The organism is Azonexus sp. GW821-FHT04F04, from assembly GCF_059420025.1.
Window position 1 is genome coordinate 345899 of sequence record NZ_JBWKSX010000004.1, and the last position, 56972, is coordinate 402870.

Sequence of the window (56972 nt, forward strand, 5' to 3'; positions counted from 1 at the left end):
CGGCGCGCCATGCTTCTTCCTTGCCGCCCGGCATCTGGCAGCGCCCTTCGACGCGCGCCATATTGAAGGCCGACGCCTTCAAGGTCCCGTTGTCGAGCACGCCGAGCAGTTCAACGTAGAGCCGCTTGCCGGCAGCGAGGCCGACGCTGTTGAGCGCCCTGGTCACGCTGCCATCGGCCGAAACGTCCTCGACATTGGCGTAGCTGCGGTCGCGGCAGGGCGAAAAAATCAGCCGCTCGCCCTGCTGCATCATCAGGCCGTAAGCCATTTTCGGCGTGGCATCAACGGGCTTGGCCTCGTCGGCCTGTAGGGCGGCGGAGAGCAACAGGGCGGCCAGCGCGGCGAGAGAATGGCGAAAGTTCATGGAGGGCAATCCGGTGAAAGGCAATGTCGGGCATTGTCACCCGTCCGCCCGGCAAATCGTTTGATGCAACTGAAAAAGCGCTGACGATCAGGCGTCCCGCCCGAAACGCGCCAGGCGGACATCCACGGTCACCGCCAGCGCGCTCAGTGCCGCCGCCCGCGCCCGCCCCTCGGCGCTGGCCCGGTAGAGATGCGGCGTCATGGCGAGCAGGTCGGCGATCTGCTCGGCGCCGTCGATGGCCAGCGGGAAGCGGACGGTTTCCGTGGACAGGCTGCGGAAGCCGGCTGGCACCTGGCTATCGACGAGCCGCTCAGGTTTCAGCGTTGGGTAGATGATTTCGCGCAGTTCACGCAGGTGATCCGGCCCGGCATCGACCTGCAACAGCACGCCGCCCGGCTTGAGGACGCGGGCAAACTCGCCATAGACCGGGAAACCGAACATGCACAAAACAAGGTCGAGCGTCGCCGGCAGCACTGGCAGATTGGCGTTGCTGCCGACGATCCAGTTCGGCCGCTTGTCCTGCTTGGCGGCGGAAAGAACCGCCCACTTCGAGATGTCGAGGCCGAGCACGGCCAGCGTTTGTCCTTCACCCGACGCGGCAGCGAGCTGGCGCAGGTAGTAACCCTCGCCGCAGCCGGCATCGAGGCAACTGATCGTCGCATTCGCCGGCTGTTCGGCCAGCGCCGCCCGGCTGACTGCCGCGGCAATCGGCTCGTAGTGGCCGGCATTGAGGAAACGCCGGCGGGCAGCGACCATTTCCTTGCTGTCGCCCGGATCGCGCGAGCGCTTTTGCTGGACGGGCAACAGATTCGCGTAACCCTGGCTGGCAATGTCGAAACTGTGGCCGGAAGGGCAACGCCAAGTTGAGCCGTGACAATGCAGCGGCGTCCCATCGAGCGGGCACGCCAGCGCCTGAAACGGAACGATGCTCACGACTTACTCGCCAAGATAGGCGGCGCGGACTTTGGGATCGTCGAGCAGCATCGCCGATTCGCCGTTCAGCGTGATTTCGCCGCTTTCCATGACATAGCCGCGCTGGCTGGATTGCAGCGCCAGCCGGGCGTTCTGCTCGATGAGCAGGATGGTCATGCCATCGGCGGCGACGGCGCGGACGACTTCGAAGATCTTCTGGACCATGATCGGCGCCAGTCCCATCGACGGCTCGTCGAGCAGCAGCATTTTCGGCCTGCTCATCAGGGCGCGGCCGATAGCCAGCATCTGCTGTTCGCCGCCGGACAGCGTGCCGGCCAGCTGGCTTTCCCGTTCCTTGAGGCGCGGGAAATAGCCGTAAACCATTTTGAGGTCGTTTTCGACGTCGACCGCAGCATTGTGGATGTAGGCGCCCATTTGCAGGTTTTCGAGCACGGTCAGCCGGGGAAAGACGCCGCGCCCTTCGGGGACCAGCGCAATCCCCTTGCGGATGATGTGGTGCGGGGCGATGCGGGTGATGTCTTCGCCGCAGAAGTGGACGTCGCCGCCGACCGCATCGAGTACCCGCGCAATCGCCTTGAGCGTGCTCGTCTTGCCGGCACCGTTGGCGCCGATCAGCGCCACGGTTTCGCCTTCGTTGACGTGAAAGGTGATGCTGCGCACCGCCTGGATGCCGCCGTAGGCGACGTGGAGTCCGGTTACTTCAAGCACCTAGATATGCCTCGATGACGCGTTGATCTTTTTGCACGACGGCCGGTACATCCTCGATGACCAGCGCGCCGTAGTCGAGTACGGCGACGCGGTCGCAGAGGCCCATGACCAGCTTGACGTCGTGCTCGATGAGCAGAATGGTCGTGCCGTCACGGCGAATGCCGTCGATCAGCTCGCGCAGCTGTTCGGTTTCGGTGGCGTTCATGCCGGCGGCTGGCTCGTCGAGGCAGAGCAGCTTGGGTTCGGTGGCCAGGGCGCGGGCGATTTCCAGCCGGCGCTGGTCGCCGTAGGACAGGTTGCGGGCCAGATCGTCGGCCCGTTCCTCGATGCGCACGTAGTGCAGCAGGTCGATGGCCTTTTGCCGAATCGCCGCTTCTTCGGCCTTCGTCGCGGCATTCTGGAACATCGCGCCGAGAACACCTGCCTTGGTCCGCACATGGCGGCCAACCATGACGTTTTCCAACGCCGTCATGTTGCCGAACAGCCGGATGTTCTGGAAAGTGCGAGCAATGCCACGCGCCGCCGCCTTGTCCGGCGCATCAGCGATGAGCGGCGTGCCGGCGAAGGTGAAACCGCCACCGTCCGGAATGTAGAGTCCGGTCATGCAGTTGAAAAAGGTCGTCTTGCCGGCGCCATTCGGGCCGATCAGGCCGTAGATTTCGCCATGATTGATACTCAGCGAGACATCGCGAAGCGCCTTGACGCCGCCGAAATGCTTGGCAACCGCTTTTGCTTCGAGCAGCGGTTTTGGCAAATTCGCGCTCATTTGCCGGTCTCCTGCAACTCACGTTGGCGTTCCGGCGATGGCCACAGGCCGGCCGGCTTGAAGCGCATGACGAGGACCAGGGCCAGACCAAAAACCAGCATGCGCAGGCTTTCCGGATCGACCAGCATCTTGCCGAAAACGGCCATCTGCAGCGGCCCGACACCGTAGCGCAGGACTTCCGGCAGCACCGTCAGCAGCACGGCGCCAAGGATGACGCCGGGAATGTGGCCCATGCCGCCCAGCACCACCATGGCGAGAATCATGATCGATTCCAGCAAGGAGAAGCTTTCCGGCGAGACGAAGCCCTGCATGGCCGAGAAAATGCCGCCGGCAACGCCACCGAAGCTGGCGCCCATGGCGAAGGCGAGCAATTTGAGATTGCGCGTGTTGATGCCGATTGCCTTGGCAGCAATTTCATCCTCGCGAATGGCCTGCCAGGCGCGGCCGATGCGCGAATTCTGCAGACGGATGTTGATGATGATGACGAGAATAGCCAGCGCGACGAGCAGGAAGTAATACTTCTGCGGGCCGCTCAAGGCAAAGCCGAAAATCTGGGTCGTCCCCGAGAACTTGAAGGCGCCGAAACTGACCGGGTCGATCAGCGTGATGCCCTGCGGCCCGTTGGTGACATTGATCGGCGCATTGAGGTTGTTGAGGAAAATGCGGACGATTTCGCCGAAACCGAGGGTCACGATGGCCAGATAATCGCCGCGCAGCTTGAGCGTCGGCGAGCCGAGCAGCACGCCGGCAAAACAGGCCAACCCGGCGCCGATCGGCAGAATGGCCCAGATCGGCCAGTGCAGCCCGAAGTGAGGACTCGCCAGCAAGGCCCAGGTGTAGGCACCGACGGCGTAGAAAGCAATGTAGCCAAGGTCGAGCAGGCCGGCCAGGCCGACGACGATGTTGAGGCCAAGCGCCAGGAAAACATAAAGGATGGCGAAATCGAGGATGCGTACCCAGGCCTGGCCGCCGGTCGCGGCGATAAACGGCAAGGCAACCAGAAACGCGGCAGTCAGCCCGATTCCCACGGTCGACCGGAAAAAACGGCCAAAATTCATGCCCGATCCCCCGTCTTTTCGCCGAACAATCCGGAAGGTTTGAACATGAGGACAACAATGAGCACGACGAAAGCAAAGATGTCCTGGTAGTGGCTACCCAGGAAGCCGCCCGTCAGGTCGCCGATGTAACCCGCCCCGAGCGCCTCGATGATGCCAAGCAGAATGCCGCCCAACATGGCCCCGGCCAGATTGCCGATGCCGCCGAGCACGGCTGCTGTGAAGGCCTTGAGGCCGAGCATGAAGCCCATCTGGTAGTGGGCGACTTCGTAATAGGTGCCGACCATAATGCCGGCCACCGCACCGAGCGCCGAGCCGATGACGAAGGCGGCAGCGATGACGCGGTTGATATTGACGCCCATCAGGCTGGCTACGGCTGGATTCTGCGCCGTGGCGCGCATGGCCATGCCAAGCTTGGTGCGATAGACGAGGAGCAGCAGGCCGCCCATCGTCGCCGCCGAGACCAAAACGATAATGACCTGGATCATCGTGAAATTGGCGCCGGCGAACTCGAAATCCATTTTCGGCAGGAGCGATGGAAACGTCAGGTAGTTCCGCCCCCAGATGATCATTGCCAGATTCTGCAGAACGATCGACATGCCGATCGCCGTAATCAGCGGCGTCAGCCGTGGCGCGTTGCGCAAGGGTCGATATGCCACACGTTCGAGGGCCCAGCCGAGCGCCATGCAGACCAGCACCGCCGCCATCATGCCGGCCAGCCCGGCCACCGCCACCGGCATGCCAGCCTTGATCAGCGAACCGGCCACCGTGATGGTGACCAGCGTACCGATCATCACCACCTCGCCATGGGCAAAATTGATCAGCCCCATGATCCCGTAGACCATCGTGTAGCCCAGCGCGACCAGCGCGTAGATGCTGCCCTGGACGAGACCGTTGATGATCTGCTGGAGGAAAATATCCATTTAGTCTTTTTCTTTTTGAACATAAGGAAACGGCACCTTGCGGTGCCGTTTCGGTGCTGCGGATTACACGATTACTTCTTCTCGACCGCCGCCTTGGTCGCATCAGCGGCATTCTTGACCGCCTCGGCACCCGCCTTGACGGCATCCTTGGCAGCATCCTTGACGTCGCTGACTGCTTCCTTGCCGACCGCCGTCGCGGCACCGGCCACGGCCTTGGCCGCATCCTTCACTTCGGCCACGGCTTCCTTGACCTCGGACTTGGCGGACTCCATCGTGCTGCCGCCCAGCGTCTCGACGTATTCGAGCTTGCCACCCGTGTACTTGTAAATGGAAATGGCCCCGCCCTTGAGGTCGCCCAGCGCGTCGAATTCGATCATCGCCGTCACGCCGTCGTACTTGGTCTGGCCAATGGCCGGCAGGAATTTGGCCGGCTCGACCGAATCGGCCCGCTTCATCGAATCGGCCATGACCATGACAGCATCGTAAACATACGGTGCATAAAGCTGGATGTCAGCGCCAAACTTCTTGCTGAACTTCTCGCGGAATTCCGGGCCCTTGGCCAGTTTTTCCAGCGGCATGCCGGGCAGCGAGCAGAACTGGCCTTCAGTGGCCGGGCCACCCAGCTTCATGAACTCCGGCGTACAGACGCCGTCGCCACCGAGGAACTTGGCCTTGATGCCGAGCTCCTTCATCTGCTTGGCCATCGGGCCGCCCTGGGCATCCATGCCGCCGAAGAAGACCAGTTCGGCCTTGGTCGACTTGATCTTGGTCAGGATGGCCTTGAAGTCGGTCGCCTTGTCAGTCGTGTATTCGCTGGCCACCACCTTGATGCCGGAAGCTTCGGCCGCTTTCCTGAACTCGTCGGCCAGACCCTGGCCGTAGGCGGTACGGTCATCAACGATGGCCACGGTCTTGATGCCTTGTTTGACGGCGAATTCGCCGAGGCTCTTGCCCTGCTGGACGTCGTTGGCCATGACCCGGAAAGCGGTGGCAAAGCCCTGCTGGGTGTATTTCGGATTGGTCGCCGAACCGGAGATTTGCGGGATGCCGGCATCGGCGTAGAGCTTGGAGGCCGGAATGGTGGTGCCCGAATTGAGGTGACCGATGACGCCATTGACCTTGGCATCGACCAGTTTCTGGGCAACGATGGCGCCCTGTTTCGGGTCGGCAGCATCATCTTCGTTGAGCAATTCGAACTTGACCTTGGCGCCGCCAATCTCCATGCCCTTGGCGTTCAGTTCTTCGATGGCCAGCACGGCGCCATTTTCGTTGTCTTTTCCGAGGTGAGCCTGCGGGCCGGTCATTGGTGCGACATGACCCAGCTTGACGACCACTTCCGGCTTGGCGGCCGGCGCCGGGGCAGCTACGGGTTTCGGTTCTTCCTTCTGGCCGCAGGCGGACAGCGCAAAAGCAGCGGCAACGGAGAGGGCAACTACGGAAAGCTTGGCTTGCATCGGTGTTTCTCCTGATCTCTGGGGGGACAAAACGGTATCCTCCGATTGTCCGGAGGCACCTGATTCATGTCAATCATAAGGTGCTATGATAAAAACGTAGTTTTTCCTTTGAGTGCGCTTGATGCCGGCCTTAGCCCGTTTGCGGTTCTACTTCAGCCAGACTGCTCGCAAGCTTTTTGCGATGTTGCCGCAAAAGAGCCGCCATAACGTCTATCGCTCCTTTGTGGACTGCGATCCAGAGCCCAACAAGCGCCTGGTCCTGAAAATCGCCGAGACCAAGGAAGAGCTGGAAGCCTGCTTCAAATTGCTGCACGACGCCTATGTCAGCAGCGGCTTCATGACCCCGGACCCTTCCGGCATGCGCGTCACGATTTATCACGCTCTGCCGACAACGACGACGCTGTGTGCCAAATTCGATGATCAGGTCGTCGGCACCCTGTCGCTGATTCGCGAAAGCGCCATTGGTTTTCCGCTGCAGCGCATTTTCGACCTGACCGGCGTCCGCGAAAAGGAAGGCAATATCGCCGAGGTGTCGGCCCTTGCCGTGCATCCGCGCTTCCGGCGGACGGGAGGAACCATCCTCTTCCCGCTCATGAAGTTCATGTACGAATACTGCACGACCTTCTTCGATACCCGCCACCTCGTCATTGCGGTCAATCCGCGCCATATCGAAATGTACGAGTCGCTGCTCTTCTTCAAGCGACTGACCGCCAACGTTGTCGAGAACTACGACTTCGTCAATGGCGCGCCGGCCGTCGGCGCCTCGCTTGACCTCAAGCACGCCCCGGAAACAATGCGCAAGGCCTACGCCGGCAAGGCCAACAACCGGAATCTTTATCACTATTTCTGCGAAACCAAGCTGGCCAACATCCAGATCCCGCACCGGCGCTTCTTCACGACCAACGACCCGGTCCTGACGCCTGACCTGATCGACTACTTCTTCAACAAGAAGACCAATGTTTTCGCCGAGCTGAGCGACCGCAAGAAAGCCCTGCTCCACCTCATCTACGACCTGCCGGAATATCGCAGCGTTCTGCCGCCGCTTCCCGAAAAGGGCGCCGCACCGCTCATTCGCCAGCACCGCCGCTTCTCGGTCAAGTGCCCGGCCCGTCTCAACAACGCCACACCGTTGTTTGAAAAGCCGATCAACATTGAGGTCAATGAAGTGTCGCGCTACGGCTTCCGGGCGCGCATCGTCGAGCCGGTCCCGGCCGATATATGGCTCAACGCCACCGTCCAGCTCGGACTCAACGAAATCTCGCGGCTGACCGTTCAGGCCGTTCAGGAAACCGATGTCGATGACCAGCATTACTGCGGTTTCCGCATCGGCGAGCCGGATCTGGTCTGGCGCAAGTTCGTCACGGCGCTCTATGAAGGGCATACTCACACGGATCTCGATCAGGCGACCCGATTCCTCCCGTGACCTCCCCATCGATACCGGATGCACTCCGGCAAGCGCTGCAAACGCAATTCCAGCATCGATTTTCCCAAGGCGACTCGACGCGCCTGCAGCATGGCCGCGACGAATCCGTCCATGACCCGATGCTGCCCGGCGGTGTCGTCTTTGCCGAAAACACCGAAGAAATCGCGTTGACCGTGGCAATGTGCGCCGCCCATGGCGTGCCGGTCATTCCCTACGGTGTCGGCAGTTCGGTCGAAGGCCATGTACTGGCGCCGGGCGGTGGAATTTCGCTCGACCTTTCGGGCATGAACGAGATCGTTGTCATCCACGCCGAAGATGGCGACGCGACAGTTCAGGCCGGCGTCACACGCAAGCAGCTCAACGACGCGTTGAAGGGCACCGGTCTGTTCTTCCCCATCGACCCCGGTGCCGACGCGACGCTCGGCGGCATGGCGGCAACCCGCGCCTCGGGCACCAACGCCGTGCGCTACGGCACCATGCGCGACAACGTCATGGCTACCACCACCGTGCTGGCCGACGGCCGCATCCTGAAAACCGGCGGCCGCGCCCGCAAATCGTCGGCCGGCTACGACCTGACTCGCCTGCTCGTCGGCTCTGAAGGCACGCTCGGCATCATGGCCGAACTGACCGTCAAGCTCTACCCGATTCCCGAGGCCATCTCGGCCGCCGTATGCACCTTTCCGGACATCGACTCGGCCGTCCAGGCGGTCATCCTGACCATCCAGCTCGGCGTCCCGGTAGCGCGCATTGAACTGCTCGACGCCCTGTCGCTGAAAGCCATCAACCTGTTCAGCAAGACCACGCTGGCCGAGGCCCCGACGCTGTTTTTCGAATTCCACGGCAGCCCGGCCTCAGTCGAGGAGCAGGCGAAAACCGTGCAGGGCATCGCCGACGACCTCGGCGGCACACATTTCGAGTGGGCGGCCCGAGCGGAGGACCGTAGCCGACTGTGGCAGGCCCGCCACGACGCCTACTTCGCCTGCCTGCAACTGAAACCCGGTTGCCGCTGCTTCCCGACCGACGTCTGCGTGCCGATCTCCCGGCTCGCCGAGTGCATCGCGGCGACCAACGAAGACATCGCCCAGGTGGGCATTCCGATTGCCCTGTTCGGCCATGTCGGCGACGGCAACTTCCATCTCGTCGTGCTGGTCGATACCGGCAACGAGCAGGACATGAAAGAAGCGGCGTGGATCAGCCAGCGCGTCGTCGAGCGCGCCATCGCCATGGAAGGAACCTGTACCGGCGAGCACGGCATCGGGCTGGGCAAGCGCAAATACCTGCGGCTCGAACATGGCGACGTTGCCGTCGACGTGATGCGTTCGATCAAGCAGGCGCTTGATCCGCAAAATATCCTGAATCCCGGAAAAGTCCTGCCACCGGCGCTTTGAACATGTCGCCCTACAGTCTCAAACTCAAGCTCACGGTTGGTGCCATCGGCACGGCGCTGGTGCTTCTCCTCGTCCAGTTTTTTGGCCAATACTCGGTTCTGCGCGAAGATCTTGGCAAACGCATCGAAGCCGAGCAGTTTGCCTTCCTCAGTGAACTGGCCGGCAACATTGACGACAAGCTGCAGGAGCGCCTGCGCGCCCTGACCACCGTATCCAGCACCGTGCCGCAAGACCGGATGACCGACCTCGCGGCCCTCGAACGCCATCTGCGCGAGCGCCCCACCCTGTTGACGCTGTTCGACGACCTCTACATTTTCGATGCCAAAGGCCTGCTGCTCGTCGACTGGCCGATCAAGCCGGGGCGCCGCAACCTCGACATGAGCAGTCGGGACTACATCAAGCAGGTCCAGCAGACGCTCAAACCGGCCATATCCCAACCCATCCTCGGCAAGGCCACGCAGCAGCCGATCGTCGTCATGGCGGCCCCGGTCCTCAATGCCCGGGGCGAACTCGTCGCCATCTTCGGCGGCGTCCTCAACCTCTACAAGCCCAACCTGATCGGCACGCTGGGCACACGCAAGATAGGCCAGACCGGCTATCTGTATCTGGTCAGCAAGGACCGGCTGGTCATCGCCCATCCGGACAAAGAACGGATCATGAAGGAAGTCGCCCCGGTCGGTGCCAACCTGGCCCTTGACCGCGCGCTCGCCGGCTTTGAAGGGACGATTGAGGGCACCAACAGCCGCGGACTGGTCGGCCTGTTCACCTTCAAGCAACTGGTCTCGACGGACTGGATCATTGCCTCGGTGGTTCCCAGCAGCGAGGCCTTCCAGCCCATCCGCACCATCGAGCAGCGGATGGCGACGATTACCATCCTGCTCATGTTGCTCGCCGTCCCGCTGATCTGGCTCTTTTCGGTGCGCATCTCGAGGCCGCTCGGCCAACTGGCTGCGGCCATGCGCCAGCGGGCCAGCGCCATGCGTCCGGGGCGAGCCGCCGAGCCGGTGGCCGAAATCGGCAGCAGCGAAATCAGTACCGTCGCCGCCGCCTTCAACGAGTTTCTCGGCGCCCGCAACAAGGCCGAACTGGCCCTGGCAGCCAGCGAGGAGCAGCGCTCGAAAATGATGGAAAACCTGGCGAGCGCGAAGGAGTCGGCAGAAGCGGCGAACAAGGCGAAGAGCGAATTTCTGGCCAACATGAGCCATGAACTGCGGACGCCGATGAACGGCGTCATCGGCATGATCGAACTGGCCCGGATGAACAGGCTCGATGACGAAACCCAGGAATACCTGAACATTGCCCAGGCATCGGCCAACAGCCTGCTGGCCATCCTCAACGACATTCTCGATGTCTCGAAGATCGAGGCCGGCAAGTTGCACATCGAACATACGCCGTTCGAATTCGCTGCCCTGGTCAACGACGTCCTCCGCCTGATGACGCCGCAGATCAAGGACAAGGGCCTGAGCAGCGAATGCAAGCTGCCGGCCGACTTGCCGCAAACCCTGATCGGTGACCCGCTGCGCATCCGTCAGGTTTTGCTCAACCTGATCGGCAATGCCGTCAAATTCACCCTCACCGGCGGCATCGTGGTCTCCGCTCGGGTCATCGAAACAGGCGCCAGCGACATGATGCTGGCCGTCGACATCGCCGACACCGGCATCGGCATCCCGGCCGACCGTCTGGAAGCCATCTTCCATGCCTTCGCCCAGGCCGACGGTTCGACCACCCGCAATTTCGGCGGCACCGGCCTCGGCCTGACCATTTCCAGCCAGCTCGTCGAGATGATGGGCGGCCGCCTCACTGTACAGAGCCAGCAAGGCGTCGGCAGTACCTTCAGCTTCACGCTCCGCCTCGGTCTGCCCGGGTAATCCCGCATAGCCGGAACATTGTCCGGCTATGACAATCCAACCTCCAGACTGTCAAGCCAACACCCCCGGCTTGGCGGTATCCAACAGCGCCCACAAGGCGTCATAACCGGAGACAAAGATGAGCAACCTGGCTCAACCGCCCTTGCCGGACAACCTGTCCGCGTCGATTGACGACAAATACACCCGCCATTCCGGCCGCGTCTTCCTGACCGGCACCCAGGCGCTGATTCGCCTGCCCATGCTGCAACGCGAGCGCGACCTCGCCGCCGGGCTCAACACCGCCGGCTTCATTTCCGGCTACCGCGGCAGCCCGCTCGGCAACCTTGATCTCGGCCTGTGGAAGGCCAGGGAACACCTCGCCGAGCACCACATCACCTTCCAGCCCGGCCTCAACGAAGACATGGCGGCCACCGCCGTGTGGGGCAGCCAGCAGGTCAATCTGTTTCCCGGCGCGCTCTACGACGGCGTGTTCGGCCTGTGGTACGGCAAAGGGCCGGGCGTCGACCGTTGTGGCGACGTCTTCCGTCACGCCAATGCTGCCGGCTCCTCGAAATTCGGTGGCGTGCTGGTCATTGCCGGCGACGACCACGCCGCCAAGTCATCGACCCTGCCGCACCAGACCGAGCATTTTTTCAAGGCGGTCATGATGCCGGTGCTCTACCCGGCCAACGTCCAGGAATACCTCGATTTCGGCCTGCATGGCTGGGCGATGAGCCGCTATTCCGGCTGCTGGGTGGCCTTCAAGGCGCTGGCCGACACGGTCGAGACCTCGGCCTCGGTCAGCATCGACCCTGCCACGGTCAACCCGATTTTTCCGCCAAATTTCAAATTGCCACCGGACGGCCTCAACATCCGCTGGCCCGACCCGCCGCTGGTCCAGGAAGCCCGCCTGCTCAACCACAAGCTCTACGCCGCGCTGGCCTACTGCCGGGCCAACGGGCTGAACAAGCTGATCATCGATTCACCCGCCCCGCGCCTCGGCATTCTGACGGCCGGCAAATCCTACCTCGACGTCCGCCAGGCCCTCGACGAACTCGGCATCGACGACGCGCTGGCCGGCGAAATCGGCATCCGGCTGTTCAAGGTCGGCATGGTCTGGCCGCTCGAACCGGAAGGCGTCCGCCACTTCGCCGAAGGGCTGGAGGAAATCCTCGTCGTCGAGGAAAAACGCCAGTTGCTCGAATACCAACTCAAGGAAGAGCTGTACAACTGGAAGGACGATGTCCGCCCGCGCGTCATCGGCAAGTTCGACGAAATCGGCGAATGGTCAGAAGGCAATTGGCTGCTGCCGGCCACCGGCGAACTGCCGGTCGCCACCATCGCCCGCGTCATCGCCGAACGGATCGGCCGCTTTTTCACCTCGCCGACCATCGCCGCCCGCCTCGCGGTGATCGAAGCCAAGCAGAAAGCGGCGCTGACGCCCATCGTCCTCGCCGAGCGCAAGCCGCACTTCTGCTCGGGCTGCCCGCACAACAGCTCGACCCGCGTCCCGGAAGGCTCGCGCGCCGTCGCCGGCATCGGTTGTCACTACATGGTGACGTGGATGGATCGTAGCACGGCGACCTTCACCCACATGGGCGGCGAAGGCGTGCCCTGGGTCGGTCAGGCGCCCTTCACCAGCGAGAAACACATCTTCGCCAACCTCGGCGACGGCACCTATTTCCACTCCGGCATCCTCGCCATCCGCCAATCCATCGCCGCCAAGGTGCCGATCACCTACAAGATCCTCTACAACGACGCCGTGGCGATGACCGGCGGCCAGCCCGTCGACGGCATCCTGAGCGTCGCCCGCATCACGCGCCAGCTCGAAGCCGAGGGCGTCAGCAAGATGGTCATCGTCACCAACGATCCGGCCAAGTACGCCGAGATCACCGACCTCGCGCCCAACGTGCCGATCCGCCACCGCGACGAGCTCGACACCGTCCAGCGCGAACTACGCGAGGAACCCGGCGTCACCATCCTCATCTACGACCAGGTCTGCGCCACCGAAGCCCGCCGCCGGCGCAAACGCGGCAAGATGCCGGCCATCGCCCAGCGCGTCGTCATCAACGAAGCCGTCTGCGAAGGCTGCGGCGACTGCTCGGTGCAATCCAACTGCCTGTCCATCGTGCCGGTCGAAACTGCCTTCGGCACCAAGCGCCAGATCGACCAGTCATCGTGCAACCAGGATTTCTCCTGCGTCAAAGGCTTCTGCCCGAGCTTCGTCACCATCGAAGGCGGCAAACTCAAAAAAGGATCGAGTCCCACGGTCAACGCCGAAAATTGGCCAATTTTGAAATCGCCCAAACTGCCGTCCACGGCCCAGCCCTACAACCTCCTCATCACCGGCGTCGGCGGCATGGGCGTCATCACCCTCGGCGCGCTGATCGGCATGGCCGCCCACCTCGACGGCAAGGGCATCTCGACCCTCGACATGACCGGACTGGCGCAAAAATACGGCGCCGTCTTCTCCCACCTGCGCATCGCCGACCGCCCGGAAGACATCCACGCCGCCCGCATCGCCACCGGCGAAGCCCACGCCGTACTCGGCGGCGACCTCGTCGTCAGCGCCAGCACCGAAGCCCTGGCGAAAATGCTCGAAGGCCGCACGCGCGCCGTCGTCAGCTGCACTGACACGCCAACCGCCGACTTCACCCGCAACCGCGACTGGCACTTCCCGCTGGCCGGACTCAAGACGCAGCTCAACGAAACCCTCGGCGCCGATCACGTCCAGTTCATCGACGCCCAGCACCTCGCCAACCGCCTGATGGGCGACGCCCTCTACGGCAACATGCTGCTCCTCGGCTACGCTTGGCAACTCGGCCTGGTGCCCGTCTCCGCCGCCGCCCTCGACCGCGCCATCGTCCTCAACGGCGCCGCCGTCGACGCCAACCGCCAAGCTTTCGAATGGGGCAGGCGGGCCGCGGTCGCCCCGGAAAAAGTCGCCAAAATCGCCGGCCCGCTCACCGGCCAGCCCTTGCCGGAACAAACGCTCGACGAACTGATCGCCAGCCGCGTCGAACACCTCACCGCCTACCAGGACGCCAGGCTCGCCGCCCGTTACGCCAGCCGCGTCGAATCCATCCGCCGCCTCGGCAACGACGACCTGACCCACGCCGTTGCCACCCAATACGCCCGCCTGCTCGCCCCCAAAGACGCCTGGGAAGTGGCCCGCCTGTACGCCCAGACCGATTTCGTGAAGAGCCTGAACGAGCGCTTCGACGGCGACCTGCGCCTGAGCTTCCACCTCGCCCCGCCCGGACTAAGCAGCATTGGCCCGGACGGCCGCCCGAAGAAAATCCGCTTCGGCGCCTGGGTGCTGCCGGTATTCGGCCTCATGGCCAAAGCCCGCCGCTGGCGCGGCAGTTGGCTCGATCCGTGGAAAAACAGCGAAGAAAACAAGCTGGACCGCCAGTTACTCGCCGACTACGAAACTGACCTCGATTTCATCGCTGGACACAGCCCGAACCCGGAAATCGTGGCACTCGCCAACTGGCCAGCCGAGGTGCGCGGATTCGGACCAGTGCGCAGCGAGGCTGCGGCGAAAGTGGCTGACCGACGAGAAGTGTTGCGACAGCTCGCTTGAAACACACCGTACCCACTCGACATTAATCAACCTGCTCCGTATGCTGATGCCCTGAGAATCGATGGCATAAATGCCATCGATTTAATAACAGGGGGGCAGACTACTGTTTCAGCGGGTCAAAAACCGTGGTCTGTCCCCTATTATCCCCGCGATAAAGCGCCGCGCAGCGCCCCTTACCTAAAACGTTAGGTGCTTTGATGTCCCCAGAACTACTGAGCTTCTTTGAACAGGCAAAAGACTTGTTGCTGCTCGAATCACCAAGCCTCGAGAACATAAATACGGTCAACTGCGAGGGCGAAAATGCTCTGCATCTTGCCATTCACCAGAACAACATCGAGATTGCAAAGCAACTGATCAACGCGGGCATCAATGTCAATCAGCCTGGCGATCTCGGCCATACACCTCTGCACGAAGCCTGCTCGCTAGGGAATCTTGAACTAATCAAAGTGCTGCTCGATGCGGGGGCTGACCCATTCGCTTTGACTGAAGGAAAACCACCGTTTACCTTGGCACGCTTCGGTGGCCATGATGAGGTATGCAACTTCTTGGCCGGCGAGATGAAGAAGCGCCAAGACCAAGATCCAAAGATTTGGATTCGAGCTCGCATTAAGCAGTTGCGTACGGAAATCGACCGACTGGAAAGAAGGTTGAGCCAAGAGTGAACCCCGCACCTAACACTACGGTCAAGGCCGCTCCGGCCTTCGGCCTCCGCTGGACGCTGCGCGATAAAGCGTCGCGCAGCGCCCCTTACCTACAACGTTAGATGTCTCTTCCCATGGATTCTGTTTGGCTCCTACATCATGTACATGCATTCGCTGATGGCAGCGAAGACGTCAAATTAATTGGGGCCTTCGCTTCCCTTCATGAAGGAGAGGCAGCCCAAGCATTAGTCGCAACCCAGCCTGGTTTCAAAGAAAACCCCGAAGGTTTTTCACTCGAAGAGTGTCGTCTCGGCATCATTTACTGGCAAGAAGGGTTTGTTACCGAACCCGCTTTTGCCGTCGGCTCGTCCGTGGAAATCGTTTCGGTTGAATCGTGCGCAAAAGAGTTGCCCATTGAAGATCAAAACCGATTGTTTTCCTTGGTCGGCCAGGAGCGACGAGTTGTTGAAATTGATAGCTACGGCTTTATCTGGCTAAGTTTTAATGCCAGCGAAAACTCTGCCGACTTTTGTTTGTTTCCAGGCGAAGTTAAACTCGTCGCAAATGCAAACGACATCTAACATTGCGGTCAAGGTCGCTCCCTTCGGTCGCTGGACGCTGCGCGATAAAGCGTCGCGCAGCGCCCCTTACCTACAACGTTAGCGTTTACTCCATGACACCCAAACTGTTCAGGATCTTGCTAGCCTCATCGCTACTGTCTGCAGCACTAGGCAGTGGCATCGACTATCTGTTCCCAAACCTCGTTCCTCAGCCTCTTGCGACGGCACTGGAAGCCATTGAACAACCGGATTGGGCTGTTCATCCTGCGTTTCTATGGCTGATTGTGGTGTTTTTGGTAGTTGCCGGTGGCGCCTCAGTTATTGGGCTATTTCGCTTTTCCTCTTGGGCACCAAAACTAGCGTTGGCGTTCTCCGTGATTCTTTTCATACTTCAGCCATTCTCAGGTGTAGCGGTGGTTTCCGGCCTGTCCATGGCGCTGAACGATTTGTCGGCATCACTCTGGGGGGCTGTACTTCTTGCGGCATTCTTTTCGCAAGTTAAAGAGCATTTCTCAAATGTCCCACGCTAACAATCCGCTCCAGCCGACCGTCAAAAAGCTACGCTTTTTGCCGTCGGCTGAGCTTCAACGTTAGGAGCATACGTTGATCGGCCGCGTCTTATTGTCTTTGCTTGTTGGCGTGCATGGCCTATGCCCGACCGCGCAGGCGGGTGGAACAGACCATTCCTATGACCCACTCTTCTCCTGTAACGAAGGGCCTTATTCATTGCCATATGGAACGAAACTAAGTGCCTATGCGCGCCTTGGGAAGCCTAGCAGCGCCAGCGCGGCTCGCGAGAACGGGGTACTTATTGTCACTCAACAGTACAAGTCGTTTGTGGCGCATTTCGAGGTAGATGATAAAGATACCAGCGGGCTGCTGAGCGCTCTGATAACTGAAGACCCCAAAGCACCCGTTGTGCGCTTGGTAACCGTAGGCATGCCAGTTTCAAAGTTGCCGACGGCATTACGCGAGCGCTACATTCCGGAGGTCGAAGTAATTGAGGTTTGTGGTGACACAGATTGCGGAAAATTCCATATCAGGAACGGTAGGGTCGCGAGGATCAAGTATGAGTGCTACACGGGCTAAAGCTCCTAACTCATCGCTCCAGCCGACCGTCAAAAAGCTGCGCTTTTTGCCGTCGGCTGAGCTTTCACGTTGGGCGCCAAGCCACGTAGTTTTACTTTTCCGTGGCATTCCCCTTGCAGCTTCGCAAGGTTTGCCTTGTCGTAGTCATCCATTGCCGAGCAATCGGCTTCGCACAAACCCATTCCGTTGAGTACAGATGCTGCAATCGTCGGCTCATCATGGGTTGCGACAATCAGGCCAATAGCCACAAGGGCGCCTTCTTCAAATTCGGTCATGTCTTTCTCCAAAACCAGCCCAACTCAACGGTCAACAAGACCGCCGAATTGATAGTTGTCGTCAAATAGCCACCAGTCGCGGCGGCTCGTTACCTAATCGTTGGGCATCACACCAATGACCCGTGGCCTCTACATGCAATTGCGCAAAACAGCTGGCTCGGAAAACGAGATGGCATTTCTTGTCCTCGCGTCCGGTTGGGATATTGGCGAATCCGAGCCTATGGAGGTTGGACAACTGGTTGTAAATGTTCCGGCTGAAACCGCCACCTTCTCACCTTCAGGCCCATGGTTACACGACGTAGTCGTCGCACAACAATGGGGGACAGACCACGGTTTCGGTGGGCGAAACCGTAATATCTCCCCCCAAAACCGGTAGGCATGGCGTTTCCACGGTCAACCGGAAATTTTGGCCAAAATTGAAATCGCCGCGGGTGGCGGTTTCCCCAGCAAACCATCCCAACCCTGCGTATTGCATTCCCCTCACTCGCTGAGCGCACCGACCAAAGAGGTCACTCAAGCAAGAGAAAAGGCGAGTTCCGCGCTGATCGCATAAAATCGGCGGATGAATTCAACGCCGAAACGACAATTCGCCCTGCAAGCGGCGGCTGTCATCCTTGTTTTATCCATCGCCTGGCCCTACTACGGCTGGAAAGCCGAAGCCATGCCGTGGCTGGAAACCAGCCTGGCCATTGGCGGCGTCGCCCTGTTTTTTGCCACGGTTTCGCGCCAGCCCTGGTGGTGGCGTGTGATCCACGCCGGTTTCATGCCGCTCGTCTGGTACACCCAGGGGCTGGCCATCGATCCGCTCTGGTTCCTGCTTTCCGCCATGTTGCTGCTGATGGTCTTTCGCGGCGCGCTGTCCGGGCAGGTGCCGCTTTACTTGTCCAACAAGCAGACTGTCGCCGCCCTGGCCGAGCTGCTGGCCGAGCGCGGCCCGAGCCGTTTTCTCGATCTCGGTGCCGGGCTGGGCAGCACTACCGTGCCGCTGGCCGATGCGCTGCCGGACAGCCATTTCACCGGCTATGAAAACGCCCCGCTGACCTGGCTGGTCGGGCGCTTTTTCAGCCTCGGCCGGCCCAACATCCGCTGGCGCTGGAACGATCTGTGGCAGGCCAAACTGGGCGAGTACGATGTGGTTTATGCCTTTCTCTCGCCGGCGCCGATGCCCCGGTTGTGGGAAAAGGTGAAGGCGGAAATGGCGCCTGGCAGCCTGTTCATCAGCAACAGTTTCCCGGTTCCCGGGGCGACGCCGGATCGCATCATCGACGTGGACTGCACACCGCCTCGTCCGCTTTACTGCTACCAGATCCAGTAAACGAACCGGCCGGCCGATGCGCACGAGAAAGCCTGAAACCCTTGCCCTGACAGCCGCCATGGCCGGCACGCTGATCATTCTGTTCGTCTTTGTCGTCGACCTGACGCTGGTCCGCCACAACGATCTCCAGGTCGGCGAACGCCGCCTGCAACATTTCAGCCTGATGATGGCCGAACACACGGCGCGTACCTTCGAGGCGATCGACGTGCTGCTGCGCGATACCGCCAGCGATCTTTCCGGCCCCCGTCGCGACTGGGAAAAATGGGAGTCGTCGCGGGGCTGGGAATACATCGCCCAGCGCCACTCGCGCTCGATGCCGCAGTTGCGTGACCTGATCGTCTTCGATCGCCACGGCAACCAGCGTTTCATTTCGACGCACTTCCCGACGCCGCACATCAACGTCCAGGACCGTCCGTATTTCGTGGCCCTCGAAGGCGGCGCCGACGTATCGACTTTCGGCCCGTATGTCGGCCGCAATTCGGGCGCTACACCTATGCCATCAGCCGGCGCCTGACGGCTGACAACGGCGTGTTCTCGGGTGCCGTCTTCGCAGCCATCGAGCCCGCCTACCTGCAGGATTTCTGCTGGTCGAACCGTCTGTCCGACGATTTTGAGGCGGTGCTGACCAACGCCCGCGGCGAAATTGTCGCCTCCTGCCGGCCCAGCGATACCAGCCGACAATCGGCCGTCCTCGGTGCCAAGGCGGGCACCGTCCTGTTTGACGGCAAGCTGCGGGACATGACGCCAGCCAGCGGTTTGGCCAAGGTCAATGGCCTGCTCGTTTCGGTTGCCGAAGTGCCGGGTTTCTCCGATCTGCGCATCCTGACCGCCATTTCGGAAAAAACGCTGCTCGCCGCCTGGCAAACCCGGCTTTTCGAACTCGCCTCGCTCGGCCTGCTGGTCAGCATCGTGCTCTTCGTCGGGGCCATGCTGGTTCGTCGCCAAGTGCGTGAAATGTCGATCATGACGAACGAGCTGGCCGCCAGCCATGATCACCTCGAGGAGCGCATCCACGAAGCAACGGTCGAACTTGCCGGGCAAAAGGATGCGGCCGAGCGGGCCAATACGGCCAAAAGCCGCTTTCTCGCGGCCGCCAGCCATGACTTGCGGCAACCGCTGCACGCCCTTTCACTGTTCTCGGCCGATCTGCAGCGCCAGCTCCGCAGCGGCACGCCGAGCGAACTGCCACGGCTGGCCGAACAGATTTCTGCATCGACCGCCATGCTTGGCGAATTGCTCGATTCGCTCCTCGACATTTCCCGCCTCGATGTCGCGGGAATCAAGCCGGACTGCCGCCCTTTCCCGCTGCAACCGGTTTTCGAGCGGGTGGCCAATTCCTTCCGGCGCGCCGCAGCCGACCGCAACATCACGCTGCGTTTTCGCCCCAGCCCGCTATGGGCAAATACCGATCCGCTGTTGCTCGACCGGATGATCGCCAACCTGGTTTCCAACGCCCTGCGCTACACGATGTCGGGCGGACGGGTTCTCGTCGTCGCCCGGCGGCGTGGCGAGCAACTGCTGATCGAAGTGCGCGACAGCGGCATCGGCATCGCCCGGGAACATCAGGCGGCGATCTTTGCCGAGTTCTATCAGGTCGGCAACGTCGCCCGCGAACACAACAAGGGCCTCGGTCTCGGGCTATCCATCGTGGACCGGCTGGCGCGGGCGCTCGACATTCAGGTCGCGCTGCGCTCGCGGCTCGGCGAGGGCACCACCTTTTCGCTGCGCGTCGCCGGCAGCCCGCCGGGGCTTGTTGCCCGGAACCCGGAAAGCCCGGCGCAGGCAGCGGACAAGGTTCATTGCATCGGCAACTCGTCCGAGATGGTGGCCTGCGTTGAACTGCTCAAAGGCTGGGGCTATGCCGTCAGCGTCGCCGAGCGCAGTGGCGGCGAACGCCCCCCCGACAATGTCGTGCTGATCAGCGATGTCGCACAGGCTGAAGCGGTCAGCGCCGAACTGGCGCCCGGCACGCCGCTCATCGTTCTGGTCGGCTCGGCCGGCCAGGCCTTGCCGCCCGGCGCCCACGCCCTGCCGGCACCGGTACGCCCGGCCAAGCTGCGGGCGTTACTCAATCAGCTTCAGAAGACGCTTTCGAAGTCGATGCCGTAACGGGCCACGGCGACCAGCGCCTGGGTCCGGCTATTGACGCCGAGCGTCTTGAACACCGCCGTCGCGTGAATCTTGACGGTGCCTTCGGAAAGTCCCAGCTGGTCGGCGATGTCGCGATTCGACATGCCGCGCACCATGAGTGCGAGGACCTGACCCTGACGATCGGTCAGGCCGATTTCGTCGGGGCGCACGCCCGACTTCGACGGCGGCACCGGCGTCATGTCGTCGAGCTGCGACGAGGATTGGCCGGTCGGCCGGAAGATGTTGCCGGCCAGCACTTCGCGCACCGCCGAGAGCAGCGCCTCGCCGGAAAACGCCTTGGGGATGAAACCGGAGGCGCCAAGATGGAGCACGCGGGTGATGGTCGGCAAATCGTCAAAGGCCGAGACGACGGCGACCGGCATCGCCGGGTACCGTCGACGCAGGATGTCGAGGCCGGCAAAGCCGTCGATCCCGGGCAAGGCCAGATCAAGCAGGACCAGATCAAATTCGCCTTCGTTATCAAGCACATTGAGCGCCGCTTCAAAATCCGCACTCTCCTGCACCTGCGCTCCCGGCTCGACCTGACCAAGCAGCCGGACCAAGCCTTCGCGAACGAGCGCGTGATCTTCCACCACCAACAGTTTCAACATAGGCCCCCCTTATTCAACAGGGCGCTAATTTATCATTTTGCATAGATTGAGGCATGTTTACCGTAAGCAAAGGGCTGCGCATCGCTTACGGTAAACATGCCTCAAGTAGTTTAATATGACACGATACAACGAGAAGGAGACTGAAATGTCCGACAATCAAGTACACGACCCCCTCAATTTCATGCGCAGCATGTGGGGCAACATGGGTTTCTCGCTGCCCGGCATGGTCGCCCCCACTTTCGACATTGAAGAACTCGACAAGCGCATCAAGGACATGAAAGCCGTCGAAGGCTGGCTGCGCATGAATCTGTCGATGCTGCAAATGACCATTCAGGGCCTCGAAATGCAGCGCACCACGGTCGGCGCCGTTGAAGCCATGGGCAAGATGGCCAAGGACGCTGCCAAGTCGATGACCCCGGAAGCCGCTCCGGAAGCCCCGGCGGCCCCGGAGGCCCCGCCACCAAATTTCTTCCAGGGCACGATCCACCCGGAAAACAGCGCCATGTCCGACGCCGCCATGTGGCCGTGGCAGATGATGCAGCAAATGCGCGAGCAGATGCAGCAGAACGCCGAAGCGGCCGCCCAGGCAGCAGCGAGCGCTGCAGCCGAGGAAGCCGCCAAGCCGAAGGCCCGAAAGCCGGCCGTCAAAAGATAGTCAGAACCGGGCCAGCCACGCTGCCCACAGCGGCAGCGTGAGCATGGACCCGAGCGTCGTCGCCGAGATGAGCCAGGCGACGCTCTTGCCGTCACCGCCCATGCGCATGGCCAGAATGTAGGCCGACGAGGCGGTCGGCAGCGCGGCGAAAAGGACCGCTACCTGATAGTTGAGGCCGGACAGGCCGAGCAGTGAGCCAACGCCAACCGCGACGAGCGGCAGGGCGAGCAGCTTTACAGCGACCAGCCAGAGCGAAAAGCCACGCACCCCCGGCGTGCTGTCCAGGCGCAAGGCGGCACCGACGGTGATCAGGCCGAGCGCGATGGAAGCATCGGCCAGCCGCCCGAGAAAGGCCTGCAGTGGCGCCGGCGGTACGAAGCCGGCGAGATTGAGCAGGAAGCCGGTGGCCGTTCCCCAGATCAGCGGATTGCGCGCCACTTCGCGCCACAGGCCAACCTCGCCGTGGCGGGCCAGCATCCAGACCGAGACCAGATTGGCGAAAGGCACGGCGGCGCCGACGATCAGGCCCATCGTCGCAATGCCCGGCGCGCCGAAGAGCATGCCGGCGACGGCCAGCGCGATGTAGGAATTGAAGCGGTAGGCGCACTGGAACATCGAGGCGTAGGTCAGCGCCGGCAGGCGGCTGAACAGCTTGGGAATCAGCCCCAGCACCATGCCGGCGGCCATCGCGGCGAGGGCGGTGGCGAGCAGCGGCAAGGCCGAACCGACATCGAGCCTGGTCTTGATGATGGCGTTGATGAGCAGGGCCGGAAACAGGATGAAATAGACCAGCTTCTCGACGCCGCTCCAGAAATGGTCACCCAGATGCATCCAGCGCCGGATGGCGGTGCCGAGCAGAATCAGGGCGAAATCGGGGAGGAGCAGCAGCGCGGTGTTCATCGGCGCATTTTAATCGCTGCGTCGAGCACCGTTTGGCCACTTCCACGGTCAACCGGAAAAAATGGGCAAAACTGAAATCCGCCTTGACCCTGCCCGGCAAACCCGAAATACTCACCGAGCAAAGGAGAAAAACATGCATCTCGAATGGTGGCACTGGGTCGTCGGCGGCATTGCGCTAGTTCTCGCCGAGCTGGTCATTCCCTCGTTTTTCATCGTCTGGTTCGGTCTTGGCGCGTTGCTCGTCGGCCTGCTCGCGCTGGCTTTCGATCTTTCGCTGACGGCTCAGCTGGCAACCTGGACGCTGGCCTCGCTGGCCATGGTTTTCCTCTGGTTCCGCGTTTTCAAGCAGAGCTTCGTCAAGACCCGCTCGGGCACGGCCGATGGCGAGGCGATCGGTGAAATCGGCCTGCTGGTCAGTGCCGTCGCTCCCTTCGCCCGCGGCAAGGTGCGTTTTCAGGGACCGCTGCTCGGCTCGGAAGAATGGGCTTGCGTCGCCGACACCGCCATGGCGGCCGGCGAACGGGTCAGGGTGGTCTCGGTGGAAGGCAGTTTTCTCAAGGTAGACAAGGCTTAGAAAGGTCGAAAAATGGACTTGAACGCAGGTTTTATCGTCACGCTGGCCATACTGGTTTTTGTCGTCGTCACCATCGCCAAGGGCGTGCGCATCGTGCCGCAGGGCGAGGAATGGATCGTCGAGCGGCTCGGCAAGTACCACGGCACGCTGAAGCCCGGCCTCAACATCGTCATCCCTTACCTCGACAAGGTGGCTTACCAGTTGGTGACCAAGGACATCATCCTCGACGTCCAGGAGCAGGAGGTCATCACCCGCGACAACGCGGTGATCCTGACCAATGCCATCGCCTTCATCAAGGTCACCGACCCGGTCAAGGCGGTTTATGGCGTCACCGATTTTTCGGAAGCGATCCGCAATCTGATCATGACCACGCTGCGTTCCATCGTCGGCGAAATGGAACTTGACGAAGCGCTGTCATCGCGCGACAAGATCAAGGCCCGGCTGCGCGAGAGCATTGCCGACGAGGCGGTGGATTGGGGCCTGACCGTCAAGTCGGTCGAAATCCAGGACATCAAGCCCTCGCAGTCGATGCAGAAGGCCATGGAAATGCAGGCCGCCGCCGAGCGCGAGCGCAAGGCCGTCGTCACCCGTTCGGAAGGGGCAAAGCAATCGGCCATTCTCGAAGCCGAGGCGCGGCTGGAATCAGCCAAGCGCGACGCCAACGCTCAGGTCATGCTGGCCGAAGCCTCGGCCGAGGCGATCCGCCGCATCACCGCCGCGATCGGCGACAAGACCGGGCCGATGTCCTACATGCTCGGCGAAAAGTACATCGCCGCGCTCGAACGCATGGGCGAGAAGGACAACGCCAAGGTCATCGTGCTCCCGGCCGATTTGCAGGAAGCGGTCAAGGGCCTGTTCGGTCGCGGCAAGATCGCCGGCTGATTCCCACGGTCAACCGGAAATATTGGCCAAAATTGCAATGTCGAAACGTAGCTGGCGCCTGGTCGCTGCCCTGCTCACGGCCTTGAGCGCCTTGCCGCTGGCGGCGCAGAGCGGTGAGCTGCGCGTCGAAGTGGTCGCCAGCGGACTCGAGCATCCGTGGGGACTGGCCTTCATCGGCGACGGCAAGTTTCTGGTCAGCGAACGCCCGGGCCGGCTACGCGTAATCGCCGCCGACGGCAAGGTCGGCGCCCCGGTGGACGGCCTGCCTGCCGTCGAAGTGACCGGCCAGGGCGGCTTGCTCGATGTCGTAGCCGACCGCGACTTTGGCCGCACCCGGATGATCTATTTCTGTTACGCCGAGCCGGCGGCGCTGGGTAGCGGCAATTCGACGGCGCTCGCTTCGGCCCGCCTGTCCGACGACGCCCGACGCCTCGAAAAGCTCACGACGATCTTCCGGCAAACGCCGAAAGTCAGCAGCCGCCTGCATTTTGGCTGCCGCATCGTCGAGGCCGACGATGGCCGGCTGTTCCTGACCCTCGGCGAGCGCGGTTCGCGCATGGCCGACGCCCAGAAACTCGACAACCATCTCGGCAAGATCGTCCGCATCGGCAAGGATGGCAGCGTTCCCGCCGACAATCCTTTCGTCAAACAGCCCGGCGCGCTGCCCGAAATCTGGAGCTACGGCCACCGCAATGGCCAGGGCGCCACGCTCGGCCCGGACGGCCGGTTGTGGATGCACGAGCACGGCCCGCAGGGCGGCGACGAGATCAATCGCCCCGAGCCGGGCAAGAATCACGGCTGGCCGGTCATTACCTATGGTGAAAACTACGGCGGCGGCGCCATCGGCGATGGCCTGACGCACAAGGCCGGCATGGAACAGCCCGTGCATTTCTGGGTGCCGTCGATTGCCCCATCGGGCATGGCCTTCGTGCGCAGCGAGCGCTACGGCAAGGCCTGGCGCGGCAGTCTGCTCGTCGGTTCGCTCAAATTCGGCTATCTGGCCCGACTGGAAATGGATGGCAGCCGGGTCGTCCGCGAAGAGAAGCTGCTCACCGGCCTGCGCCAACGCGTGCGCGACGTCCGCGAGGGGCCGGACGGAAGCATCTACCTGCTGACCGACGAACGCAACGGGCAACTGCTCAGGCTGGTTGGCGACTAGCCGGCGGTTCCAGCCCCGCTGCCATGCGGCAGAATTTCAAAATTGCAGCTTTTTCCCGGTTGACCGTGGCCAACACCTGCCGCTCAGCGCGCCTCGTCCTCATACTGCCGGCGCAGCCGGTTGAGGCCCTGCTGGTAGGCCTCGGCGTCGCCAAAATCGCAGAAGTTGGGGTAGAGATCATGGGCCGCCTTGACGCGGCGGGCGTGCTTGATCGGACACCAGTACTGCTCAGTGCGCGCCGCCACTTCCCGCGTATAGGCGGCGACACCGTTGCCGTAGGAGCAGTAGAAACAATTGAATTTTTCGACAATGTTGAGATAAGGCAGGTCCTGGCGGTCGAAAACCATGTACTCCGAACGCTTGACCCTGGGAATCCGGTAAACCGGAAAGCAGATGGCCTGATAGATCGTGACGAAGAGGTCCATGAGCAGGAAGGGAATCCAGCCAAGGTAGATGAGCGGCGCGGTGAGGGCGACGAGCAGACGGGTGCGCAGCAGGAAGCGAAACAGCCCGGTCTTGTAGCGGCGCTGCTGGCGCAGGAATTCCTCGGCCAACTCGATTCTTTTTTGCGCCCACTCGTCGCGGGTCTGGCGGTATTCCTCTTCGAGCTCGTCCTGCAGGACGCGGATTTTCGCCAGCAGTTCGTCGATATTCTTGTCCATGGCCCCTGATCTTTCGCTGGATAGGCGCAGCAAATCTGCACTTCAGCGAGTGTGCCCGATCAGGCGTCGGGCGTCACGCGCGGCTACAGTTCGCAGACGCTCAGCAAGTCGGCTTCCAGTTCGATTTCCATGCCTTTTTCGAGCTTTTTCTCGACGAACATGCCGCGGTACAAACGGCCGGCGTTCTCGGCTTTCCGGGCATACGGCGTCTCCCAGTCGGCGACGCGGATGCGGACGACGCCGCTTTGTTCGTCGCGTTCGGCAACGCCGTCGGCGACGCACGGGAAGGCCTGGACATGGCGATTGAACTCGTCGCGGCTGTAGCGCTCCAGCGTCTTGCCGGGCACCACCGGGCATTTGCCGAGATGGCGGGTGCGCACCTCGGCGGCCAGCACTTCACCTTTCAGGAAAAATACCGGCTCGGTCACCACCCAGCCGTTGCCGCCCTCCTCGTAGCGCACACACTGACCGGCCTGGAGCAGTTCCGGCTGCTTGAACAGCAGCTTGGCCGACGGCCGCAATACCGGCTCGGCGGCCTGGGCCGACAGTGTCAGACAGGCCAGCACGACGAGGAGGATTCGCATGGCAATTTCCCGGATCAATAGACCCGGCTATCTTCAATCACCTTCCCGTCATTGGGCAAGCCCCCCGGCGTAACAAATGCCACTTCGCCGCGCAATTTGGTCACTTCGCGCAGGCTGCTCACCAGTGCCTTGTCGAGCACCTCGTGGCCGGCTTCGATTTCACAATGGAGCACCATCCGATCCTGGCCGCCCGGGTTGTCGACGACCAGCCGCATGCGGTGGACTTCCGGATGCCGGGCGGCGATCTGCGCCACCTGTTCGGGATGGACGAACATGCCCTTGATCTTGGTCGTCTGGTCGGCCCGGCCCATCCAGCCCTTGAGCCGGATATTGCTGCGGCCACAAGGCGAACGGCCGGGCATGATGGCCGACAGGTCGCCGGTGGCGAAGCGGATCAGCGGGTAATCCGGGTTGAAGGTGGTGACGACGACTTCGCCAACCTCGCCCGGCTCGACCGGATCACCGGTGCCCGGACGAACGATTTCGACGAGGATTTCCTCCTCGACGACCATGCCTTCCTGAGCCTCGGTTTCGTAGGCAATGGCGCCAATGTCAGCCGTCGCATAGCACTGGCGAACCGAAATGCCGCGCTCGTTGAGCCACTGCCGGGTCACACCGGGCAAGGCTTCGCCGGAGACGCAGGCCTTGCGCAAGGAACTGATGTCGGCGCCCATTTCCTCGGCCTTCTCGACAATGATGCGCAGGAAGGATGGTGTGCCGACATAGCCTTCCGGCTTGAGATCGACCATCGCCTGCACCTGCTGCTCGGTCTGGCCAGTGCCGCCCGGGAAAACCGCACAGCCAAGCTTGCGGGCGCCGCCTTCCATGAGGAAGGCGCCCGGCGTGAAATGATAGGAAAAGCAGTTGTGAACGAGGTCGCCATCGCGGAATCCGGCGGCATACAGCACGCGCGCCATGCGCCACGAGTCTGTGTCCTTGCCCTGCATTTCGTAGATCGGCCCGGGCGACGCGAACACCCGCTTGGCCTTGTGCCGCGGCAAGGCGTTGAGACCGCCAAAAGGCGGCGTCTTTTTCTGCAATTCGATCAGATCGCGCTTGCGGGTCAGCGGCAATCTGGCCAGCGCCTCGCGCGTCGCACATTCAAACGGGTTGATCCCGGCCAGCGACTGAAAATAATAGTGCGTCGTTTCCTTGGCATGCGCCACCTGACGCGCCAGCTTGTCCATCAAATCCGCCTCGCGCTCATCCGGATCGCGGGTCTCGAGCGGGTCGTAATAGCTCATTTCATTTTTCTCCGTTTTTTCCGGTTGACCGTGGCATTTCAGAATTGGTTTTCCTGATCACGAGGCGCATAGTCCTCGGTTGCAAAGTAGCGTTTCAGGGCAAGGCGGAGGCCGGCCGACAACGCCGCCATGGAACGCGCACTGCAACCGTCAGGAAAGCCAGCGTTTGCGGCGGCGATAGTGTTTTACGTCTTTGAAGGACTTTCTTCCGGCCGAGGAGAGTCCCAGATAAAACTCCTTCACATCCTCATTCGTCCGCAAATCCTCCGCATTCCCCTCCATCACCACCCGCCCGTTCTCCAGGATGTACCCGAAGTCCGCATACCTCAACGCGACCATGGTGTTCTGCTCGGCCAGCAGGAAACTCACGTTTTCCCGCGAGTTCAGATCCTTCACGATCTCGAAAATCTCTTCAACAATCTGCGGTGCCAGACCCATCGACGGCTCGTCGAGCAGAATCATCTCCGGCTTGGCCATCAGTGCCCGGCCGATGGCGCACATCTGCTGCTCACCGCCCGAGGTATAGCCGGCCTGCGAGGTGCGCCGCGTCTTCAGCCGCGGGAAATAGTGGTAAACCTTCTCGAGGCTGTCCTTGAGTTCACCGCGCGAAATGCTGCGCGTGTAGGCCCCGGTCAGCAGGTTTTCCTCGATGGTCAGGTGGCCGAAGCAATGCCGCCCTTCCATGACCTGGATGACGCCGCGCTTGACCAGCTCGTTCGGCGTCAGCTGATCGATGCGATCACCCTTGTATTCGACCGAACCCTTGGTCACATCGCCGCGTTCGGCGTGCAGCAGGTTGGAAATCGCCTTCAGCGTCGTCGATTTCCCGGCGCCATTGGCCCCGAGCAAGGCGACGATCTTGCCTTTCGGTACATTCAGCGAGACACCCTTGAGCACCAGAATCACGTGGTCGTAGATGACCTCGATGTTGTTGATGCTCAGGTAGTTTTCGCCCGCCGCAGCGGCTGTGTGTGTAGTCATATGCGTTTCCGATTCATGGGACGGAGAGAAAGAGCGAGGGCTCGCGCCCCCACTCCTTTCTCCTGCCGTCTCATTTTTCCTTGGAACAATCGCGCGGCGTGATGCCCTTTTCCTTGGCGTACTGCTTGGCAGAAGCCTGGAACAGCGGGTGGATCAGCGCCTTGTTCCCCTCGATCCAGCCGGACACCGGTACCCACTTGGCGCCGTCCCACTGCTGGATCTTCACCTTGCCGGAACCTTCGTGGTTGTCGCAGGAAGTCTTGATTTCCGGCAGCAGGTCAGTAGCACCGAGTACCTTCAGGCGAGCATCGTTGATGTTCAGGTTTTCCAGCGCCCAGCGGGTCTGTTCGCCGGACAGCGCCTTGCCCTTGCCGTACTTTTCCTGACCCTTGCGGATGGCTTCGACCGACAGCACGGCGGCAGAAACACCGCGGTTGTAGAGGATGGTGCCGATCTTGGCCTTGTCCTGCAGATTGCCCTTGCCGGCGCCGTAGACCACCTTCTCGATGTCGGCAATGACCGGCACCTGCTTGCCAGCGACGTTCCACGTCGCTGCCATGTAGCCCTTGGCGGCTTCACCGGCCGGAATCACGTCCTCTTCCGAACCCGTCCACCACGAACCAATCATCTTTTCACGCGGGAAAGCGACCTTCTGGGCGGCCTTCAATGCCGTCTGGTTCATCACGCCCCAGCCCCAGAAAATGACGAAATCAGGCTTTTCCTGACGAATCTTCAACCACTGGGCGCCCTGCTCGTTACCCGGGTGGGCCACCGGAATCTGCACCAATTCAAACTTGTTGAGCGCCGCTTCGGCGTTCAACGCGATGATGGCTTCCTTGCCGTAGGCCGAGTCGTGGTACAGATAAACGATCTTCTTGCCAGCCAGGCTGCCGCCATTCTTGTCCTTGAGGAACTTGACGATGGCCGAGGCCTGCATCTGGTAAGTCGTGACCAGCGGGAAGGCGTACGGGAAGACCGAGCCATCAACCGCGTCGGTGCGGCCGTAGCCCATCATGGCCAGCGGCAGCTTGTCCTGGGCCGACTTGTCGATCAGCGCGTAGGAAATACCCGTCGACATCGTGTGCAGCGGACCGGCCGACTTGGCGGCCTTGCCCTTCAGGCGCTCGTAACACTCGACGCCTTTGGCGTTGTTGTATTCCGTTTCGCACTCTTCGTAGGTCATCTGGACGCCATTGACGCCCTTTTCCTTGATGTTGACATAGTTGAGGTAATCGATGAAGCCACCGTAGAAAGACTGGCCGTTCGAGCCATAGGGCCCGACGCGGTAGTCGATCAGCGGAAAGAACTGCTCTTCAGCAGCCACGGCCATCTGCGACAACATGGCCAGGGACACCGCAGCGGCGGCAATAGCGGGTTTGAAATTTTTGATCATTTAATGTCTCCTCCAGTTATTACAAAAAGCGGCGGGGCCCCACCGCTTGAACCACAGTCATTCCTAATGCGGGAACGGCCACAAGCGCAGCTTCTCCTTGGCGATCTGCCACAAACGGGCCAGCCCGTGCGGCTCGACGATCAGGAAGAACATGATCAGCGCACCGAACACCGTTATCTGGATGTGCGACACGGTAGCGCTGGAAAACGGCAGCCCGAACAGTTCAGCGAAGAACGGCAGGGCGATATCGAGAAAGATCGGCAGCAGCAGGATGAAGGCGGCGCCGAGGAAGCTGCCCATGATCGAACCGACACCGCCGATGATGATCATGAACAAAATCTTGAAGGACATTTCGAGCGAGAAGCCGTCCGGCTCGACCGAGCCGAGGTAGCAGAAGGCATACAGCGCGCCAGCCACGCCACAGTAGAAAGAACTCACGGCAAAGGCGAGCAGCTTGGTCGGCATCAGCTTGATGCCGATCACCGACGCCGCCACGTCCATGTCGCGGACCGCCATCCAGGCCCGGCCCGTAGCTGAGCGGACCATGTTCTTGGCAGCCAGCGCCATGACGACAACGATGGAAAGGACGAGCAGATACTTTTCGACCGGGGTCGTCAGTTCATGGCCGAAGATGATCAGGCGCTGCGTCGAAATCACGCCGGACGACGAGTTGTTGGACAGCCACGGGAACTTGGTCAGGCACCAGACGATGAAGAACTGCGCCGCCAGCGTTGCCACGGCCAGATAGAAGCCCTTGATGCGTAGCGATGGCAGGCCGAACAGGATGCCGACACCGGCTGCGGTCAACCCGGCACAAATGAAGGAAACCAGAATCGGGATGCCCTCGACGCGCAACTGAAAGTTGTAAGCGGCGTAGGCACCAACCGCCATGAAGGCAGCCGAACCGAGCGAGAGCTGGCCAGCATAACCGGTCAGAACGTTGAGCCCCAAGGCAGCCAGGGCGAAGATCAGGAAAGGAATCAGGATGGCCGAGAACCAGTATTCGCTGGCAAAAAGCGGCACCCCGATGAAAGCGACGACAAGCAGCGCAATGACTCCGATCCGGTCTTGGCGAATCGGGAAGATCTGTTGGTCGGCGGCGTAGGTCGTCTTGAATTGACCGGCTTCACGGTAAAGCATGTGTATTCTCCTTAAACCCGGTCGATGTGTTTTTCGCCGAAGAGACCTTCGGGACGAACGAGCAGGAATAGCAGCGCCAGCACATAAGGGAACCAGCCCTCGATGCCGCCGAAGTTGCCGCCAAACAGATCCTGCATGACGGGCGGAATGTAGATTTCAGCCAGCTTTTCCGAAGCGCCGATGATCAGGCCGCCGACAATCGCCCCCGGCACGGAGGTGAAGCCGCCGAGGATCAACACCGGCAATGCCTTGAGTGCGGTGAAAGTGAGCGCAAACTGCACACCATTGCGAGCACCCCACATCATGCCGGCAACCAGCGCGACGAATCCGGCGACGCCCCAGACGATGGCCCAGATGTTCTGCAGCGGAATGCCAATCGACAGTGCCGCCTGGTGGTCATCCGCCACGGCGCGGAGTGCACGGCCGATGCGGGTGTATTGGAAGAACAGGGCGAGCGTGGCGACGAGCACGGCGGCAACGCCGGCCGCGACGAGGTCGAACTTGGAAATGACCATGTTCCAGTTGTCGAGAATCCATGGAATCGGCTCATCAACGATGCCCAGTTCGAGCGCCCGCGGCTCGCTGCCGAAAATCATCGGGGCCAGCCCTTCGATGAAGAAGGCCAGACCGATGGTGGCCATGAACAAGGCAATCGGCGGCTGATTGACCAGCTTGCGCAGCACGAACTTCTCGGTGGCGATGCCGAACAGGGTCATGATGACAAAAGCCAGAATGATCGCCAGCCAGAGCGGCGCGCCCTTTTCCATGCAGCCGACGACCGACAGCGCGGCGAGGTAAACCATGGCGCCCTGGGCAAAGTTGAAGACGCCCGAGGCCTTGTAGATCATCACGAAACCGAGGGCGACCAGCGCGTACATGACGCCGGAAAGCAGACCACCGATCAATACTTCGAAAAAGAAATTCATCTCGTCCGCTCCTTAATGGCCAGCACCGAGGTACGCCTTGATGACGTCTTCGTTGTTCTTTACTTCATCGGGTACGCCATCGCCGATCTTCTTGCCGTAATCGAGCACGACGACGCGGTCGGAGATGTCCATGACGACGCCCATATCGTGCTCGATGAGCACGATGGTGGTGCCGAACTGGTCGTTCACATCGAGGATGAAACGGCACATGTCCTGTTTTTCCTCGACGTTCATGCCGGCCATCGGCTCGTCTAGGAGCAGCATCGACGGCTCGGCAGCCAGTGCGCGACCAAGTTCGACGCGCTTTTGCAGGCCGTAGGGCAAGCGGCCGACCGGTGTCTTGCGGATGTGCTGAATTTCCAGGAAGTCGATCACCTCCTCGACCTTCTTGCGATGCTCCAGCTCTTCCTTCCGGGCCCGACCGAACCACAGCGCATGCTCGATGAAATTGGCCTTCATCTTGGTAATGCGCCCGGTCATGATGTTGTCGAGCACGCTCATGCCCTTGAACAAAGCGATGTTCTGGAAGGTGCGGGCAATATTCTGCTGGGCCGCCATGTGTGGCTCCATGCGCTTGCGCTCATTGCCGTGCCAGAAAATCTTGCCTTCCTGCGGGTGGTAAACGCCGTTGATGACGTTGAGCATCGAGCTCTTGCCAGCACCGTTCGGGCCGATGATGGCGCGGATTTCGTGCTGGCGGACATCGAAGGAAATGTCGGTCAGCGCCTTGACGCCACCGAAGCGCAGGGAAATGTTCTGCAGGTCGAGAATGACGTCGCCTATTTTTTTGGACATATCAGGCAGCCTTCTTCACGATCGGAAAGGTCTTGGCATCGATGATCCGGAGGTCGGCCGACACCTTGCCGCGCCGGCCATCCTCGAACTTGACCTCGGTTTCGATGAACTGATTGGCCTTGCCCTCATAGAGCGCGTCGATCAGCACCTTGTATTTTTCGGCAACGAAGTTGCGGCGAACCTTGCGCGTCCGCGTCAGCTCATCGTCGTCGGGGTCCAGCTCCTTGTGCAGGACGAGGAAGCGATGAATTTGCGAATCGGCGACCATGCTGTCGTGCACCAGATCGGCGTTGATCTGCTCGACGCACTCGCGGATCAGTTCTAGCACCTGCGGCTTGCTCGCCAGATCTGCGTAACCGGAATACGAAATACCGCGCCGCTCGGCCCAGTTGCCGACCGCACCGACGTCGATATTGACGAAGGCGGTGACCATGTCGCGGTCGTGACCAAAGCAGACGACTTCCTTGATGTGCTGGAAGAACTTGAGTTTGTTCTCGATGTAGTTCGGGGCGAACATCGCACCGTTCTTGAGTTTGCCGACATCCTTGGCCCGGTCAATGATCTTGAGGTGGCCGTCCTCGTCGAGGAAGCCGGCGTCGCCGGTCATGAAATAGCCGTCGGCATTGAGCGATTCGGCCGTGGCGTCCGGACGCTTGTAGTATTCCTTGAGCAGCATCGGGCCCTTGACCAGCACTTCGCCGTTGTCGGCAATTTTGATTTCGACGCCCGGGGCCGGTTGACCGACGGAGTCGAACTTGATCGCACCATCCGGCTGCATACAGACGTAGGCACAGGTTTCGGTCTGGCCATAAAACTGCTTGAGGTTGATGCCCATCGAACGGTAGAAGCGGAACAGTTCCGGGCCGATTGCTGCGCCGGCCGTATAGGCAACGCGGATGCGGCTCATGCCGAGGACGTTGCGCAGCGGGCCATAGACCAGCAGATTGCCCAGCCAGTACTGCAAGCGATCGCCAAAGCCGACCGACTTGCCGTCGAGAATGTCCGAACCGCAGCGTTTGGCGACGGCCATGAAGTGGTGGAACATTTTCTGTTTGATCTGGCCGGCGTCTTCCATGCGGATCATGACCGAGGTCAGCAGACTCTCGAACACGCGCGGCGGGGCGAAATAGCAGGTCGGGCCGATTTCGCGCAGGTCGCTCATCACCGTGTCGCCCGATTCCGGGCAGTTGATGGTGAAACCGGCGACCAGCGCCTGGGCGTAGGAGAACAGGTGATCGCCGACCCAGGCCATGGGCAGATAAGACAGGATGTCGCCATCGGCGCCGAGCTTGTCAACCTGCACCCCGCCCTGCGCCGCGGCGATGAACGCAGCGTGCGTCTGGCAGACGCCTTTCGGCTTGCCGGTGGTACCCGAGGTGTAGAGCATGACAGACACATCGTCGAAATGTCCCTGCTCGACTTCGGCATTGAGAAAGTCAGAATGGTTGCGGTCATGAATCCGGCCCATTTCCATGAGTTCATGGATGTCGTGCAGGAAGGGCTGGCTGTAGTGCCGCATACCGCGCGGGTCGTCGTAGATGATGTGTTCGAGCGTGCCGACCTGATCGCTGACTTCCAGCATCTTGTCGACCTGCTCCTGATCCTCGACGACGACGAAGCGGATACCGGCATCCTGCAGCACGAAGAGCATCTCGTTGGCCACGGCGTCCTGATAGAGCGGCACCGGCACGCCGCCGAGGCACTGGGCGGCGGTCATCATCATGTAGAGATGCGGGCGGTTGTCACCGATGATGGCCAGATTGTCGCCGCGCTTGAAACCGAGCGAAGCCAGGCCACAAGCCAGCGCCCGAACGCGTTCGCCGACGTCAGCCCAAGTCCAGGTCTGCCAGATCCCGAGATATTTTTCGCGCATGGCCGGCGCATTCGGCCGGATGCTCGCGTGATGAAACAGTAGCCGCGGGAAGGTATGCAAACCATCCAGCGCGGCGAAATTTGCCTGCGTGGGCATTCTTAGTCTCCTCCGCCGCGACTCATTGTTCGCGGTCTAACGTTCGTTTGAATCATTGTGGGGACGATAGGCTTACACAGACCTTGCAGCCCCCCGGACAGTCTCTCACTTTGCGAGCCAGTGTATGCATCTGCCCGCCGTATAATTGTCATCCGGCAGACAATCCAGGAAATAAATTGAAAAACGCCGAAGAACTCCTTCGCACCTCAGTCTGGGGCCCATCGCTGACCGCCGAGGAAATGGCCAAGGCACTGGCCGGCACCTTCGAACGCAGCTTCGCGCCGGGCGCCTTCATCTGCATGAAGGGCGAGCCGGTCGATTACTGGATGGGCATCGTCGACGGCCTGGGCAAGATGGCCAGCCACTGGACTACCGGCAAGACCACCTCGCTGACCGGCATCAGCAGCGGCGGCTGGTTTGGCGAAGGTTCGCTGCTCAAGAGCGAGCCGCGCCGCTACGACGTCATGGCCCTGCGCGAAACGCGCGTCGCCTTCATGAGCCGCGCCACCTTTCTGTGGCTGCTTGACCACAGCATTCCGTTCAACCGCTACATGATCGCCCAGCTCAACGAGCGTCTCGGCCAGTTCATCGGCATGATCGAAAACGAGCGCATGCTCGACACCGACGCCCGCATCGCGCGTGGCCTCGCAGCGCTGTTCAATCCCGTGCTCTACCCCGGCACCAACCGCCTGCTGCAGATTTCGCAGGAAGAACTCGGTTATCTGGCCGGGGTTTCCAGACAGCGGGCGAATCAGGCGCTCAAGGTGCTCGAAGACGCCGGGCTGGTACGCAGCGAGTACGGCGGCATCAACATTCTCGATCTCGACGGGCTGCGCAGTTTCGGGGACTGAATTCCACGGTCAACCGGAAAAATTAGGCAAAATCGAAATGGCCCGAGGCTCCTCCGATACTGCAGCCAACGGTCCAAAAGGCGCGCCGGGTAGCGACACGAACTGACATGACATTTGGCAAGGCGTGAAATGGTCGACGGTATTCAGCTTGCCAATCCGGCTAACCTAATGGACTGTTACTAAACCTGTCACCAACTCCAGGTCCGAACGTCAGTGCCCCACTCAAACGCCACACCTTCAGCGGAAAAACTGTCCGACCACTCGGGACTCCTTACCGCCCTGCTCAGCGCCAGCGGCCTGATGTCCAGCTGGCGCAAACTATCCTTCTGCTGGCGTGACCCGGATGCCCCTGCCGACGTCGCCGCAACCCATCGTTTCCGGCAGTTCCGCGCCTTGTTGCAGCAAATGCCCGTCACTGCCTTCGACTGCATGGTTTGTTCGGTCATCGACGCCGCCATCTTCTGGCAAGACAGCACGCCGGGCCTGCTCCTCGGCTGGTGCGCCGCTGTCTGGGCCAGTTCCGGCGTCAGCCTGCTCGTCTGGCAGCGCTACAAATCCGCGACCAACCTTCAGGCCTGCGCCCGCGCCGTTCGCCTGCTGACTGCTTCGATTGCCCTTTCCGGCCTGCTTTTCGCAGTCATGCTCGCCTATCTGTTCGGCCGCACCGACATGACCGGCCAGATACTGCTCACCGCTTTTTTTGCTGCGACCATCGCCCACGGTGCCTTCCACACGGCGCGCTGGCCTTGGGCTGGCAGCCTGTGGAGCCTGGCCATGTGTGGCGGCGGCGCGCTGACCATGCTGATCCTCTACGGCATGACCTATGCCTATCTCGTCGTTCTCCTTGCCCTCTACGGCATTTCGGTCGTTGCCTCGGTGCTCATTACCTCCCGCCTGTTCGTCAAGAGCCTGATTGCCGAGAGCGAAGTGGCGCGTCAAAAGGAGGTTATCGGACTATTGCTCAACGATTTCGAGGACGATGCCAGCGACTGGCTATGGGAAACCGACGACCAGGGCCGTTTGCGCCACATTTCGACACGACTGGCCAGCACCTTGGGCATGCCGGTTGCCGCCCTGCACGGGCAGCCGATGTCGATCGCCCTGATCGGCCGGAAAGGGTCGGCGGACGCTGAGGGGCGGCAAGCCTTTACGCAACTTGAGGACGCCCTTGATTCAGCTACGCCGTTTCGTGACATTGTCGTGCCAATCGAGCAGTCCGGAGAAGTCGCCTGGTGGTCTCTCAGCGGCAAGCCCCTGACCGACGCGGCAGGCACGCTTACCGGCTGGCGCGGCGTCGGCTCGGACATCACCGCCGAACGCCGGCGCCAGAAGGCGGAACGCGATTTGCTGACATCCCGCGAAGCGGCGGCACGGCTGGCCGGCGAACTCGATACGGCGCGCCGTATCCAGATGGGCCTACTCCCCGACCTGGCAACCAGCTTTGCCGGCGAAACCCGCTTTTCGATCGCAGCCATCCTCGAACCTGCCCGCGAAGTTGGTGGTGACTATTACGAATGCTTCCGGCTCGACGAACGCCGAATCTGCTTTGCGGTGGCGGATGTCTCCGGCAAGGGCGTCCCGGCCAGTCTCTTCATGGCCATGACCAAGGCACTGGCCGCCAGCATGGCGAGGCTAAGCAAGGATCTCGGCGAAGCAGTACGGGATGTCGCCAACGAACTCGACCGCAACAATCCGGAAATGCTGTTCGTCACCGCCTTCATTGCCGTGCTCGACATCGTCAGCGGCGAGCTGAATTTCGTCTCGGCCGGGCACGATGCCCCGGTGCTGCTCCGCCACGGGGAGCTGTCCCGAATCGACCTGGGCGAGGCGCTTGGGCCACCGATGTGTGGCGTTCCTGATTATCCGTTCCGGACTGTCACCCGCCAACTCGAGCCCGGCGACACGCTTTGCCTGTTCACCGACGGGGTCACCGAAGCAACCGACGGCCAGAGTTTCTTCGGCACCGAGCGCCTGCTCCATTCACTCGCCACCCAATCCGCTCAAGCACCCGTGGCAACCTGTGCCGAAGCCCTGCGCATCAGCGTTCGCAGCTTCGAAGCGGCACAGTTGCCGGTCGACGACCTGACCATTCTGGTACTGCGCTGGCATGGTTGCACCAGCAACTGAGTTTCTTTCTCACCAAGACTGGCGACGGTCAACTGGAATAAACGGTCAAAATTGAAATCACCCGCCCGGCGGGTACGAATGAAAAACGGCGGGGTACATAGCCCCGCCGTCCTTTATTCTCCTCCGCCCTTTCGGGTTCGGATCGCTGCTCCCCTTCCGGGGCGTTCCTTACATGCTGCGCCGGTACTGGCCCCCGACTTCGTAGAGCGCCGAGCTGATCTGGCCGAGCGAACAGCATTTCACAGCATCGACCAGCACAGCGAAGACGTTGCCATCTTCGATCACGGTCTGCTTGAGCTTTTCCAGCATGGCTGGCGCCGTGGCCGCATGGCGGGTCTGGAAGTCGCGCAGACGCTTGATCTGCGACTGCTTTTCTTCGTCGCTCGAACGAGCCAGTTCGATTTCCTGCTGGGCCATGCCCTTCGGATTGAGGAAGGTATTGACGCCAATGATCGGGTACGAGCCGTCGTGCTTCTTGTGCTCGTAGTACATCGACTCTTCCTGAATCTTGCCGCGTTGGTAGCCGGTTTCCATGGCGCCGAGCACACCGCCGCGCGAGGCGATGGCTTCGAATTCCTTGAGCACGGCTTCCTCGACGAGGTCGGTCAGTTCGTCGATGACGAAGGCGCCCTGGTTCGGGTTTTCGTTCTTGGCGACACCCCATTCGCGGTTGATGATCAGCTGGATGGCCATGGCGCGACGCACGCTTTCCTCGGTCGGCGTCGTGATCGCTTCGTCGTAAGCGTTGGTGTGCAGGCTGTTGCAGTTGTCGTAGATGGCGATCAGCGCCTGCAGCGTGGTGCGGATGTCGTTGAAGTCCATTTCCTGGGCGTGCAGCGAGCGGCCGGAAGTCTGGATGTGGTACTTGAGCTTCTGGCTGCGCTCGTTGGCGCCGTACTTGTTCTTCATGGCGACGGCCCAGATGCGGCGGGCGACGCGGCCGATCACCGAGTATTCCGGGTCCATGCCGTTGGAGAAGAAGAAGGACAGGTTGGGCGCGAAGTCGTCTATCTTCATGCCGCGCGCCAGGTAGCTCTCGACGTAGGTGAAGCCGTTCGAGAGCGTGAAGGCAAGCTGGCTGATCGGGTTGGCCCCGGCTTCAGCGATGTGATAGCCGGAGATCGACACCGAGTAGAAATTCTGCACCTGGTTATGGACGAAGAATTCCTGGATGTCGCCCATCATCTTCAGCGCGAATTCGGTGCTGAAGATGCAGGTGTTCTGGCCCTGGTCTTCCTTCAGGATGTCGGCCTGCACGGTGCCGCGCACGGTGGACAACGTCCATTCGCGGATCTTCTCGGCTTCGTCTTCGGTCGGCTGGCGGCCGTTGTCTTTCTCAAACTTGGCCATCTGCTGGTCAATGGCGGTGTTGAAGAAACAGGCCAGGATGATCGGCGCCGGGCCGTTGATGGTCATCGACACCGAGGTGGTCGGGGCGAGCAGGTCGAAGCCGTCGTAGAGCACCTTGAGGTCATCGAGCGTGGCGATGGATACGCCGGAATTGCCGATCTTGCCGTAGATGTCGGGGCGCTCGTCCGGGTCGCAGCCGTACAGGGTCACCGAGTCGAAAGCCGTCGACAAACGGTGCGCCGGCATGCCTTCGGACACGCGCTTGAAGCGGCGATTGGTGCGGAAGGCGTCACCTTCGCCGGCAAACATCCGGGTCGGATCTTCACCTTCGCGCTTGAAGGCGAAGACGCCGGCGGTGTAGGGAAAGGAGCCGGGCACGTTCTCGCGCATCAGGAAGCGGAGCGTTTCGCCATCGTCGCCGAACTTGGGCAGGATGACCTTCCTGATCTTGGTGCCGGACAGCGATTCCGACACCAGCTTGGTACGGATTTCCTTGTCGCGGATTTTTACGACGTATTCGTCGCCGGCATAGGCCTCAACGGTAGCCGGCCACATGTCGAGCAGCTTTTTGGCCTTCGGATCCTGCTGGCTGTCCTTGAAGGCGGCCATTTCGTCAAAGTCTGCGGTCGACTTGTCGCAGGCGGCAAAAATGCCCTTCGAGATGCGCAGCGACTGGCGTTCGCGGGCAATCTTCACCTGCTCTTCGGTATGCGCGTGATAGCCACGCACGCTGTCGGCGATCTCGGCCAGATAGCGCACGCGCTGGGCCGGCACGATGGCGCGCTGGGTCGACGACTGTTTTACAGTCACGAGCGGCAGCTTGCCCGCCTGCAATTTCAAACCTTTTTCGGTGAGGGCCGGGACCAGCGCCTGATACAGCGCGGTCACGCCGTCGTCGTTGAAACGGGCGGCCTGGGTGCCGAACACCGGCATGTCATCGGTCGGCGTGGTGAAGGCTTCGCGGTTGCGCTGATATTGCTTGCGCACATCGCGCAGCGCATCCTCGGCGCCCTTGCGGTCGAACTTGTTGATGGCCACGAAATCGGCAAAGTCGAGCATGTCGATCTTTTCGAGCTGCGAGGCGGCGCCAAACTCAGGGGTCATGACATATAGCGACAGATCAACGAAAGGCACGATGGCCGCGTTGCCTTGCCCGATGCCGGAGGTTTCGACAATGACCAGATCAAAGCCGGCCAGCTTGCAGGCGGCGATGACTTCCGGCAACGCAACCGAAATTTCGGAACCGGTATCGCGGGTGGCCAGCGAACGCATGAAGATGTTCGGGTGTTCGATGGCGTTCATGCGGATGCGGTCGCCGAGCAATGCCCCACCGGTCCGCTTGCGCGACGGGTCAATGGAAATCAGGCCGATCTTGACGGTGTCGCCCTGGTCGAGGCGGAAACGACGGACGATTTCATCAGTCAGCGAGGACTTGCCGGCACCGCCAGTGCCGGTGATGCCGAGAACCGGCGTTTCCAGAGCAGCTGCCGCCTTGAGCAGCGGCTCCTTGAGAGCCGGCGCTTCGCCGTTTTCGAGCAGCGTGATGATGCGTGCCAGCAAGCGCTTGTCGCCCGCCTGCAAACCGGCCAGCGCCTGCTCGACACTCGGCACACCTTCATCGGCCACGTCGAAGTCAGCGTTCTGCACGACCTCGTTGATCATGCCCTGCAAACCCATGTGCACGCCGTCTTCCGGCGCGTAGATGCGGGTCACGCCGTAGGCATGCAGTTCCTTGATTTCAGACGGCACGATCACCCCGCCACCGCCGCCGAAAACCTTGATATTGGCGCCGCCGTTGGCTTTAAGCAGGTCGATCATGTACTTGAAGAACTCGACGTGGCCGCCCTGATACGACGTGATGCAGATGCCCTGCACATCTTCCTGCAGCGCGGCATTGACGATTTCCTGCACCGAACGGTTGTGGCCGAGGTGAATCACTTCGGAACCAGTCGACTGCAGGATGCGGCGCATGATGTTGATCGAGGCGTCGTGCCCGTCAAACAGCGAGGCGGCGGTAACGAAACGTACCTTGTGCTTGGGCTTGTACGGAGAAAGCTTCTTGGCAACGGAAAGATCGGTCATGACGCCAGCCTCATCGAAAAGATGGAAAGGCGCCCATGGTATGCCCCTTTGACGCCGCTGCCATTGTCGCGAATGACGACAATCGTGCAAATTCCGCCAAGGTGATACAGTGCTACGGTCAACCGGAAAAAATGACCAAAATTGAAATCACCCACCCCATCACCGCTCACCAATAGAACGCAAACCTCTGTTGCCATGGGATTTGTTACCGGAATGCTGGCCGGCCTGATGCGTCGAAACATTGACCCCGCACCACTTCTGGCGGCCACCAACATTGACATTGCAGACACCGCCAGCCGGATTCCAGTCGAAAGTTACGCCGCTCTGTACAACCGGCTCAACCACCAGCTCGACGACGAAGGCTTCGGCCTGTTCGCCCAGCCGATGCGCGTCGGCAGCTTCGAATTCCTCTGCCGCGCCTGCATCAGCGCCCCGACATTGGCCGAAGCGCTGGCCCGGGCTAGCCGTTTCCTGCACATCGTGCTGCCCGACCTGGCGGTCAGCGTACGCCGCTCGCACGGCCATGCCGAATTGGTCATTTCCGAAACCCGCAAGCTGGCCGAGCACACCGACGACCCCGGCCGCGTCTTCGCCTTCGAGTGGCTGCTCCGCCTGCTGCACGGCCTGTCATGCTGGCTGGCCGGGCGCGGCATCGGGCTGGACAGCGTCATCTTTCCCTACCGCAAGCCGCCCCACTTCGCCGACTACGCGCTGATCTTCACCGAGGATTCGCGTTTCGCACCGACCGTTCCCGGCGGCACCGGCACGCTGGTCGCCAGCTTCAACGCCAACCTGCTCGACCTCCCCATCCGCCGCGACGAAGCCGCGCTCACCGCCTTCTTGGAGGGCGCCCCGGGCAAGATCACCACGCTTTACCGGCGCGACCGCGAAATGGTCATCCGCGTCCGCGACCTGCTGCGCACCGCGCTACCCGAAACGCTGAGCCTGGACGACATCGCTGACCGCCTTTATCTGTCACCACGGACCATCCACCGCCGACTCGAAGAAGAAGGCTCGAGCTTTCGCGCCATCAAGGATGCCCTGCGCCGCGACATGGCACTGGCCCGGCTGACCAAGACCGACGATCCGATCACCAAGGTCGCCGCCGATCTCGGCTACGCCGACAGCTCGGCTTTTTACCGGGCCTTTGTCGAATGGACGGGCATGGCGCCGGTACACTATCGGCGCAAATGGGCCGACAAACCGCCCGGAACGAACTGAAGGAAAAGCATGACCATCAAACTCAAATCCGCATTGGCCGCGCTGGCGCTCATGGCCTGCACGCTAGCCTGGAGCGTCGGTTTTCTCGAACGCGAAATCTACTTTTCCGAAGCCGACATCCAGACGCAAGTCGAAAAAAGCGGCACGATGCAGAAAAGCTACGGCAACGGTCTGATTGTCGTGTCACTGATCGAGCCGCCCAGAATCCTGCTCGGCACGCCGGAGGGCAAGACCACGCTGTCCGCCCGCATCAATGTCTCACTGCTCGGCAGCCCGCCCGTGCCGGTCGCTTTCGAAGGCACCTCGGGCATTCGCTACGACGACAACGCCAAGGCTTTTTTCCTCGAAAACCCCGTCGCCCATACCGTCCAGTCGCAAGCCATTGGCCGCGAATCGGAGCCAATGGCCCGTCAGGCCGCTACCCAGTTGATGACCAACTATTTCCGCTCGAAGCCGGTATACGTCCTGCGCGAAGACGGCACCGCCCAGGAAAAGGCGGCCCGCTGGCTACTCCGCTCGATCCGCATCGAGCCCGGCCGCGTCGTCGCCATCCTGTCGCCGGTCTGAACGCTCAGTCCGATCCAAACTCCCGGGCGTACGGCTCGCGCAGGTCAACCGGCTTGACTATCTTCTTGCGCAAACGGATGTTGAGCATCTCCACACCGACCGAGAACGCCATGGCAAAGTAGATGTAGCCCTTCGGCACATGGTGACCGAAACCATCGGCAATCAGCACGACGCCGACAACGACCAGGAATGACAGCGCCAGCATCTTGATCGTCGGGTGGTTCGAGACGAATTCGCCGATCGAGCGGGCAAACAGCATCATCAAGCCGACCGAGGCAACAACGGCAGCGATCATCACGCCGACTTCGCTGACCATGCCGACCGCCGTGATGATCGAGTCGAGCGAAAAAACCAGGTCGATCACGATAATCTGGGCGATGACACCGGCAAAACTGGAGGCCACCTTGCTAGAAGCCTCGCCCTCCTCGCCTTCGAGCAACTGGTGAACCTCACCAGTACTCTTCCAGATCAGGAACAGACCACCGGCAATCAGGATCATGTCACGTCCGGAAATACCAAAGCCGAACAGCGTCAGCACCGGCTCGGTCAGGCCGACGATCCACGACAGCAGCAGCAATAGCCCGATACGCATGAACATGGCAAGAAACAGGCCGATGCGACGCGCCAGTTCCTGTTTTTCCCTGGGCAGCTTGTCGACCAGAATGGAAATGAAAATGATGTTGTCGATGCCAAGCACCAATTCCAGAGCCGTCAGCGTGAAGAAGGCGATCCAGATTTCGGGGGAGAGCAGGAATTCGAGCATGGTAAATAGCCAGGCAAAAGATCAGGCGCCCATTGTAGGAAGCCCGGCGCATTCAAGCCACCCCGCTGACCATCACCAACCCTTCGAAAAAACCGAAGCATACAAACCAGTTCCTCAAAGAATGCTTCTTCCCACCAATCCAGAAATATTCCCAATGCATTTTTTGTGCATTCGCTGCGGTAGCGGCTATCCTTGTAGACTGAGCAGCGCCGGCGACAAAGGAGAAAACCGATGGAGAGCTCGACCTTACTGGGTAAGGAATGGCAAACCCTGCAGGACAATCACGAACAGCACGAACAACACGCCCTGTTCATCAAGCTGGCCAGCCTGGCCTTGTGCCTGGCCGGACTGGCCAGCGGATTGGCGCTGACCTGGATTGCCTTCACGGTCGCGATCTGCTGGATTCAGGAAGGCATTTTCAAAACTTACCAGTCGCGGCTGGGCGATCGCCTGCTCAGTGTCGAGGCACTCCTCGCTCAATCGAACCCGACGCCATCCGCCATGCAACTTCATACCGACTGGCTGGCCAGTCGCCCGGGCGGTGGCGCCCTGCTCCGCGGTTACCTGATCAGCGCCGCGCGTCCGACCGTCGCCTTTCCCTACCTGCCGATACTCCTGATGCTGGGACTTGGCCGCTGGTTGTCGTGGCTTTGATCGGCACCGCCCAGAAACCCCGGAGAATCAAATGAACCACGCCAAGTCACGTGAAGTCACCCTCGCCGCAAAAATCACCGACGAACTCGGCTCCGCCCTGGAAACGCTGCGCCTGGCCTGGAAAGAAAATCCGTCCGCCGTGCCGAAAGGGTTGTCGTGTTCGGAATCGCGCGAGGGGCAATTCGTTCTGGTCGCCGCCGAATCGGCTTTCGTCACCCTTCCCGGCGCCTGCGTCATCAAGGGCATTGGTGCCATCGAACTGCTCGGCGATGAACCAGCCTTCGACGCCGGGGCCAAGTCGAAATCCCTGATCCTCAAAGCCACCCCGGAAGGCTGGCGGTTTTCGGTGAAATTCGTGCCACCCATCGTGCGCGAAAGAAACCTGAAGTAGCACTCAGCGGGCCGATGAAAACGCCTTTCCGCATCCTCTGTGTCTGCATGAGCAACGTCTGTCGCTCGCCGACGGCCGAGGCGATACTGCACCACTTGATCGAGCAAAATGGCCTGGCCGACCGGATCGAGGTGTGTTCTGCCGGCACCCACGGCTATCGCGTCGGCGAGGCTTGCGACAGCAACAGCCAGCGGGTGGCGCGGGTGAAGGGCTATGACCTGTCGCAAATCCGCGCCCGGCGTATTGGCTGGCAGGATCTGGACTATTTTGACCTGATCCTGGCCATGGACCGGACCAATCTGTACAACCTGCGACGCATGGCGACCGAAGAGCAACTGATGCGGATCAGGTTGGTGATGGACTACGCCAGACGCTTTACCGAAGACGAGGTTCCCGATCCCTACCTGACCCTCGGTGGACGCTTCGAGCTGGTTCTCGACATGATTGAGGATGCCGTCAGCGGCTTGGTCGATGAGCTCACGCGACAGCTGGAGCCGGCCACGAGCAAGACATTTGAGTCACAAAAATGGATACCGCAACGATGAGCATCGAAATTTCCAGGGAGGCCAGTGCGGCTGCCATTACTTCCATCCAGCGCTACTTCGAAGAAAACATGGATGAGGAAATCGGCAACCTGGGGGCTGGCGCCCTGCTCGGATTTTTTCTGAAAGAGATTGCACCGATCGTTTACAACCAGGCTGTGGCCGATGTGCAAAGGCGCTTGCAGGCCCAAATCCTCGATCTGGACATCGAGGTCCATGAACCGGAGTTCCAGTACTGGCAAGGCTCTTCGCGAAAGCGGAAATGAGCAGCACCGCCCCGGCCCCGAATACCCGCATCACAATGTGATCGCCTCTGGAATCAGCAACGAAACAAATTGCTGCAGTGCACAATTTTTATGAATAGTGCGCTATACTCGTTGCCGAACACACCGATAACCCTTTCTGGAGACAACACATGTCTATCAATCCTGAGCAATTCGCCGCCGCCAACAAAGCAACTGTTGACTCCCTGTTGTCCGTCGCCAACACTGCCCTCGCATCTGCCGAGCGCATCGCCGCCCTGAACCTGAACACCGCCCGCGCTGCTCTGGAAGATACCGTTTCCGGCGTCAAGTCGGTCATGGGTGCCAAGGATCCGAAGGAAGCCCTGGCCGCTCAGACCGCCCTGGCCCAGCCGGCTGTCGAGAAGGCTGTTGCCTACTCGCGTTCGGTTTATGAAATCACGGCCCAGACCCAGCAGGATCTGGCCAAGATGGTCGAAGCCCAGTTCGGTGACTTCCAGAAGTCCATCGCCGGCATGGTCGAAAAGGCCACCAAGTCGGCTCCGGCTGGTTCCGAAGGTGCTGTCGCCGCGATCCAGAGCGCCATCGCTGCCGCCAACTCGGCTTTCGGCAACATGAACGCCGTTGCCAAGCAGTTTGCAGATGCAGCCCAGGCCAACATCGCTGCCGTCACCAAGAAGTCCAAGTAATTCTTTCGGGCTTCCCGAAAACAAAGGCCCCGCGCGTTTCGCGGGGCTTTTTTCGTTTACGCTCAATCGCCAGAACGGCCACCCCGACGGCGAATACCGGGATTGGCCAGAGACGAAACAAGCGTTGACACAATTCGATACACAAAAGATGTTGCGGTGCACAATAGATCTGGGCATAATGAATTTGTCTCCTCCATCTCCTCCAAGAAATGGATTTAAGCCCGCCCAGCGCGGGCTTCTTTTTTTGTTTGCCTTGAACCGCCCGCCGTGTGCAGGTGCAACAAAAACAGGGAGTTTGTTTTATTGCCAAAGCCGGCGATCCTTTCCGTTTTCTGTTGCGGAAGCGAAACCCGTCCAAGGCCACGGAAAGGAACCCTGATGCACGCCACAAAAGTTCTCGAACACCTCAAGAAGCATGGCCAGCTACTCGATTCCGATATTGCTGCAGCGATCAACATGTCGCTGGCCGACGTTCGCGCCTCGCTGACCGAGCTATCTGCCCGCGGCGACATATCGCGCTGCAGCGTGACCAGCTATGTCAAAGGCAAGGCAATTGAAGGGTTTCAATGCCGCATTTCAGGGTATATTCCACGCCCAGCGCCGGGCCGCAAACCGGGCGTCAAATAACAACGATAGCGACTTGGCGCTTCCCACCCTGCGTGAAGCGCCAACTCAGTAGCCGATCAGAATGGAGATTCCGATGCCGGACAAAGATCTGGACGAAAAAGTCGAGCGTATGCTCAGCGCTGCCATGGGCGGCCTGACACCGCACGAGGTGCTGATCAAGGCGTCGCTGGACGAAGCCGCCAACGTGGCCGAGCGCGCCGCCGCCAAGGAGAAAAATCGGGAACGGGCCTTGCGACTGCTGGCGGAACTCGACAAGGCGCAAGGCAAGTCGGAAAGCTAGTTTTTCTGGCAGCCAACCGGTTTCCACGGTCAACCGGAAAAAATCGCAAAAAATGAAATGGGCGTCTGCCGCACGGCAAGACGCCCATTTTCTTGTGCCGGAATTCCTTATTTGATGTCGAGTACGCTGTCGTCCCAGGCCGCATGCTTCTCCAGCCCGAGCAGGTTGGCGACGGTGGCGGCGATATTCGACAGGCCAGCCGTTTCGGTCTGTTTCAGACCGAGTTTGCCGCCGCTCACGTTGTCGTAAAGGATCAGCGGGACCGGATTCAGCGTGTGCGCCGTCTTGGCCTTGAACGAGCCGTCCTTGTTCAGGGCAGGCTGCTTGGTCTTCTTGTCCAGCTCGAACATTTCGTCGGCGTTGCCGTGGTCGGCCGTGATCAGCGCCACACCACCCGCCGCATCGACGGCCTGGAGGACGCGGGCCAGCGACAGATCAACGGCTTCGACGGCCAGCGTTGCGGCGTAGAAGTTGCCGGTGTGACCGACCATGTCACCGTTGGCGAAATTGCAACGCAGCGTCCGGTACTGGCCGGACTGGAGGGCGGCGATCATCGCATCGGCAATTTCGGCCGCCTTCATCCACGGCCGTTGTTCGAAGGGCACGACGTCGCTCTGGACTTCCTGCCAGGTTTCGCCCTCGAACTTGCCGGAACGGTTGCCGTTCCAGAAATAGGTGACGTGGCCAAATTTCTGGGTTTCCGAACAGGCGAACTGGGCGATGCCCGACTTGGCGAACCATTCGCCGGTGGTGTCCTTGATCGCCGGCGGGGCGACGAGGAAGCGGGCCGGTAGCTTGAGGTCGCCGTCGTATTGCAGCATGCCGGCGTAGGTCACCTTCGGGGCGCGGACGCGGTCGAACTTGTCGAAAGCCACCTCCTCGAAGGCGCGCGTTATTTCGATGGCACGGTCGCCACGGAAGTTGAAGAAGACGACCGAATCGCCGTCTTCGATGGTGCCGATGGCCTTGCGGTTGTCAGCGATGACGAATTCCGGCAAATCCTGGTCGATGGTGCCCGGATTTTGCTCGCGCAGGCCGTTGACCGCAGCAGTCGCGTTCGGGAACTGCGTACCCAGGCCAAGCACGTGCGTCTTCCAGCCCTTCTCGACCATCGCCCAGTTGGCGTCGTAGCGATCCATGGTGATGTACTGGCGGCCACCGCCAGAAGCGATGCGGGCATCGAAACCGTCGGTGCTGATCTCGGCGAGGAAGGCTTCAAACGGCACGACGTAGTTGAGCGCGCTGGTTTCCGGCACATCACGGCCGTCAAGCAGGGCGTGGATGCGCACGGTCCTGATGCCTTCGGCCTTGGCCCGGACGACCATGGCCTTGAGGTGGTCGATGTGGCTATGCACGTTGCCGTCGGAGAACAAGCCCAGCAAATGCAACACACCGCGACCAGCCTTGGCGCCCGCAATGATCTGCTGCCACGCCTCGCCCTGCCAGATGGCGCCGGAGGAAATCGCATTCGAGACCAGCGAAGCACCCTGGCTATAAACCTGCCCGGCGCCGATAGCGTTGTGACCGACTTCGGAATTGCCCATGTCGTCGTCGGACGGCATGCCGACGGCGGTACCGTGGGCGCGCAGGCGGATGTTCGGGTAATTGGCGAAGAGGCGGTCGAGCGTCGGCTTGCGGGCGGCGGCGATGGCGCTGCCGACATCGGTCTTGGGCAGGCCGTAGCCGTCCATGACGATGATGACGACCGGGCCTTGAACACCGGGGAAGGCGGAGAGCTTGTTCAGCATGGGCTGGCTTTCGGCAAAAGCCGTCATTTTAACCGCTTGCGGCGACTCGCCCCAGCTCCATCCGGCCCCTCTTGGAACCGGCGCAGGGCCAGCCGCACCGTTACACAAGTTTCATTTTTCACACTGGTCGCCTATGGGATAATCGCGCCCCTTTCCGCAACACAGCAGCAGGCATGGCCAAAGACGCACCGATTCAGTTCAAGGGCACTTCGCTCAAGATCATCCAGACGCAGCTCCGCACCACCAACCTCGCCACGCTGCACGCTACGCTGGGCGAACTGACCGGCAACAGCCCGGATTTTTTCGAAAATGAGCTGGCCGTTCTCGATTTCAGCCACGCCGAGACGCTGATTGACAGCCCCGACTGGCCGGCCATTTGCGATTTGTTGCGCGGTTCCGGCTTGCACGTCATCGCCACCCGCGGACTGCCGGAAGAGTTGGCCACCTCGGCCAATGCGGCCGGCCTGCCGACCATTGGCCCGGACGCGCTGGGTCGCAGCCCGGCACGCCCCACAGCGGCCGAGACCCCGGCTGCGCCAACGCCCGCCCCCGTTGCCGAACCGGCGCTGGTCGTCGCCCCGCCGCCCGCACCAGAACCCGCCCCGCGCACCGTCACGCTCGACAAGCCCTTGCGTTCCGGCCAGCGTTTCTACGCCAAGGGCAGCGACCTTATCGTCACGGCGATGATCAGCGCCGGCGCCGAAGTCATTGCCGACGGCAACATCCACATTTACGCGCCGCTACGCGGCCGCGCCCTGGCCGGTGCCAGCGGCGACAAGACGGCGCGCATCTTCACTACCTGCCTGGAGGCGGAACTGGTTTCCGTGGCCGGCATCTACCGAACTTTCGAGGCCGGCGTTCCCGCCGAACTCGCCCGCCAGCCGGCAACCGTCGGCCTGACCGAGGAAGGTGGCGAAAGTCGCCTGACCGTCGCCGCCCTGGCGCTCCGTTAATCGCGCGTTTCGACGCGACTCCTTTTCATAACTTACCCAGCGAGAACTCACGTGACCAGAATCATCGTCGTAACCTCCGGCAAGGGCGGGGTCGGCAAGACCACCACCAGCGCCAGCTTTGCCACCGGCCTCGCCCAGCGCGGCTTCAAGACGGCCGTCATTGACTTCGACGTCGGCCTGCGCAACCTCGATCTGATCATGGGCTGCGAACGCCGCGTCGTTTATGACCTGATCAATGTCATCAACGGCGAAGCAACGCTGACCCAGGCGCTGATCAAGGACAAGCACGCCGACAACCTCTACGTCCTGCCCGCCTCGCAAACGCGCGACAAGGATGCGCTGACCGAGGAAGGCGTCGAGAAAGTCATCAAGGAACTCGAACATCAGGGCTTCGAGTACATCGTCTGCGACTCGCCGGCCGGTATCGAATCGGGCGCCGTGATGGCCCTGACCTTCGCCGACGAGGCGCTCGTCGTGACCAATCCGGAAGTCTCGTCGGTGCGCGACTCCGACCGCATCCTCGGCATCCTGCAGGCCAAGTCGCGCCGCGCCATCGAAGGCCGCGACCCGGTCAAGGAACACCTGCTCATCACGCGCTACAACCCGACCCGCGTCGAAGCCGGCGAAATGCTGTCGTACAAGGACATCCAGGAAATCCTGCGAGTGCCCATCATCGGCGTCATCCCGGAATCGGAAGAGGTCCTGCAGGCCTCCAACCAGGGCTCGCCGGTCATCCACCAGAAGGATACCGATGCGGCCGAGGCCTACCACGACGTGATCAGCCGCTTCCTCGGCGAGGACAAGCCGCTGCGTTTCGTCGATTACGTCAAGCCGGGCCTCCTGAAGCGCCTGTTCGGAGGCAAGTGAAATGTCGCTGCTTTCGATGCTCTTCGGCAACAAGCCGAAAACCGCCCACCTGGCGAAGGAGCGCCTGCAGCTGATCATCGCCCACGAACGCGATGGCGGCGGCAGCAGCGCCAATTTCCTGCCCGATCTGCAACGCGAACTGATCGCCGTGATCTCGAAGTACGTCAAAGTGAACACCGAGGACATTCGCGTATCGCTCGAAAAACAGGGCAATTACGAAGTCCTCGAAGTCAATATCGTTCTTCCCGAAAAGGGCTGACCGGGCTAGCATCGGGGCATTCCGTCGAAGGAGTGCCCCAATGTCCAGCCAGCTCAAACCCAGCGAAATCGTCCGCCAGCTGTCCGAACACGTTATCGGTCAGGAAGACGCCAAGCGCACGCTGGCCGTTGCCATCTACGCCCACTACCGGCGCATGGCAGCCAATGCTGCGGTCGACAACGTCGAACTGACCAAAAGCAACATCCTGCTCATCGGTCCGACCGGCACCGGCAAGACCCTGCTCTGCGAAACGCTGGCGCGCATTCTCGACGTCCCCTTCGTCACGGCCGACGCCACCTCGCTGGCCCAGACGCAGTTTGTCGGCGATGAGATCGAAGCCATCCTGCATCGCCTGCTCGACCGCGCCAACGGCGACATCGAACGGGCGCAGCGCGGCATCGTTTTCGTCGATGAAGTCGACAAGCTCAAGGCCATCGGTGGCCAGGCCCGCGCCACCTCGGGCGAAAGCGTCCAGCATGCCCTGCTCAAGATCATGGAAGGGGCGCCGGTGCGGCTCAAGGACGGGCGCCACATCGACACCACCAACGTCCTGTTCATCTGCGGCGGCGCCTTTGTCGGGCTCGATCACATCCTGACCCGGACGCACACCTTCGGCTTCATTTCGACGACCAGCGGCGACGACCAGAAAATCCTCGAACGCCTCAACGCCCGCGTCAAGCCGACCGACCTGCTTGAATTCGGCCTGATCCCCGAATTTGCCGGCCGCCTGCCCATCGTCACCCGCCTGCACGATCTTTCTCAGGACATGCTGGTGCGCATCCTGACCGAGCCGAAGAACGCCATCTACCGCCAGTTCCGCGCCATGCTGGCGGCCGACGGCGTGGACCTCCAGGTCGCCCCCGACGTCTTCCGCCAGATGGCCGAGCTGGCCATCGAGTACAAGGCCGGGGCGCGCAGCCTGCGCGGCATTTTCGAGGAGATGATGACCGACGTCATGTACGCCGTGCCGGACAATCCGGGCATCCGCCGGGTGGTCATCCGCTCGTTGTTCGAGCGCGCCGAGATTGCCACGGTCAACCCGGAAAAAGGCTGAAAAATGGAATCGGGCCGTGGTCAGCTTTTCCGCGGCGCCTCGAAACCCCTGAGCAAGGTTGCAAACAGGACATCCGGATTGACCGGTTTGGCGATGAAATCCGTCATCCCGGCGGCCATGCAGCGCTGACGATCATCGATGAAGGCATTGGCGGTCATGGCGATGATTGGCGTCCGACCATACCCCGCCAACTGGCGGATTCTTTGCGTCGCTTCAAGGCCGTCCATCTGCGGCATCTGCATGTCCATCAGCACAATGTCGTAGGACTGGTCGGCAGCGGCAGCAACGGCTTCGACGCCGTCATTGGCAACATCGACGACGAGACCAACGTCTTCCAGCAACATGCGGGCAATTTCCTGATTGATCGGCTCGTCCTCAACGAGCAGAACGCGACGGCCCGTGAAATGCCTCCGCAGCGATGCCTCGATATCCGCTGGCGAGGCGCCGCCCAAGCCCGTCACCGCCGGGCCGACCAGTTTCAGCCGGGCCGTGAACCAGAAGGTGCTGCCCTGCCCGGGAACGCTCTCGGCACCGGCGTCACCCTGCATCAACTGGGCGATTTTTTTGGTGATGGCCAGACCCAGGCCGGTTCCGCCGTACTTGCGCGTCGTCGAATTATCCGCCTGCTCAAAGGCTGAAAAGAGCCTGGGCAACGCGTCAGCCGGAATACCGATACCGCTGTCCCTGACTTCGAGGCGGATCAGCACGTCATCCGGTGTCGATTCGACGATCCGGCAGCCGAGTTCGATCCGGCCGGCGTCGGTAAATTTCACTGCATTGGAAAGGTAGTTCAGGACAGCTTGCTGCAGCCGGGTCCGATCGCCCCTCAGCGCCAGCTTCGGTGCATGGTGGACGATCACTGCGACATTCTTGGCCCGCGCCTTGTCGTGAACCATGGCCACGGCATTGTCGAGAATGGCACTGATGTCGATGGCGCTGTCGTCCAGCTCAAGCTTGTCGGCGTCAATTTTCGAGAGATCAAGCACGGCATTGATGATTTCCAGCAGATGCTGGCCGGCCGTATCGATTTTTTCGAGGCGGCAGTCCTGCTCCGCCGTGACGCCGGAACGGCGCAGCAGGTGCACCATGCCGCTGATGGCGTTGAGGGGGGTGCGAATCTCGTGCGACATGTTGGCGATGAACGAACTTTTGGCTTTATTGGCAGCCTCGGCCTTTTCTCGCTGGACCCGGGTACGCAGGCCAATGATGCCAAAGCTCAGGTTGGACGCCAGCTCCTCCAGCAAGCGGACCTCGTCGGGGCCAAAGGCATGGGCTTCGGCGGCATAAACGCACAGCCCACCGAGAACGCTCTCACCCTGCTTGAGCGGCAGGGCGATGGCGGCCTGATAGCCTTGCCGGATGGCCGCAACGCGCCAGGGCTCCGGTCCGTTGCTGGCTTGCAGGTCCTGGCTGATTTGCGTCTGACCGGAATGAATGGCGCGAGCCGTCGGCCCGACCGAATACTGGCTGGCGCCATCCCAGGAAATGATCGCTTTCTCCAGATAGCCATTCTCGCAGCCTGACTGAGCGACCGGACGAACGGTTTTTCCCGCATCGTGTTCGGCATAACCAACCCAGGCGCTCATGTAGCCACCGGTGTTCACGATCAAACGACAGACATCGTTCAAAAGCTGCGCTTCGCTGTCGTTTCTGACGAGTGCCAGATTGCACTCGCTGAGCAGGCGCAAGGCCCGATTGAGCCGGTTTTGCTCGTGCAGCGATTTCTTGCGTTCGGAAATGTCGGTATGAATGCCGATCATGCGAACCGGCCGATTCTCGCCATCGCGCTCGACGACCTCGCCGACCGACTGCATCCAGAGCCAGTCGCCCGATCTCGTCTGGCGACGGTATTCCATGGTCTGCGCCCCCGGGAGCTTGAGGCAGCGATCGAATTGCTGCTTGAGCGCCGCAATGTCGTCGGGATGAATGTGATCGAGCCAGTTGGCCAGGCTCGATTTGAACTCACCCGCTTCCTCGCCAAGCATTCGTGCGTAGTTGGGGCTGACGACGACCGCGCCCGTCCCCAGGTCGAGGTCAAACCATGCCTGATTTGCCGCATGCAAGGCCAGCCGGAGTCGCTCTTCACTTTCCCTGAGCGCCTCAACGCCGACTTTGCGCGCCGTAATGTCGTCGTAGATGCCGAGGACGCCAATGATCTCGTTGTTGCCGTCCTTGAGGGGAACCTTGGATGAGCGCAGCCAGATGGTATTCCCGTCCGGTGTCGTCTGCGGTTCCTCGTAGTTGAGCTTGGGGATGCCGGATTCGATGACCTTCCGGTCATCGGCGCGATAGAGATCGGCTTCCGGTGCCCAGCCCATCTCATAGTCGCTCCGAGCAATCAACTCCCGCGGCGACGCCTTGCCGGCATCCCTGGCAAATGCCGGGTTGCAGCCCAGATAGTCGAGATCGCGATTTTTCCAGAATATGCGCACCGGCACGTTGTCCACGACCGTCTCCAGCAGGTGCTTCGACTCTTCCAGCGCCGCCTTGGCTTCGTTCAGCGAAGTCTCGGCCTGCCGGTGTTCGGCCAGTTCGCGCATCAGTCGCAAGGTGTTGTTGGACAAGGTGCCGTAGATCGCCAGGATGATGTCGATCAGCGTTCGTGTCGTTCCGCTCATCTCGTCCTTGGCCCGGATCTTTGCCTCCTCGAGAGTCAATCCGTCCTTGATGGCCAGAACAACGCAGGCCATGTAGCGGTCAGTCTCGAGAATGTGCGAGGCCAGCCAGCGGGCGAGAAATCCAAGCGTTTCTTCGGCCACTTCCATTATCGGCCGCGAGGCCAATCCCTCGCGCATGCGCACGACTTCGTCGACAAACGAGGCGTGCGTCTTGCGGTGCGCTATCTCGCCGGGGTCGTCGACCAGATAAGTGCGCCAGATCGCCTCCTCCGACTCGAAATGGTAGACCGCGTACTCCGCCAACTCGTCGAACAGGCGATCAAGCACCAGCTCATCGGACTTGAATGCGACATGGCCGGCGAGAACATTGAGCAACTCGACCAGTTTGCGATGCTGCTCATCGACGGAGGACAACCCCGTATTGAAGTTGTCATCCCAAGGGAAGATATCAATTGAATTCATCTGCGATGACACCAACGGAGTGAAAGGCTATGCAGTCACTGAATTACGGGAGGCAGGAAGCCAATTTTAATGCTTCACCCGACCTTGGGGGTGATCCTTCCGGCCCATCACTGTTTCCACGGTCAACCCGAAAAAAGACTGAAAAATGAAATATCCAGGCTGTTCAACCACCTTTTTCCAGCCACTTGAGCAGGGTCATGAACAGCACATCCGGATCGACCGGCTTGCCGATATGGTCGTTCATGCCAGCCTGCAGGCACTCGAGGCGATCCTCCTCGAAGGCATTGGCCGTCATCGCCAGGATTGGCAGCATCACCTTGCCGGGCAGGGCCCGAATCGCGCGCGTCGCCTCGATGCCGCCCATTACCGGCATCTGCATGTCCATCAGGACCACGGCGTAATCGTTGGCCTGGACGCTGGCCACCGCCTGCTCACCATTTTCGGCGACATCAACCTTGAGGCCGGCGATCGACAGCAACTCCAGCGCCACTTCGCGACAGACCAGGTCGTCTTCGACCAGCAACACCCGGGCGCCGGCAAAGCGTTGCGCGATGAGCGCCTCGGGCATGGCCGGTACCGCATCAGCCGGCGCCGACGGAGCCGGCTGGCTGGCCACCTTGGGCAAACGCGCCGTCATCCAGAAGGTGCTGCCGACGCCCAGCTCGCTGTCGACACCGACGTCACCGCCCATCATGTGGGCCAATTGACGGCTGATGGCGAGGCCCAGACCGGTGCCGCCAAAGCGGCGGGTCATCGTGTCGTCGGCCTGGGTGAAGGGGCTGAACAGGGTGGCACATTGCTCGGCGGAAATCCCCACGCCCTGATCGGAAACCTCCAGACGCAGCAGCACCGAGTCGCCGGTATCTTCACTGACCGAGGCATGGACGGAAATCGTTCCTGATTCGGAAAACTTGATGGCGTTGCCCAGGTAATTGAGCAGGCATTGCTCAAGGCGCAGGGCGTCGCCGAACAACATCGGCGGCACCGCCGGATCAACCGAACAGACCAGTTGCAGCCCCTTGGCAGCGGCCCGCTCGGCGAGCATGCTCAGGCTGTATTCAACGACCTGAGCCGGTGAAAAATCGGCCACACTGAGGGCAAATTTGCCGGCTTCTATTTTCGAGAAATCGAGGATGTTGTTGATGATGCCGAGCAGATGCCGGGCTGACTCGGTCAGTTTGCCGAGCTGATCGATTGCCTTCGGCGCGCTGGCATCCTTGCGCAGGAGATGAGCCAGACCGAGGATGGCATTCATCGGCGTCCGGATCTCATGGCTCATGTTGGCCAGGAAGGTGCTCTTCGCCCGGCTCGCCGCCTCGGCGGCATCCTTGGCCTCGGCCAGTTCCGCCGTGCGCGAATCGACCAGGGCTTCGAGGTGGTGGCGATACTGTTCGAGCTCGGCTTCGCTTTGCTTGCGGGCGGTAATGTCGGTCGAAATACCGCACAAGGCATAGATTCCGCCCTCGGCATCGCGCAGCGGCAGCTTGACCGAGGCGTAGGCGCTGGTCACGCTGCCGTCGCGGCTGGTATTGACCTCCTCCTCGGCCACCCGCTCGCCGTGCTCGAGCACGCGGCTGTCGTTACGCCGGATGTTGTCGGCGGTTTTGGCATCGAAGAAAGCAGAATCCTCGTGCCCGACAATGTCCGCCATCGGCTTGCCGAACAAATCACGAACCGGGCGGTTGGCGTAGAG

The 56972-nt window shown here is 61.3% G+C and carries 54 protein-coding genes (2 of these 54 running past the window's edge); 30 read left to right on the forward strand and 24 right to left on the reverse strand.

Annotation, left to right across the window (positions count from 1 at the left end; all coding sequences use genetic code 11):
* From AC07TV_RS11025 to AC07TV_RS11055, 7 genes are all read right to left on the reverse strand, one after another.
* A protein-coding gene (locus tag AC07TV_RS11025) for a COG3650 family protein (RefSeq protein ID WP_494648398.1) crosses the window boundary here: on the reverse strand, window positions 1–364 show its 5' portion. The gene continues 269 nt to the left of window position 1, outside the view; 364 of the gene's 633 nt are visible here — the first part of the coding sequence; the start codon lies at window positions 362–364; its stop codon lies off the left edge, out of view.
* Between the two features lie 87 nt (window positions 365–451).
* Window positions 452–1297, reverse strand: a complete 846-nt coding sequence (locus AC07TV_RS11030; protein ID WP_494648399.1) for a putative RNA methyltransferase — start codon at window positions 1295–1297, stop codon at window positions 452–454.
* A 3-nt stretch (window positions 1298–1300) separates the two neighbouring features.
* Complete coding sequence (locus tag AC07TV_RS11035) at window positions 1301–2005, reverse strand: ABC transporter ATP-binding protein (protein ID WP_494648400.1); 705 nt, start codon at window positions 2003–2005, stop codon at window positions 1301–1303.
* Window positions 1998–2771, reverse strand: coding sequence for an ABC transporter ATP-binding protein (locus AC07TV_RS11040; RefSeq protein WP_494648401.1), 774 nt, complete (start codon window positions 2769–2771; stop codon window positions 1998–2000). Before AC07TV_RS11040 ends, AC07TV_RS11035 begins: the two co-directional genes overlap by 8 nt.
* The gene (locus AC07TV_RS11045) at window positions 2768–3829 is read right to left on the reverse strand and encodes an ABC transporter permease subunit (protein ID WP_494648402.1); all 1062 of its coding nucleotides are present in this window, start codon (window positions 3827–3829) and stop codon (window positions 2768–2770) included. Before AC07TV_RS11045 ends, AC07TV_RS11040 begins: the two co-directional genes overlap by 4 nt.
* Window positions 3826–4749: a branched-chain amino acid ABC transporter permease gene (locus AC07TV_RS11050; protein ID WP_494648403.1), complete on the reverse strand. Its 924-nt coding sequence runs from the start codon at window positions 4747–4749 to the stop codon at window positions 3826–3828. Before AC07TV_RS11050 ends, AC07TV_RS11045 begins: the two co-directional genes overlap by 4 nt.
* A 71-nt stretch (window positions 4750–4820) precedes the next feature.
* Entirely contained in the window at window positions 4821–6203 is a 1383-nt protein-coding gene (locus AC07TV_RS11055; protein ID WP_494648404.1) for a branched-chain amino acid ABC transporter substrate-binding protein, read from the reverse strand.
* 121 nt (window positions 6204–6324) lie between these two features.
* Between AC07TV_RS11055 and AC07TV_RS11060 the strand changes: the two genes are divergently transcribed.
* The 8 genes from AC07TV_RS11060 (at window position 6325) to AC07TV_RS11095 (ending at window position 16737) form a co-directional block, all read left to right on the forward strand.
* Window positions 6325–7626: a GNAT family N-acetyltransferase gene (locus AC07TV_RS11060; protein WP_494648405.1), complete on the forward strand. Its 1302-nt coding sequence runs from the start codon at window positions 6325–6327 to the stop codon at window positions 7624–7626.
* The gene (locus AC07TV_RS11065; RefSeq protein WP_494648406.1) at window positions 7623–9014 is read left to right on the forward strand and encodes an FAD-binding oxidoreductase; all 1392 of its coding nucleotides are present in this window, start codon (window positions 7623–7625) and stop codon (window positions 9012–9014) included. The genes AC07TV_RS11060 and AC07TV_RS11065 overlap by 4 nt, the downstream gene beginning before the upstream one ends.
* 2 nt (window positions 9015–9016) lie before the next feature.
* On the forward strand, window positions 9017–10882 hold the full coding sequence (locus AC07TV_RS11070) for a HAMP domain-containing protein (protein ID WP_494648407.1): 1866 nt from the start codon (window positions 9017–9019) through the stop codon (window positions 10880–10882).
* A 118-nt stretch (window positions 10883–11000) separates the two neighbouring features.
* Window positions 11001–14447, forward strand: coding sequence for an indolepyruvate ferredoxin oxidoreductase family protein (locus tag AC07TV_RS11075; protein WP_494648408.1), 3447 nt, complete (start codon window positions 11001–11003; stop codon window positions 14445–14447).
* Between the two features lie 197 nt (window positions 14448–14644).
* Window positions 14645–15109 (forward strand): ankyrin repeat domain-containing protein, encoded by a 465-nt coding sequence (locus AC07TV_RS11080; protein WP_494648409.1) that lies wholly within the window; start codon window positions 14645–14647, stop codon window positions 15107–15109.
* A 101-nt stretch (window positions 15110–15210) separates the two neighbouring features.
* A complete protein-coding gene (locus AC07TV_RS11085; protein ID WP_494648410.1) occupies window positions 15211–15669 on the forward strand; it encodes a hypothetical protein in 459 nt (152 codons plus the stop codon).
* Window positions 15670–15761: 92 nt separating this feature from the next.
* The gene (locus tag AC07TV_RS11090) at window positions 15762–16178 is read left to right on the forward strand and encodes a hypothetical protein (RefSeq protein WP_494648411.1); all 417 of its coding nucleotides are present in this window, start codon (window positions 15762–15764) and stop codon (window positions 16176–16178) included.
* A gap of 73 nt (window positions 16179–16251) precedes the next feature.
* Window positions 16252–16737 (forward strand): hypothetical protein, encoded by a 486-nt coding sequence (locus tag AC07TV_RS11095; RefSeq protein ID WP_494648412.1) that lies wholly within the window; start codon window positions 16252–16254, stop codon window positions 16735–16737.
* Window positions 16738–16766: 29 nt separating this feature from the next.
* Here AC07TV_RS11095 and AC07TV_RS11100 read toward each other — a convergent pair whose 3' ends face one another.
* Complete coding sequence (locus tag AC07TV_RS11100) at window positions 16767–17012, reverse strand: hypothetical protein (RefSeq protein WP_494648413.1); 246 nt, start codon at window positions 17010–17012, stop codon at window positions 16767–16769.
* A gap of 562 nt (window positions 17013–17574) precedes the next feature.
* Between AC07TV_RS11100 and AC07TV_RS11105 the strand changes: the two genes are divergently transcribed.
* From AC07TV_RS11105 to AC07TV_RS11115, 3 genes are read left to right on the forward strand one after another with little or no spacing between them, the layout of a single operon-like run.
* Window positions 17575–18327 carry a class I SAM-dependent methyltransferase gene (locus AC07TV_RS11105; protein WP_494648414.1) on the forward strand — a complete coding sequence of 251 codons (753 nt, stop codon included), beginning with the start codon at window positions 17575–17577 and terminating at the stop codon, window positions 18325–18327.
* Between the two features lie 16 nt (window positions 18328–18343).
* Window positions 18344–18841: a PDC sensor domain-containing protein gene (locus AC07TV_RS11110; protein WP_494648415.1), complete on the forward strand. Its 498-nt coding sequence runs from the start codon at window positions 18344–18346 to the stop codon at window positions 18839–18841.
* A 14-nt stretch (window positions 18842–18855) separates the two neighbouring features.
* Window positions 18856–20436, forward strand: a complete 1581-nt coding sequence (locus AC07TV_RS11115) for a sensor histidine kinase (protein WP_494648416.1) — start codon at window positions 18856–18858, stop codon at window positions 20434–20436.
* Here the strand turns inward: AC07TV_RS11115 and AC07TV_RS11120 are convergent.
* Window positions 20406–21068 (reverse strand): response regulator transcription factor, encoded by a 663-nt coding sequence (locus AC07TV_RS11120; protein WP_494648417.1) that lies wholly within the window; start codon window positions 21066–21068, stop codon window positions 20406–20408. The genes AC07TV_RS11115 and AC07TV_RS11120 overlap by 31 nt on opposite strands.
* Window positions 21069–21213: 145 nt before the next feature.
* Here AC07TV_RS11120 and AC07TV_RS11125 point away from each other — a divergent pair, with 145 nt between their 5' ends.
* Window positions 21214–21723, forward strand: a complete 510-nt coding sequence (locus AC07TV_RS11125) for a PhaM family polyhydroxyalkanoate granule multifunctional regulatory protein (RefSeq protein ID WP_494648418.1) — start codon at window positions 21214–21216, stop codon at window positions 21721–21723.
* Here AC07TV_RS11125 and AC07TV_RS11130 read toward each other — a convergent pair whose 3' ends face one another.
* Window positions 21724–22623 carry an AEC family transporter gene (locus AC07TV_RS11130; protein ID WP_494648419.1) on the reverse strand — a complete coding sequence of 300 codons (900 nt, stop codon included), beginning with the start codon at window positions 22621–22623 and terminating at the stop codon, window positions 21724–21726.
* A gap of 133 nt (window positions 22624–22756) precedes the next feature.
* Between AC07TV_RS11130 and AC07TV_RS11135 the strand changes: the two genes are divergently transcribed.
* The 3 genes from AC07TV_RS11135 to AC07TV_RS11145 are packed head-to-tail and all read left to right on the forward strand — an operon-like array spanning window position 22757 to window position 25238.
* Window positions 22757–23197 (forward strand): NfeD family protein, encoded by a 441-nt coding sequence (locus tag AC07TV_RS11135; protein WP_494648420.1) that lies wholly within the window; start codon window positions 22757–22759, stop codon window positions 23195–23197.
* 12 nt (window positions 23198–23209) lie between these two features.
* Complete coding sequence (locus AC07TV_RS11140) at window positions 23210–24079, forward strand: SPFH domain-containing protein (protein WP_226496944.1); 870 nt, start codon at window positions 23210–23212, stop codon at window positions 24077–24079.
* A gap of 37 nt (window positions 24080–24116) precedes the next feature.
* Complete coding sequence (locus AC07TV_RS11145; protein WP_494648421.1) at window positions 24117–25238, forward strand: PQQ-dependent sugar dehydrogenase; 1122 nt, start codon at window positions 24117–24119, stop codon at window positions 25236–25238.
* A gap of 83 nt (window positions 25239–25321) precedes the next feature.
* Here AC07TV_RS11145 and AC07TV_RS11150 read toward each other — a convergent pair whose 3' ends face one another.
* The 9 genes from AC07TV_RS11150 to AC07TV_RS11190 form a co-directional block, all read right to left on the reverse strand.
* Window positions 25322–25900 (reverse strand): hypothetical protein, encoded by a 579-nt coding sequence (locus tag AC07TV_RS11150; protein ID WP_494648422.1) that lies wholly within the window; start codon window positions 25898–25900, stop codon window positions 25322–25324.
* Between the two features lie 83 nt (window positions 25901–25983).
* Window positions 25984–26484, reverse strand: coding sequence for a hypothetical protein (locus tag AC07TV_RS11155; protein ID WP_494648423.1), 501 nt, complete (start codon window positions 26482–26484; stop codon window positions 25984–25986).
* 14 nt (window positions 26485–26498) lie between these two features.
* On the reverse strand, window positions 26499–27728 hold the full coding sequence (locus AC07TV_RS11160) for a phenylacetate--CoA ligase family protein (protein WP_494648424.1): 1230 nt from the start codon (window positions 27726–27728) through the stop codon (window positions 26499–26501).
* Between the two features lie 150 nt (window positions 27729–27878).
* Window positions 27879–28709: an ABC transporter ATP-binding protein gene (locus AC07TV_RS11165; RefSeq protein WP_494648425.1), complete on the reverse strand. Its 831-nt coding sequence runs from the start codon at window positions 28707–28709 to the stop codon at window positions 27879–27881.
* 70 nt (window positions 28710–28779) lie between these two features.
* A complete protein-coding gene (locus AC07TV_RS11170) occupies window positions 28780–30102 on the reverse strand; it encodes an ABC transporter substrate-binding protein (RefSeq protein WP_494648426.1) in 1323 nt (440 codons plus the stop codon).
* Window positions 30103–30165: 63 nt separating this feature from the next.
* Window positions 30166–31242 carry a branched-chain amino acid ABC transporter permease gene (locus tag AC07TV_RS11175; RefSeq protein ID WP_494648427.1) on the reverse strand — a complete coding sequence of 359 codons (1077 nt, stop codon included), beginning with the start codon at window positions 31240–31242 and terminating at the stop codon, window positions 30166–30168.
* 11 nt (window positions 31243–31253) lie between these two features.
* Entirely contained in the window at window positions 31254–32168 is a 915-nt protein-coding gene (locus AC07TV_RS11180) for a branched-chain amino acid ABC transporter permease (protein WP_494648428.1), read from the reverse strand.
* A 12-nt stretch (window positions 32169–32180) separates the two neighbouring features.
* Window positions 32181–32963 (reverse strand): ABC transporter ATP-binding protein, encoded by a 783-nt coding sequence (locus AC07TV_RS11185; protein WP_226496936.1) that lies wholly within the window; start codon window positions 32961–32963, stop codon window positions 32181–32183.
* Window position 32964: 1 nt separating this feature from the next.
* Window positions 32965–34932: an AMP-dependent synthetase/ligase gene (locus AC07TV_RS11190; protein WP_494648429.1), complete on the reverse strand. Its 1968-nt coding sequence runs from the start codon at window positions 34930–34932 to the stop codon at window positions 32965–32967.
* Window positions 34933–35108: 176 nt separating this feature from the next.
* Between AC07TV_RS11190 and AC07TV_RS11195 the strand changes: the two genes are divergently transcribed.
* Window positions 35109–35783 (forward strand): Crp/Fnr family transcriptional regulator, encoded by a 675-nt coding sequence (locus tag AC07TV_RS11195; protein WP_494648430.1) that lies wholly within the window; start codon window positions 35109–35111, stop codon window positions 35781–35783.
* Between the two features lie 213 nt (window positions 35784–35996).
* Window positions 35997–37910: a PP2C family protein-serine/threonine phosphatase gene (locus AC07TV_RS11200; protein ID WP_494648431.1), complete on the forward strand. Its 1914-nt coding sequence runs from the start codon at window positions 35997–35999 to the stop codon at window positions 37908–37910.
* Window positions 37911–38078: 168 nt separating this feature from the next.
* Here the strand turns inward: AC07TV_RS11200 and icmF are convergent, their stop codons facing one another.
* Window positions 38079–41342 carry a fused isobutyryl-CoA mutase/GTPase IcmF gene (gene icmF / locus AC07TV_RS11205; RefSeq protein ID WP_494648432.1) on the reverse strand — a complete coding sequence of 1088 codons (3264 nt, stop codon included), beginning with the start codon at window positions 41340–41342 and terminating at the stop codon, window positions 38079–38081.
* A 195-nt stretch (window positions 41343–41537) separates the two neighbouring features.
* Between icmF and AC07TV_RS11210 the strand changes: the two genes are divergently transcribed.
* Together AC07TV_RS11210 and AC07TV_RS11215 are read left to right on the forward strand one after the other, a co-directional pair.
* Complete coding sequence (locus AC07TV_RS11210) at window positions 41538–42563, forward strand: AraC family transcriptional regulator (RefSeq protein ID WP_494648433.1); 1026 nt, start codon at window positions 41538–41540, stop codon at window positions 42561–42563.
* Between the two features lie 9 nt (window positions 42564–42572).
* A complete protein-coding gene (locus AC07TV_RS11215) occupies window positions 42573–43130 on the forward strand; it encodes a DUF1439 domain-containing protein (RefSeq protein WP_494648434.1) in 558 nt (185 codons plus the stop codon).
* A gap of 4 nt (window positions 43131–43134) precedes the next feature.
* Here AC07TV_RS11215 and AC07TV_RS11220 read toward each other — a convergent pair whose 3' ends face one another.
* Window positions 43135–43893 (reverse strand): TerC family protein, encoded by a 759-nt coding sequence (locus AC07TV_RS11220; protein WP_494648435.1) that lies wholly within the window; start codon window positions 43891–43893, stop codon window positions 43135–43137.
* 231 nt (window positions 43894–44124) lie between these two features.
* Between AC07TV_RS11220 and AC07TV_RS11225 the strand changes: the two genes are divergently transcribed.
* The 7 genes from AC07TV_RS11225 (at window position 44125) to AC07TV_RS11255 (ending at window position 47318) form a co-directional block, all read left to right on the forward strand.
* Window positions 44125–44547 carry a hypothetical protein gene (locus AC07TV_RS11225; protein ID WP_494648436.1) on the forward strand — a complete coding sequence of 141 codons (423 nt, stop codon included), beginning with the start codon at window positions 44125–44127 and terminating at the stop codon, window positions 44545–44547.
* 31 nt (window positions 44548–44578) lie between these two features.
* Entirely contained in the window at window positions 44579–44938 is a 360-nt protein-coding gene (locus AC07TV_RS11230) for a hypothetical protein (protein ID WP_494648437.1), read from the forward strand.
* Window positions 44939–44952: 14 nt separating this feature from the next.
* Window positions 44953–45483: a low molecular weight protein-tyrosine-phosphatase gene (locus AC07TV_RS11235; RefSeq protein ID WP_494648438.1), complete on the forward strand. Its 531-nt coding sequence runs from the start codon at window positions 44953–44955 to the stop codon at window positions 45481–45483.
* Complete coding sequence (locus AC07TV_RS11240) at window positions 45480–45746, forward strand: DUF2164 domain-containing protein (RefSeq protein ID WP_494648439.1); 267 nt, start codon at window positions 45480–45482, stop codon at window positions 45744–45746. The genes AC07TV_RS11235 and AC07TV_RS11240 overlap by 4 nt, the downstream gene beginning before the upstream one ends.
* A 149-nt stretch (window positions 45747–45895) precedes the next feature.
* Window positions 45896–46411, forward strand: coding sequence for a phasin family protein (locus AC07TV_RS11245; RefSeq protein WP_494648440.1), 516 nt, complete (start codon window positions 45896–45898; stop codon window positions 46409–46411).
* Between the two features lie 378 nt (window positions 46412–46789).
* On the forward strand, window positions 46790–47038 hold the full coding sequence (locus AC07TV_RS11250; RefSeq protein ID WP_494648441.1) for a transcriptional regulator: 249 nt from the start codon (window positions 46790–46792) through the stop codon (window positions 47036–47038).
* 73 nt (window positions 47039–47111) lie between these two features.
* A complete protein-coding gene (locus tag AC07TV_RS11255; protein WP_494648442.1) occupies window positions 47112–47318 on the forward strand; it encodes a hypothetical protein in 207 nt (68 codons plus the stop codon).
* 107 nt (window positions 47319–47425) lie between these two features.
* Here the strand turns inward: AC07TV_RS11255 and gpmI are convergent, their stop codons facing one another.
* The gene (gene gpmI / locus AC07TV_RS11260) at window positions 47426–49066 is read right to left on the reverse strand and encodes a 2,3-bisphosphoglycerate-independent phosphoglycerate mutase (protein ID WP_494648443.1); all 1641 of its coding nucleotides are present in this window, start codon (window positions 49064–49066) and stop codon (window positions 47426–47428) included.
* Between the two features lie 173 nt (window positions 49067–49239).
* Between gpmI and minC the strand changes: the two genes are divergently transcribed.
* From minC to clpX, 4 genes are read left to right on the forward strand one after another with little or no spacing between them, the layout of a single operon-like run.
* Complete coding sequence (gene minC, locus AC07TV_RS11265; RefSeq protein WP_494648444.1) at window positions 49240–50019, forward strand: septum site-determining protein MinC; 780 nt, start codon at window positions 49240–49242, stop codon at window positions 50017–50019.
* A gap of 51 nt (window positions 50020–50070) precedes the next feature.
* Window positions 50071–50886, forward strand: a complete 816-nt coding sequence (gene minD, locus AC07TV_RS11270) for a septum site-determining protein MinD (RefSeq protein ID WP_494648445.1) — start codon at window positions 50071–50073, stop codon at window positions 50884–50886.
* Window position 50887: 1 nt separating this feature from the next.
* The gene (gene minE / locus AC07TV_RS11275) at window positions 50888–51145 is read left to right on the forward strand and encodes a cell division topological specificity factor MinE (RefSeq protein WP_011286046.1); all 258 of its coding nucleotides are present in this window, start codon (window positions 50888–50890) and stop codon (window positions 51143–51145) included.
* Window positions 51146–51185: 40 nt separating this feature from the next.
* Window positions 51186–52199 carry an ATP-dependent Clp protease ATP-binding subunit ClpX gene (gene clpX, locus AC07TV_RS11280; RefSeq protein ID WP_494648446.1) on the forward strand — a complete coding sequence of 338 codons (1014 nt, stop codon included), beginning with the start codon at window positions 51186–51188 and terminating at the stop codon, window positions 52197–52199.
* Between the two features lie 20 nt (window positions 52200–52219).
* On the opposite strand, the gene AC07TV_RS11285 is transcribed toward clpX, so the two are convergent.
* Both AC07TV_RS11285 and AC07TV_RS11290 read right to left on the reverse strand, forming a co-directional pair.
* Entirely contained in the window at window positions 52220–55279 is a 3060-nt protein-coding gene (locus tag AC07TV_RS11285; RefSeq protein ID WP_494648447.1) for a bacteriohemerythrin, read from the reverse strand.
* A gap of 163 nt (window positions 55280–55442) precedes the next feature.
* On the reverse strand, window positions 55443–56972 hold the 3' portion of the coding sequence (locus tag AC07TV_RS11290; RefSeq protein ID WP_494648448.1) for a cache domain-containing protein. 1263 nt of this gene lie beyond the right edge of the window; 1530 of the gene's 2793 nt are visible here — the last part of the coding sequence; its start codon lies off the right edge, out of view; its stop codon occupies window positions 55443–55445.

Excerpts from the sequence above, each read along its gene's own strand:
- AC07TV_RS11165 (WP_494648425.1), bottom strand. The coding sequence starts at position 28,709 with ATGACTACACACACAGCCGCTGCGGCGGGCGAAAACTACCTGAGCATC.
- AC07TV_RS11225 (WP_494648436.1), top strand. The coding sequence starts at position 44,125 with ATGGAGAGCTCGACCTTACTGGGTAAGGAATGGCAAACCCTGCAGGAC.
- AC07TV_RS11150 (WP_494648422.1), bottom strand. The coding sequence starts at position 25,900 with ATGGACAAGAATATCGACGAACTGCTGGCGAAAATCCGCGTCCTGCAG.
- clpX (WP_494648446.1), top strand. The coding sequence starts at position 51,186 with ATGTCCAGCCAGCTCAAACCCAGCGAAATCGTCCGCCAGCTGTCCGAA.
- AC07TV_RS11210 (WP_494648433.1), top strand. The coding sequence starts at position 41,538 with ATGGGATTTGTTACCGGAATGCTGGCCGGCCTGATGCGTCGAAACATT.
- AC07TV_RS11235 (WP_494648438.1), top strand. The coding sequence starts at position 44,953 with ATGAAAACGCCTTTCCGCATCCTCTGTGTCTGCATGAGCAACGTCTGT.
- AC07TV_RS11070 (WP_494648407.1), top strand. The coding sequence starts at position 9,017 with ATGTCGCCCTACAGTCTCAAACTCAAGCTCACGGTTGGTGCCATCGGC.
- minE (WP_011286046.1), top strand. The coding sequence starts at position 50,888 with ATGTCGCTGCTTTCGATGCTCTTCGGCAACAAGCCGAAAACCGCCCAC.
- AC07TV_RS11085 (WP_494648410.1), top strand. The coding sequence starts at position 15,211 with ATGTCTCTTCCCATGGATTCTGTTTGGCTCCTACATCATGTACATGCA.
- AC07TV_RS11175 (WP_494648427.1), bottom strand. The coding sequence starts at position 31,242 with ATGCTTTACCGTGAAGCCGGTCAATTCAAGACGACCTACGCCGCCGAC.
- AC07TV_RS11160 (WP_494648424.1), bottom strand. The coding sequence starts at position 27,728 with ATGAGCTATTACGACCCGCTCGAGACCCGCGATCCGGATGAGCGCGAG.
- AC07TV_RS11060 (WP_494648405.1), top strand. The coding sequence starts at position 6,325 with ATGCCGGCCTTAGCCCGTTTGCGGTTCTACTTCAGCCAGACTGCTCGC.
- AC07TV_RS11075 (WP_494648408.1), top strand. The coding sequence starts at position 11,001 with ATGAGCAACCTGGCTCAACCGCCCTTGCCGGACAACCTGTCCGCGTCG.
- AC07TV_RS11050 (WP_494648403.1), bottom strand. The coding sequence starts at position 4,749 with ATGGATATTTTCCTCCAGCAGATCATCAACGGTCTCGTCCAGGGCAGC.
- AC07TV_RS11140 (WP_226496944.1), top strand. The coding sequence starts at position 23,210 with ATGGACTTGAACGCAGGTTTTATCGTCACGCTGGCCATACTGGTTTTT.
- AC07TV_RS11155 (WP_494648423.1), bottom strand. The coding sequence starts at position 26,484 with ATGCGAATCCTCCTCGTCGTGCTGGCCTGTCTGACACTGTCGGCCCAG.
- AC07TV_RS11125 (WP_494648418.1), top strand. The coding sequence starts at position 21,214 with ATGTCCGACAATCAAGTACACGACCCCCTCAATTTCATGCGCAGCATG.
- AC07TV_RS11240 (WP_494648439.1), top strand. The coding sequence starts at position 45,480 with ATGAGCATCGAAATTTCCAGGGAGGCCAGTGCGGCTGCCATTACTTCC.
- AC07TV_RS11180 (WP_494648428.1), bottom strand. The coding sequence starts at position 32,168 with ATGAATTTCTTTTTCGAAGTATTGATCGGTGGTCTGCTTTCCGGCGTC.
- AC07TV_RS11090 (WP_494648411.1), top strand. The coding sequence starts at position 15,762 with ATGACACCCAAACTGTTCAGGATCTTGCTAGCCTCATCGCTACTGTCT.
- AC07TV_RS11055 (WP_494648404.1), bottom strand. The coding sequence starts at position 6,203 with ATGCAAGCCAAGCTTTCCGTAGTTGCCCTCTCCGTTGCCGCTGCTTTT.
- AC07TV_RS11040 (WP_494648401.1), bottom strand. The coding sequence starts at position 2,771 with ATGAGCGCGAATTTGCCAAAACCGCTGCTCGAAGCAAAAGCGGTTGCC.
- AC07TV_RS11230 (WP_494648437.1), top strand. The coding sequence starts at position 44,579 with ATGAACCACGCCAAGTCACGTGAAGTCACCCTCGCCGCAAAAATCACC.
- AC07TV_RS11130 (WP_494648419.1), bottom strand. The coding sequence starts at position 22,623 with ATGAACACCGCGCTGCTGCTCCTCCCCGATTTCGCCCTGATTCTGCTC.
- AC07TV_RS11105 (WP_494648414.1), top strand. The coding sequence starts at position 17,575 with ATGAATTCAACGCCGAAACGACAATTCGCCCTGCAAGCGGCGGCTGTC.
- AC07TV_RS11245 (WP_494648440.1), top strand. The coding sequence starts at position 45,896 with ATGTCTATCAATCCTGAGCAATTCGCCGCCGCCAACAAAGCAACTGTT.
- AC07TV_RS11250 (WP_494648441.1), top strand. The coding sequence starts at position 46,790 with ATGCACGCCACAAAAGTTCTCGAACACCTCAAGAAGCATGGCCAGCTA.
- AC07TV_RS11120 (WP_494648417.1), bottom strand. The coding sequence starts at position 21,068 with ATGTTGAAACTGTTGGTGGTGGAAGATCACGCGCTCGTTCGCGAAGGC.
- AC07TV_RS11135 (WP_494648420.1), top strand. The coding sequence starts at position 22,757 with ATGCATCTCGAATGGTGGCACTGGGTCGTCGGCGGCATTGCGCTAGTT.
- AC07TV_RS11255 (WP_494648442.1), top strand. The coding sequence starts at position 47,112 with ATGCCGGACAAAGATCTGGACGAAAAAGTCGAGCGTATGCTCAGCGCT.
- AC07TV_RS11190 (WP_494648429.1), bottom strand. The coding sequence starts at position 34,932 with ATGCCCACGCAGGCAAATTTCGCCGCGCTGGATGGTTTGCATACCTTC.
- icmF (WP_494648432.1), bottom strand. The coding sequence starts at position 41,342 with ATGACCGATCTTTCCGTTGCCAAGAAGCTTTCTCCGTACAAGCCCAAG.
- AC07TV_RS11110 (WP_494648415.1), top strand. The coding sequence starts at position 18,344 with ATGCGCACGAGAAAGCCTGAAACCCTTGCCCTGACAGCCGCCATGGCC.
- AC07TV_RS11045 (WP_494648402.1), bottom strand. The coding sequence starts at position 3,829 with ATGAATTTTGGCCGTTTTTTCCGGTCGACCGTGGGAATCGGGCTGACT.
- AC07TV_RS11285 (WP_494648447.1), bottom strand. The coding sequence starts at position 55,279 with ATGAATTCAATTGATATCTTCCCTTGGGATGACAACTTCAATACGGGG.
- AC07TV_RS11215 (WP_494648434.1), top strand. The coding sequence starts at position 42,573 with ATGACCATCAAACTCAAATCCGCATTGGCCGCGCTGGCGCTCATGGCC.
- AC07TV_RS11080 (WP_494648409.1), top strand. The coding sequence starts at position 14,645 with ATGTCCCCAGAACTACTGAGCTTCTTTGAACAGGCAAAAGACTTGTTG.
- AC07TV_RS11185 (WP_226496936.1), bottom strand. The coding sequence starts at position 32,963 with ATGTCCAAAAAAATAGGCGACGTCATTCTCGACCTGCAGAACATTTCC.
- AC07TV_RS11145 (WP_494648421.1), top strand. The coding sequence starts at position 24,117 with ATGTCGAAACGTAGCTGGCGCCTGGTCGCTGCCCTGCTCACGGCCTTG.
- minC (WP_494648444.1), top strand. The coding sequence starts at position 49,240 with ATGGCCAAAGACGCACCGATTCAGTTCAAGGGCACTTCGCTCAAGATC.
- AC07TV_RS11220 (WP_494648435.1), bottom strand. The coding sequence starts at position 43,893 with ATGCTCGAATTCCTGCTCTCCCCCGAAATCTGGATCGCCTTCTTCACG.
- gpmI (WP_494648443.1), bottom strand. The coding sequence starts at position 49,066 with ATGCTGAACAAGCTCTCCGCCTTCCCCGGTGTTCAAGGCCCGGTCGTC.
- AC07TV_RS11170 (WP_494648426.1), bottom strand. The coding sequence starts at position 30,102 with ATGATCAAAAATTTCAAACCCGCTATTGCCGCCGCTGCGGTGTCCCTG.
- AC07TV_RS11100 (WP_494648413.1), bottom strand. The coding sequence starts at position 17,012 with ATGACCGAATTTGAAGAAGGCGCCCTTGTGGCTATTGGCCTGATTGTC.